Source organism: Streptomyces sp. NPDC093064, assembly GCF_044754605.1.
Classification (GTDB): Bacteria; Actinomycetota; Actinomycetes; order Streptomycetales; family Streptomycetaceae; genus Streptomyces.
On the sequence record NZ_JBIVPK010000027.1, the window covers coordinates 1 to 56639 of the forward strand.

General features: G+C 73.4%; 48 protein-coding genes (1 of these 48 running past the window's edge). 17 read left to right on the forward strand and 31 right to left on the reverse strand.

Annotated elements, in window-relative coordinates; translation table 11 throughout:
- Positions 1-187: 187 nt before the first annotated feature.
- The 4 genes from ACIQFZ_RS27430 to ACIQFZ_RS27445 form a co-directional block, all read right to left on the reverse strand.
- Entirely contained in the window at positions 188-1090 is a 903-nt protein-coding gene (locus ACIQFZ_RS27430; RefSeq protein WP_402692376.1) for a universal stress protein, read from the reverse strand.
- Between the two features lie 125 nt (positions 1091-1215).
- Positions 1216-1458 carry a DUF397 domain-containing protein gene (locus tag ACIQFZ_RS27435; RefSeq protein ID WP_365432440.1) on the reverse strand — a complete coding sequence of 81 codons (243 nt, stop codon included), beginning with the start codon at positions 1456-1458 and terminating at the stop codon, positions 1216-1218.
- Between the two features lie 95 nt (positions 1459-1553).
- A complete protein-coding gene (locus tag ACIQFZ_RS27440; RefSeq protein WP_402692377.1) occupies positions 1554-2141 on the reverse strand; it encodes a GNAT family N-acetyltransferase in 588 nt (195 codons plus the stop codon).
- Complete coding sequence (locus tag ACIQFZ_RS27445) at positions 2138-3637, reverse strand: acyl-CoA synthetase (protein WP_402692378.1); 1500 nt, start codon at positions 3635-3637, stop codon at positions 2138-2140. Before ACIQFZ_RS27445 ends, ACIQFZ_RS27440 begins: the two co-directional genes overlap by 4 nt.
- Positions 3638-3830: 193 nt before the next feature.
- Between ACIQFZ_RS27445 and ACIQFZ_RS27450 the strand changes: the two genes are divergently transcribed.
- Positions 3831-5618 carry a serine hydrolase gene (locus tag ACIQFZ_RS27450; RefSeq protein ID WP_365432449.1) on the forward strand — a complete coding sequence of 596 codons (1788 nt, stop codon included), beginning with the start codon at positions 3831-3833 and terminating at the stop codon, positions 5616-5618.
- A gap of 92 nt (positions 5619-5710) precedes the next feature.
- Here the strand turns inward: ACIQFZ_RS27450 and ACIQFZ_RS27455 are convergent, their stop codons facing one another.
- The gene (locus tag ACIQFZ_RS27455; protein ID WP_402692379.1) at positions 5711-7288 is read right to left on the reverse strand and encodes a phytoene desaturase family protein; all 1578 of its coding nucleotides are present in this window, start codon (positions 7286-7288) and stop codon (positions 5711-5713) included.
- Between the two features lie 57 nt (positions 7289-7345).
- Positions 7346-9595 carry a tetratricopeptide repeat protein gene (locus ACIQFZ_RS27460; RefSeq protein ID WP_402692380.1) on the reverse strand — a complete coding sequence of 750 codons (2250 nt, stop codon included), beginning with the start codon at positions 9593-9595 and terminating at the stop codon, positions 7346-7348.
- A gap of 600 nt (positions 9596-10195) precedes the next feature.
- Between ACIQFZ_RS27460 and ACIQFZ_RS27465 the strand changes: the two genes are divergently transcribed.
- Both ACIQFZ_RS27465 and ACIQFZ_RS27470 read left to right on the forward strand, forming a co-directional pair.
- Positions 10196-11332: a PP2C family protein-serine/threonine phosphatase gene (locus ACIQFZ_RS27465; RefSeq protein WP_376652991.1), complete on the forward strand. Its 1137-nt coding sequence runs from the start codon at positions 10196-10198 to the stop codon at positions 11330-11332.
- A 188-nt stretch (positions 11333-11520) separates the two neighbouring features.
- Positions 11521-12327 carry a ribonuclease BN gene (locus ACIQFZ_RS27470; RefSeq protein ID WP_376652992.1) on the forward strand — a complete coding sequence of 269 codons (807 nt, stop codon included), beginning with the start codon at positions 11521-11523 and terminating at the stop codon, positions 12325-12327.
- A 132-nt stretch (positions 12328-12459) separates the two neighbouring features.
- On the opposite strand, the gene ACIQFZ_RS27475 is transcribed toward ACIQFZ_RS27470, so the two are convergent.
- Positions 12460-13047, reverse strand: coding sequence for a rhodanese-like domain-containing protein (locus ACIQFZ_RS27475; protein WP_365775877.1), 588 nt, complete (start codon positions 13045-13047; stop codon positions 12460-12462).
- Positions 13048-13140: 93 nt separating this feature from the next.
- Here ACIQFZ_RS27475 and ACIQFZ_RS27480 point away from each other — a divergent pair, with 93 nt between their 5' ends.
- On the forward strand, positions 13141-13428 hold the full coding sequence (locus tag ACIQFZ_RS27480) for a metal-sensitive transcriptional regulator (RefSeq protein ID WP_141364307.1): 288 nt from the start codon (positions 13141-13143) through the stop codon (positions 13426-13428).
- Positions 13429-13476: 48 nt separating this feature from the next.
- Here ACIQFZ_RS27480 and ACIQFZ_RS27485 read toward each other — a convergent pair whose 3' ends face one another.
- The 8 genes from ACIQFZ_RS27485 to ACIQFZ_RS27520 all read right to left on the reverse strand — a co-directional run bounded on the left by ACIQFZ_RS27485 (position 13477) and on the right by ACIQFZ_RS27520 (position 21999).
- Entirely contained in the window at positions 13477-14223 is a 747-nt protein-coding gene (locus ACIQFZ_RS27485; RefSeq protein WP_402692381.1) for a sulfite exporter TauE/SafE family protein, read from the reverse strand.
- Complete coding sequence (locus ACIQFZ_RS27490) at positions 14220-14612, reverse strand: rhodanese-like domain-containing protein (RefSeq protein ID WP_402692382.1); 393 nt, start codon at positions 14610-14612, stop codon at positions 14220-14222. The genes ACIQFZ_RS27485 and ACIQFZ_RS27490 overlap by 4 nt, the downstream gene beginning before the upstream one ends.
- On the reverse strand, positions 14609-15994 hold the full coding sequence (locus ACIQFZ_RS27495; RefSeq protein ID WP_383059931.1) for a rhodanese-like domain-containing protein: 1386 nt from the start codon (positions 15992-15994) through the stop codon (positions 14609-14611). Before ACIQFZ_RS27495 ends, ACIQFZ_RS27490 begins: the two co-directional genes overlap by 4 nt.
- Before the next feature lie 125 nt (positions 15995-16119).
- Complete coding sequence (locus ACIQFZ_RS27500; protein WP_402692383.1) at positions 16120-18507, reverse strand: glycoside hydrolase family 65 protein; 2388 nt, start codon at positions 18505-18507, stop codon at positions 16120-16122.
- A 7-nt stretch (positions 18508-18514) separates the two neighbouring features.
- A complete protein-coding gene (locus ACIQFZ_RS27505) occupies positions 18515-19390 on the reverse strand; it encodes a universal stress protein (RefSeq protein WP_402692384.1) in 876 nt (291 codons plus the stop codon).
- 189 nt (positions 19391-19579) lie between these two features.
- On the reverse strand, positions 19580-20302 hold the full coding sequence (locus tag ACIQFZ_RS27510; RefSeq protein ID WP_383059927.1) for a CBS domain-containing protein: 723 nt from the start codon (positions 20300-20302) through the stop codon (positions 19580-19582).
- Between the two features lie 40 nt (positions 20303-20342).
- Positions 20343-20783: a pyridoxamine 5'-phosphate oxidase family protein gene (locus ACIQFZ_RS27515; protein ID WP_365428185.1), complete on the reverse strand. Its 441-nt coding sequence runs from the start codon at positions 20781-20783 to the stop codon at positions 20343-20345.
- A 145-nt stretch (positions 20784-20928) separates the two neighbouring features.
- Entirely contained in the window at positions 20929-21999 is a 1071-nt protein-coding gene (locus ACIQFZ_RS27520) for a zinc-dependent alcohol dehydrogenase family protein (RefSeq protein WP_402692385.1), read from the reverse strand.
- Between the two features lie 315 nt (positions 22000-22314).
- Between ACIQFZ_RS27520 and ACIQFZ_RS27525 the strand changes: the two genes are divergently transcribed.
- From ACIQFZ_RS27525 to ppk2, 4 genes are all read left to right on the forward strand, one after another.
- Positions 22315-22716 carry an STAS domain-containing protein gene (locus ACIQFZ_RS27525; RefSeq protein ID WP_376652997.1) on the forward strand — a complete coding sequence of 134 codons (402 nt, stop codon included), beginning with the start codon at positions 22315-22317 and terminating at the stop codon, positions 22714-22716.
- Between the two features lie 131 nt (positions 22717-22847).
- Positions 22848-23435 carry a hypothetical protein gene (locus ACIQFZ_RS27530; RefSeq protein ID WP_402692386.1) on the forward strand — a complete coding sequence of 196 codons (588 nt, stop codon included), beginning with the start codon at positions 22848-22850 and terminating at the stop codon, positions 23433-23435.
- A gap of 115 nt (positions 23436-23550) precedes the next feature.
- Complete coding sequence (locus ACIQFZ_RS27535) at positions 23551-24891, forward strand: phosphoribosyltransferase (RefSeq protein ID WP_402692387.1); 1341 nt, start codon at positions 23551-23553, stop codon at positions 24889-24891.
- Positions 24892-24961: 70 nt separating this feature from the next.
- The gene (gene ppk2, locus ACIQFZ_RS27540; protein WP_402692388.1) at positions 24962-25765 is read left to right on the forward strand and encodes a polyphosphate kinase 2; all 804 of its coding nucleotides are present in this window, start codon (positions 24962-24964) and stop codon (positions 25763-25765) included.
- Positions 25766-25767: 2 nt separating this feature from the next.
- On the opposite strand, the gene ACIQFZ_RS27545 is transcribed toward ppk2, so the two are convergent.
- Genes ACIQFZ_RS27545 through ACIQFZ_RS27555 form a run of 3 tightly spaced genes read right to left on the reverse strand, consistent with a single transcriptional unit; the run spans position 25768 to position 28627 of the window.
- Entirely contained in the window at positions 25768-26634 is an 867-nt protein-coding gene (locus ACIQFZ_RS27545) for a universal stress protein (RefSeq protein ID WP_402692389.1), read from the reverse strand.
- A 5-nt stretch (positions 26635-26639) separates the two neighbouring features.
- Complete coding sequence (adhP, locus tag ACIQFZ_RS27550) at positions 26640-27662, reverse strand: alcohol dehydrogenase AdhP (RefSeq protein WP_402692390.1); 1023 nt, start codon at positions 27660-27662, stop codon at positions 26640-26642.
- 59 nt (positions 27663-27721) lie between these two features.
- Positions 27722-28627 (reverse strand): universal stress protein, encoded by a 906-nt coding sequence (locus tag ACIQFZ_RS27555; protein ID WP_365426581.1) that lies wholly within the window; start codon positions 28625-28627, stop codon positions 27722-27724.
- Between the two features lie 255 nt (positions 28628-28882).
- Between ACIQFZ_RS27555 and ACIQFZ_RS27560 the strand changes: the two genes are divergently transcribed.
- Complete coding sequence (locus ACIQFZ_RS27560) at positions 28883-29335, forward strand: universal stress protein (protein WP_365426578.1); 453 nt, start codon at positions 28883-28885, stop codon at positions 29333-29335.
- Between the two features lie 408 nt (positions 29336-29743).
- Here ACIQFZ_RS27560 and ACIQFZ_RS27565 read toward each other — a convergent pair whose 3' ends face one another.
- Positions 29744-31465: a GAF domain-containing protein gene (locus ACIQFZ_RS27565; protein WP_402692391.1), complete on the reverse strand. Its 1722-nt coding sequence runs from the start codon at positions 31463-31465 to the stop codon at positions 29744-29746.
- 196 nt (positions 31466-31661) lie between these two features.
- Here ACIQFZ_RS27565 and ACIQFZ_RS27570 point away from each other — a divergent pair, with 196 nt between their 5' ends.
- Positions 31662-32525, forward strand: a complete 864-nt coding sequence (locus ACIQFZ_RS27570) for a universal stress protein (RefSeq protein WP_402692392.1) — start codon at positions 31662-31664, stop codon at positions 32523-32525.
- 31 nt (positions 32526-32556) lie between these two features.
- Here the strand turns inward: ACIQFZ_RS27570 and ACIQFZ_RS27575 are convergent, their stop codons facing one another.
- The 4 genes from ACIQFZ_RS27575 to ACIQFZ_RS27590 form a co-directional block, all read right to left on the reverse strand.
- On the reverse strand, positions 32557-33585 hold the full coding sequence (locus ACIQFZ_RS27575; RefSeq protein ID WP_376653004.1) for a 6-phosphofructokinase: 1029 nt from the start codon (positions 33583-33585) through the stop codon (positions 32557-32559).
- 88 nt (positions 33586-33673) lie between these two features.
- A complete protein-coding gene (locus ACIQFZ_RS27580) occupies positions 33674-34105 on the reverse strand; it encodes a DUF4240 domain-containing protein (RefSeq protein WP_383059910.1) in 432 nt (143 codons plus the stop codon).
- A 39-nt stretch (positions 34106-34144) separates the two neighbouring features.
- Positions 34145-34678: a GNAT family N-acetyltransferase gene (locus tag ACIQFZ_RS27585; protein WP_383059909.1), complete on the reverse strand. Its 534-nt coding sequence runs from the start codon at positions 34676-34678 to the stop codon at positions 34145-34147.
- A gap of 63 nt (positions 34679-34741) precedes the next feature.
- A complete protein-coding gene (locus ACIQFZ_RS27590; RefSeq protein ID WP_376653007.1) occupies positions 34742-35638 on the reverse strand; it encodes a hypothetical protein in 897 nt (298 codons plus the stop codon).
- A gap of 156 nt (positions 35639-35794) precedes the next feature.
- Here ACIQFZ_RS27590 and ACIQFZ_RS27595 point away from each other — a divergent pair, with 156 nt between their 5' ends.
- On the forward strand, positions 35795-36931 hold the full coding sequence (locus tag ACIQFZ_RS27595) for a PP2C family protein-serine/threonine phosphatase (RefSeq protein WP_365426560.1): 1137 nt from the start codon (positions 35795-35797) through the stop codon (positions 36929-36931).
- An 18-nt stretch (positions 36932-36949) separates the two neighbouring features.
- Here the strand turns inward: ACIQFZ_RS27595 and ACIQFZ_RS27600 are convergent, their stop codons facing one another.
- A complete protein-coding gene (locus tag ACIQFZ_RS27600; RefSeq protein ID WP_365426557.1) occupies positions 36950-37294 on the reverse strand; it encodes a DUF6343 family protein in 345 nt (114 codons plus the stop codon).
- Positions 37295-37530: 236 nt separating this feature from the next.
- Here ACIQFZ_RS27600 and ACIQFZ_RS27605 point away from each other — a divergent pair, with 236 nt between their 5' ends.
- The 4 genes from ACIQFZ_RS27605 to ACIQFZ_RS27620 all read left to right on the forward strand — a co-directional run bounded on the left by ACIQFZ_RS27605 (position 37531) and on the right by ACIQFZ_RS27620 (position 39648).
- Entirely contained in the window at positions 37531-37875 is a 345-nt protein-coding gene (locus tag ACIQFZ_RS27605) for a sortase-dependent protein (protein ID WP_365426554.1), read from the forward strand.
- On the forward strand, positions 37872-38501 hold the full coding sequence (locus ACIQFZ_RS27610) for a class F sortase (RefSeq protein WP_365426551.1): 630 nt from the start codon (positions 37872-37874) through the stop codon (positions 38499-38501). Before ACIQFZ_RS27605 ends, ACIQFZ_RS27610 begins: the two co-directional genes overlap by 4 nt.
- A 138-nt stretch (positions 38502-38639) precedes the next feature.
- The gene (locus ACIQFZ_RS27615) at positions 38640-39131 is read left to right on the forward strand and encodes an RNA polymerase sigma factor (RefSeq protein WP_141364263.1); all 492 of its coding nucleotides are present in this window, start codon (positions 38640-38642) and stop codon (positions 39129-39131) included.
- On the forward strand, positions 39115-39648 hold the full coding sequence (locus ACIQFZ_RS27620) for a hypothetical protein (RefSeq protein ID WP_376653012.1): 534 nt from the start codon (positions 39115-39117) through the stop codon (positions 39646-39648). Before ACIQFZ_RS27615 ends, ACIQFZ_RS27620 begins: the two co-directional genes overlap by 17 nt.
- A 223-nt stretch (positions 39649-39871) precedes the next feature.
- On the opposite strand, the gene ACIQFZ_RS27625 is transcribed toward ACIQFZ_RS27620, so the two are convergent.
- From ACIQFZ_RS27625 to ACIQFZ_RS27650, 6 genes are all read right to left on the reverse strand, one after another.
- Entirely contained in the window at positions 39872-41227 is a 1356-nt protein-coding gene (locus ACIQFZ_RS27625) for a beta-1,3-glucanase family protein (protein WP_402692393.1), read from the reverse strand.
- Positions 41228-41468: 241 nt separating this feature from the next.
- Positions 41469-42194, reverse strand: coding sequence for a LuxR C-terminal-related transcriptional regulator (locus ACIQFZ_RS27630; protein WP_402692394.1), 726 nt, complete (start codon positions 42192-42194; stop codon positions 41469-41471).
- A 568-nt stretch (positions 42195-42762) separates the two neighbouring features.
- On the reverse strand, positions 42763-45552 hold the full coding sequence (locus ACIQFZ_RS27635; protein WP_402692395.1) for an ATP-binding protein: 2790 nt from the start codon (positions 45550-45552) through the stop codon (positions 42763-42765).
- A 5-nt stretch (positions 45553-45557) separates the two neighbouring features.
- A complete protein-coding gene (locus ACIQFZ_RS27640; RefSeq protein ID WP_402692396.1) occupies positions 45558-48527 on the reverse strand; it encodes an AAA family ATPase in 2970 nt (989 codons plus the stop codon).
- On the reverse strand, positions 48415-51261 hold the full coding sequence (locus tag ACIQFZ_RS27645) for an AAA family ATPase (protein ID WP_402692397.1): 2847 nt from the start codon (positions 51259-51261) through the stop codon (positions 48415-48417). The genes ACIQFZ_RS27640 and ACIQFZ_RS27645 overlap by 113 nt, the downstream gene beginning before the upstream one ends.
- On the reverse strand, positions 51258-51704 hold the full coding sequence (locus tag ACIQFZ_RS27650; RefSeq protein WP_402692398.1) for a MarR family winged helix-turn-helix transcriptional regulator: 447 nt from the start codon (positions 51702-51704) through the stop codon (positions 51258-51260). The genes ACIQFZ_RS27645 and ACIQFZ_RS27650 overlap by 4 nt, the downstream gene beginning before the upstream one ends.
- An 850-nt stretch (positions 51705-52554) precedes the next feature.
- Between ACIQFZ_RS27650 and ACIQFZ_RS27655 the strand changes: the two genes are divergently transcribed.
- A complete protein-coding gene (locus ACIQFZ_RS27655) occupies positions 52555-54744 on the forward strand; it encodes a chorismate-binding protein (RefSeq protein ID WP_402692399.1) in 2190 nt (729 codons plus the stop codon).
- A gap of 209 nt (positions 54745-54953) precedes the next feature.
- Positions 54954-56330, forward strand: coding sequence for a glycosyltransferase (locus ACIQFZ_RS27660; RefSeq protein WP_365777448.1), 1377 nt, complete (start codon positions 54954-54956; stop codon positions 56328-56330).
- A 242-nt stretch (positions 56331-56572) separates the two neighbouring features.
- Here ACIQFZ_RS27660 and ACIQFZ_RS27665 read toward each other — a convergent pair whose 3' ends face one another.
- Positions 56573-56639, reverse strand: partial view of an FtsX-like permease family protein gene (locus ACIQFZ_RS27665; protein ID WP_402692400.1) — the final stretch only. Its footprint extends 2390 nt past the window's final position; only the last 67 of its 2457 coding nucleotides appear in the window; its start codon lies off the right edge, out of view; it ends in the stop codon at positions 56573-56575.

Sequence of the window (56639 nt, forward strand, 5' to 3'; positions counted from 1 at the left end):
GTCCTCGTACTGGACGTACTTGGGCTTTCGCCCGGTGTGGCGAGAGTGCGTGCCAGGCGTCGCGGGGCAGGCGGGAATGTGACGACAGGGCCTAGACCGCGACCGCGCCATCACCTTGCGACAGAAACCTGTCGTACTCCCCGGTGACCAGCGTCACCCCCACCAGCCGTCGCCCGAACGGCCGTCGTCACTCCTCTGGCGGTGACGGGGGGATGACCGCGATCGGGCTCGCCGCGTGCAGCAGGACGGCCTGGGTGACGGAGCCCATCATGCGGGCCGGTGCCAGCAGGCGCCGGCGGTGACGGCCGACCACGACCAGTTCGGCGTCACGGGAGGCGGCGACCAGAAGACCGGCCGCGTCGCCGGGCGCCACGTGGGGCTCGGCGAGCACGTCGGGGTGGCGGGCGCGGTGCGGGGCGAGGAAGCCCTCGGTCAGGGTCCGGGTCTCGTTCTCCACGGCGTCCTGGTCGACCATGAACGTGGTGATTTCCGCCGGGGCCGCCCAGGCCGGGGGCGGCCACGGGTAGGCGGCGACCACCTGGAGCCGGGCCCCGCGCAGGGCGGCCTCCGTGACGGCGAAGTCGAGCAAGGCCTCGTCGGGGCTGTCGGCGTTGACGCCGACGACCACCCGCGGCCCCGGGCCGGCCGCCGTCTCACCGTGGACCTCGCGGCCGGGCCGGGGCACCACGACGACCGGGCACTCGGCGTCGCGGGCCGCGGCCAGGCTGCTGGAGCCGAGCAGCAGGCTGGCGAAGCCGCCGCGCCCCCGTGAGCCGAGTACCAACAGCTGTGCGCTGGCACCGAGTTCGGGCAGCAGCGCGCCCGGAAACCCGTCAAGACCGGCGTACTCGACCTCCGTCCCGGAGGTGCGCTCGCCCAGGTGGGCGCGTGCCTGGTCGAGCACCGGATCCCCGTCGTCGCCGGGCGGTCCGGCGACGAGGACGTCGGGCTGGGCCAGGGCCGCGTACTGACGGACGTGGACCGCCCGCAGGGGCGCCCCGCGCCGCCGGGCGGCGTCGAGGGCCCAGTCCAGGGCGCGCAGGCTGTCGTCGGAGCCGTCGACGGCGGCGACGACCGGTGGGGTGCTCATGAGTTCCTCTCCTCCGGATGGCGACCTCCCCGCGGGCCCGGCGTCACTCGGCCGCCGACCCCTACGGGGCTTTCAAGGTCCCCTGTCCCCGAACACGAGGGGAAACACCCCCTGTCCGCGCCCGGTCAGGTGAGATCGAACTCCCCGTGCCGCGCCCCTGACATGAACGCGCCCCACTCCGCGGGGGTGAAGATCAGGGAGGGGCTTTCCGGGCTGCCGCCGTTGCGCATCGCGATGAATCCCTCGACGAAGGCGATCTGGACATCTCCCAGCCCGCCGCTGCTGGACTGCCACTGCGCGCTGCTCAGATCCAGTTCCGGCTTGTCCCATCCCGCGAGCGGGTGCTGCTGGACAGTTGTCTCGGCCACGTCCGTGCTCCTCCCCAATCGTCGTCCGCGGGTCAGCCTAGCCATCGAGTCCCGGCGTCAACAGGCCACGTGAGGGGGACTTTTCAGGAGGGGCGTCAGGCCGGGTCGGGGAGCCGTGCGCGGATGTGCAGATGGCCGTCGAGCGGGTAGTCGGGCGGTGCCGCCGGCAGGATCCCGGCCTGCTCGTAGCCGCATTTCCGCGCGACCCGGCAGGAGGCCGTGTTGTCCACCTGATGCAGCAGCTCCAGCCGGGTCAGCCCCCCGTCCGCGAACCTGGCGAAGGCCCAGTCGGTCAGGGCCAGCAGGGCCCGGGGTGCCACTCCCCTGCCGCGCGCGTGCGCCGCGGTCCAGTAGCCCACCTCGGCGGACGGGGCGCCGGGGCGGACGACCTTGACGACGGCGTGGCCCACCAACCGCTCGCGCCCCTCGGGCCCCTCCCAGCCCTCGGGGCCCTGGGCCTCCAGGACGGCGAACGCGAAGCGGTCCCCCGCCTCCCAGTCCCGTTGCCGCTCCCGGATCCACCGGGCCGCGCCGGTCTCGTCGTCCACGGCCGGACCGCCCCAGCGGCGCAGTGTCTCGTCCCGGTACGCCTCCACCAGGTCGGCGGCGTCCGCAGCGCACCAGGGGCGCAGGGTCAGCGCGGGAACGCCGGGGGCGGCCTCCGCCGACGGATACGCCGTCACCGTGCGCCGAACCGGTCGCGCAGCTCCCTCTTGAGGATCTTCCCGCTGGCGTTGCGCGGCAGTGCCTCCACGAAGATCACTTTCTTGGGGGTCTTGAACGACGCCAGCTTCTCACGGGCGTGGGCGATCAGATCGGCCTCGGTGACCTCGCCACAGGGGACGACGAACGCGGTGACGGCCTCGATCCACCGCTCGTCGGGAAGGCCGACCACGGCCGCCTCGGCGACCTGCGGGTGAGCGTACAGGACGTCCTCGACCTGGCGCGAAGCCACCAGTACGCCACCGGAGTTGATGACGTCCTTCACCCGGTCGACGACCGTGTAGTACCCGTGCGGGTCGCGCACGGCGAGGTCGCCCGAGCGGAACCAGCCCTCGCGGAACGCCTCCGCGGTCTCCTCGGGCCTGCGCCAGTAGCCCTGGCACAACTGCGGTGAGCGGTAGACGACTTCGCCGGGTGTGCCGTCGGGAACGTCCCTGCCGTCCTCGTCGACGACGCGGGCGTCCACGAAGAGCACCGGCCGGCCGCAGGAGTCCATGCGGCCCTTGTGCTCGTCGGGTCCGAGCACCATGGCCAGGGGGCCGATCTCGCTCTGGCCGAAGCAGTTGTAGAAGGCGAGTTCCGGCAGGCGCTCCCGGAGGCGCTCCAGGACCGGCACCGGCATGATCGACGCGCCGTAGTACGCCTTCCGCAGTCCGCCGAGGTCTCGGGTGGCGAAGTCGGGGCGGTTGGCCAGCCCGATCCAGACCGTGGGCGGGGCGAACAGGCTGTCCGCGCGTCCTGCCTCGACCAGGTCGAGGATCCGGTCGCCGTCGGGCGCGTCGAGGACGATGTTCGTCGCGCCCACGGCGAGGTACGGCAGCAGGAACACGTGCATCTGCGCCGAGTGGTAGAGGGGCAGCGCGTGGACGGGGCGGTCCCCCGCGCCGAGGTCGAGCGCGGTGATCGCGCTCAGGTACTCGTGGACCAGCGCCCGGTGGGTCATCATCGCGCCCTTGGGCAGGGCGGTGGTGCCCGAGGTGTACAGCAACTGCACGAGGTCCTCGGAGCGCGGCTCGGGGCCGTCGTACGGCGGTGTGGACGGCAGCCGGGCGAGCAGCGAGTCCCCGGCGTCACGCAGGGGCAACACCCTTGCGGCGTCCGGGAGTCGTCCGGCCAGGTCCGGGTCGGTGAGGACCAGGGCGCTGCTCGACTGGCCGACGATGTAGGCGAGGTCGTCGCCGGTGAGGCTCTGGTTGACGGGCACGTGCACCAGGCCCGCGCGGGCGCAGGCGAGGAAGCCGATCAGGTAGGCGTCCGAGTTGTGGCCGTAGGCGCCGACCCGGTCGCCGGGGGCGAGGCCCTGGCCGAGCAGGACGTTCGCCGCGCGGGAGACGGCGTCGTCGAGTTCGGCGTACGTCCAGAAGCGCTCGCCGTACTCGACGGCGACGCGTGCCGGGGTGCGGCGGGCGCTGCGCCGCAGGACTCCGTCGACCGTGCTGCCGTGTCCAGGCGTCATGACAGATGATCCTGGGTCCGGCGCGGCGGGAGGTCAAGAACCTCCGTGGCACCTCTCGTTCAGGCGCTGTTGACGTCCAGTCAGATCCTTTCGAGCGCGCACGCACCGTTGACACAGCCCCCGCCTGACACGAAAGTTTCACCGCACACGACCATCCCCGAAAGATACTTTCAGACGGTGGGCGGGAGGCCTCATGAAGACCGACGACGCGGCAGGCAGAGGAGCAGGCGGACTGACGCGCCGCCAACTGGGCTTGGGAACATTGGCATTGGGCGGAGCTTTCGCGCTCGCGGCCCTGCCCGCGGGCCCGGCCGCCGCCGCGCCGGCGAACGGCAGCCCCACCCTGCGGCACGGATCCCCCGAGCGGGCCGGTCTGCTCGCCGCCCCACTGCGCCAACTCGTCGAGGATGCCGAGGCGTTCCTCGGCCCCTCCCCCACGCACCCCTGGTACGCGGGTGCCGTGCTGCTCGCCGGGCGCGGCGCAACCGTGGCGCTGCACGAGCCGATCGGCATGGCGGTGCGCTACTCGGCGTACGACGAGAAGACCGACACCGCCGTGGAGTTCCCGGCGGACCAGCGGATCCCGATGACCCGGGACACCGTCTTCGACCTGGCCTCGGTCTCCAAGCTGTTCACCTCGATGCTCGCGGTGCAGGAACTCGAGCGGGGCACGCTGGAACTGGAGGGCAAGGTCGCGTCCTACCTCCCGGACTTCGGGCGCGCGGGCAAGCAGGACGTCACCATCCGCCAACTCCTCACCCACACCTCGGGATTCCGGGCCTGGATCCCGCTGTACGGCGCGCCGACGTACGAGCGGAAACTGGAACTCGTCTGGAACGAGGCGCCGATCAACCCGCCCGGCACCGCGTACCTGTACTCGGACCTGAACATGATCTCCATGCAGCTCGTCCTGGAGGCGGTCACCGGGCGCGCGCTGGACACCCTGCTGCACGAGCGGATCACCGGGCCGCTCGGCCTCGACCGCACCCGCTACAACCCGCCCGCCTCCTGGAAGCCGCGGATCGCGGCCACCGAGGACGCCCGAAAGCCCTGGTCGGGCCTGGACCGCGGTCTGGTGTGGGGCGAGGTGCACGACGAGAACGCCTTCAGCCTCGGCGGCGTGGCGGGGCACGCGGGCGTGTTCTCCTGCGCGTGGGACCTCGCGGTCCTGGGCCGTACGCTGCTCAACGGCGGCGCGTACGGGCGTACCCGCATCCTGCGGCCCGAGTCGGTGGAGCTGATGTTCACCGACTTCAACACCGCCTTCCCCGGCAACGAGCACGGCCTGGGCTTCGAGCTCCACCAGCACTGGTACATGGGCGCGATGGCCACTCCGCGCACCGCGGGGCACACCGGCTTCACGGGCACGTCGCTGGTCCTCGACCCGACCACCGACTCGTTCCTGGTCGTCCTCGGCAACTCCGTGCACCCGGTGCGCAACTGGCGCTCCGGCTCGGCTCCGCGCGTCGCCACCGGCAACGACCTGGCACGGGCCGTGCCGGTCCGTCCGACGCGGGGCCGCACGGCGTGGTTCTCCGGGATGGCGAACGCCACGACGGCGACCCTGGCCCTCCCCGCGCTCGACACCTCCGCCGGCGGCGCCCGGCTGCGGTGCGACCTGTGGTGGGACACCGAGCCCGGCTCTGACGTGCTCGTCCTGGAGTGCACGACGGACGGGGGCGCCACCTGGCAGCCGGTGCCGTTCACCACCACGCACCGGGGCGAGGAGCCGGAGCGGCACCCCGCGGGCACCGCCACCGGCTACTCGGGCCGAGTCTGGCACGGGCTGACGGCCGACCTCCCGGCGGCCGAGCGGCTGACTCTGCGCTGGCGGTACACGACCGACCGCCTGTACGTGGGCCGCGGCGCCTACGTCGACGCCCAGCGGGTGGAGACCGGCCGCGCCGTCCTGTTCGACGAGGCGCGCCCGGCGGACTCGGCCCGGGTCGAGGCGAAAGGCTGGACGGCCTCCGCGGACTGAGGAGATCGACACCTGGCCGTTCCATGCCTGATTCACGTGCAACAACGGCCGCCGACCGCCTTCGCGGGCGTCGGCGGCCGTATCGGGGGTCTTCAACTGCTGGCCGCGCCCCGCTCTTCGAGCACCGCCATGGCGGCGTTGTGCCCGGGCACTCCGCTGACCCCGCCGCCGCGCACCGCGCCCGCGCCGCACAGCAGCACGTTGGCGTGCCGGGTCTCCACGCCCCAGCGGCCGGTGCCCTCTTGGGCGTACGGCCAGCTCAGCGCCCGGTGGAAGATGTTGCCGCCGGGCAGGCCCAGGTCCCGCTCCAGGTCCAGCGGGGTCTTGGCCTCGATGCAGGGCCGTCCGTCGGCGTCGGTGGCCAGGCAGTCGGCGAGCGGTTCGGCGAGGTGCGCGTCGAGTTGCGCGAGGGTCGACTTCAGCAGCTCCTCGCGTACGGCGTCGTTGTCCCGCGCGAAGAGCCGGGCGGGCGTGTGCAGGCCGAACAGGGTGAGCGTCTGGTAGCCCTGTTCGACCAGGTCGGGGCCGAGGATGGTCGGGTCGGTCAGGGAGTGGCAGTAGATCTCGGAGGGCGGCGCGGCGGGCAGCTCGCCCGCGGCGGCCCGGGCGTGGGCGTCGGCGAGCTGCCGGTACCCCTCGGCGATGTGGAAGGTGCCGGCGAAAGCCTCGCGCGGGTCGACGGCGGTGTCGCGGAGCCTGGGCAGCCGCTTGAGCAGCATGTTCACCTTCAGCTGGGCGCCTTCGGCGGGCTCCGGCGGCTCCTCGCCGGTCAGCACGGCCAGGGCCTGCGGGGAGGCGTTCACCAGCACGTGCCGGGCGCCGACGGTGCCCTCGCCGTCGCGGGTGCGGTACGTGACCTCCGCGGCGCGCCCGTCGCTCGCCACCCGTACCGCCTCGTGGCCGGTGGCGATGACGGCCCCGGCCCGGCGGGCCGCGGCGGCGAGGGCGTCGGTCAGGGCGCCCATGCCGCCGACCGGTACGTCCCAGTCGCCGGTGCCGCCGCCGATCACGTGGTACAGGAAGCAGCGGTTCTGTGCCAGGGACGGGTCGTGGGCGTCGGCGAAGGTGCCGATGAGGCCGTCGGTGAGGACCACGCCGCGTACGAGGTCGTCGGCGAAGCGGTCCTCGACGGCGACGCCGATCGGCTCCTCGAACAGGATCCGCCAGGCCTCCTCGTCGTCGACGCGGCGGCGCAGTTCGTCGCGGGTGGGCAGCGGCTCGGTGAGCGTGGGGAAGACCCGGCGGGCGAGGCGGCCGGTCATGCCGTAGAAGCGCTGCCAGGCCTCCCACTCGCGGTCGGAGCCGGTGAGCCGGGCGAACGCCTCGCGGGTGCGTTCCTCGCCGCCGCCCACGAGCAGACCGGTGGGCCGCCCCGCGCGCTCGACGGGCGTGTACGAGGAGATCGTGCGGCTGCGCAGCCGGAAGTCCAGGCCCAGGTCCTGGACGATCTTCCGGGGCAGCAGGCTGACCAGGTAGGAGTAGCGGGACAGCCGTGCGTCCACACCGGCGAACGGGCGGGTGGAGACGGCCGCGCCCCCGGTGTGGTCCAGCCGCTCCAGCACGAGCACCGACCATCCGGCCCGGGCCAGGTAGGCGGCGGCGACCAGTCCGTTGTGCCCTCCGCCGACGATGACGGCGTCGTACGTCCCGTGTCCCTCGTGTGCGCTCATGGTCCTTCGTAACACGTGGTGATCCACTTCGGCCAGGGCTCGGTCGGCCGACGGGCCCTAGGGCCCGTCGGCCGCGCGCTGCCCGCGCAGGACGGCGACCCTGCGGTACAGCTCGACGGCCTCCCCGCCACGGCCGAGCTGTTCCAGGCAGTGGGCCTCGTCGGTGCGGCTGGAGAGGGTGTCGGGGTGGCCGGCGCCCAGGACGCGCTCGCGGGCGTCGGCCACGGCGCGGTACTCGGTGAGCGCGTCGGCCCAGCGGCCGAGCCAGCCGAGGCTCACGGCGACCTCGCGGCGGCTGACGAGGGTGTCGGGGTGGTCGGAGCCGAGGAGGCGGGCGCGGATCGCGCACACGTCGCGGGACTCGGCGAGGGCCTCCTCCCAGCGGCCGAGCCGGCCGAGGTTGACCCCGAAACCGTGGCGGGCGCGCAGGGTCTCGGGGTGCGTGGGGCCGTGCACCCGGGTGCGGTCGTCGATCAGGGCGCGGTACAGCTGGAGCGCCTCCGTGCTGCGGCCGAGCCGGCCCAGGCTGATGCCGACCTCGTAGCGGGCGGCCAGAGTGTCCGGGTGGTCGGAGCCGAGCACCCGGGCGCGTGCTTCGGCGACCTCGCGGCAGGTCTCCAGGGCCTCCGCCCAGCGTCCCAACTGACCGAGCGTGTAGGCGACTTCGAACCTGGTGACCAGGGTGTCGGGGTGCTGCGGCCCGAGCACCCGGGCACGGGCCGCGGCGACCTGGCAGGCCATGCGGTAGGAGTCGTCCAGGCGGCCGAGCCGGCTGAGGCTGAAGGCGAGGTTGTGCCGGCAGCGCAGGGTGTCGGGATGGTCCGGGCCCATGATGCGCTCGCGCGCGGCGAGCACCGCCGCGTACACCTGGTGCGCGTCGAAGTGGCGGCCCAGGCGGCCCAGCACGTACGCCATCTCCTGGCGCGCGGCGAGTGTGTCCGGGTGGTCGGAGCCGAGGGCCCTGATGCGCGCCTCGGCCACCTGCTTGTACTCGCGCAGCGCCTCGGCGGCGCGCCCGGTGCGGCTGAGGCTGAAGGCGAGTTCGTAGCGGCTGGCGAGGGTGTCGGGGTGCTCGGGGCCCAGGAGGCGGGCGCGCTCGTCGGCGACCGCGCGGTGCGCCTCGCCCGCCTCGTCCCAGCGGCCGAGCCGGCCGAGGCTCAGGCCCGCCTGGTGCCGGTCGGCCAGCGCCCTGACGGCCTCCGGCGGCGGGACGGGCCGCCCGCCGGGCGTCCGCCCGGTCTCCGCGGAGCCGTCGGCGGCGGGACGCGGGGTCCACTCACCGGTCAGGCCGCCCGCCGCATCCGGGCGTGCGATGCGCGGTCCTCCCGCCCCTGCCGCGTTGTGACCGGTCGTCATGCCCCGGGTCCACGACGGCAGGCGGGCGTCACGACCGGCCGGCTCGGACGGGCGGGGCCAGGGGAGCGGGGTGGCCACCGTGGGCGCGTACCGCGGCGCCGCCGTGCGGCCGGCGATGATGCGGCGGCTCAACTCGTGTGCGTCATCGGGACGTTGCTCGGGCAGTTTGGCCAGCAGGTCGAGGACGATCCGCTCCAGGTACTCGGGGAGTTCGGCGCGGTGGCGGCGCGGCGGCTCGGGCAGGGTGTCGCGGTGGCCGACGAGGATCGCCCAGGCGTCGTCGAAGTCGAACGGCGGTACCCCGGTGGCGAGTTCGTACAGCACACAGCCCAGCGAGTACAGGTCGCTGCGCTGGTCGACCTCGGTTCCGCCGATCTGTTCCGGCGACATGTAGTGCGGGGTGCCCATGGCGACGCCGGTGCCGGTCAGCCGGGCGGTGAAGCCGATGTCGTGGCCGAGCCGGGCGATGCCGAAGTCGCAGATCTTCACCGTGCCGTCGGTCAGGCGCATGATGTTCGCCGGCTTCAGATCCCGGTGCACGATGCCCTGTTGGTGGGTGTAGGCGAGGGCGGCGGCGACCTGTTCGGCGATCTCGACGATGTCGGGCACGGCCAGGGGCCGGTGGCCGTTGTCCTCCAGCAGTTGTCCGAGGTTGCGGCCGTCGAGCATCTCCATCACGAGGTAGAGCACGCCGTCGGACTCGCCGAAGTCGTGGACCACGGTCACCCCGCGGTGCTGGAGCGCGGCGGCCACCCGGGCCTCGCGCCGGAACCGCTCGCGCAGCACGCGGGTGAAGGACGGGTCGTGGTGCCGGCCGAGCGGCTTGAGGCACTTCACCGCGACATGGCGGCCCAGCGACTCGTCCCGCGCCTTCCAGACCTCCCCCATGCCGCCGCGCCCGATCGTGTCGAGCAGCCGGTAACGGCCCTGGATCAGCATGGTCTCCGACATCTCGCGCCGCCCCCGTCGCCGTGTACCCCGCCTCTCCGGGCCGTGCCCGCCGTACGGGCCGCCCCCTGGCCCGTCCCGGCGCGGCCCGATCCGCGGGGAGGCCCTCGTCCAGTATGGCGAGCCGCCGCCCGGCTTTGTACGGGGCGGGACGGACCCGAGGGCCGGCCCGGAGCCGGACCGTCCACCAGCCCTGATGCAGGCGCTCAGGAGGGCGACGAAAAATGGGCAACATACCTGATTTCCAAGCGAAAGGGAGCCAGTCGTGCGACGTCGATTCACACACGCGCCGGCCACCGGCCTCGCTGCGGGCGTCATGGTGGGCGGCGCGGCCGTGGCCTCCGCGGGCACCGCATCGGCAGCGCCCGCGGAAGCACAGCCTCACCACACGCGAAGGGGGTCCTTCTCGTCCACGGGCGGGAGGGGCCTCGGTACGCGGCCGGCGAGGCGTGAAGGGGCGGCGGTGCTCCCGGTGTGCCTGTTCACCTCAGCGGCGCGACGATGGGAGTGCCGGTGTCGTGAGGGGCTCGGCGCGATCGGCCCGCTCCCGTCTCTCGCACGGTGGCGGGAGGTGCGGCGGGCCGCCGGGAGGTGGTGGTCTCGTTGCACGGTCGAAGCCGCGACCCGGAGCACTGGACCGTGATGTGGTCCCACCCGCGGCTCATCGCCGGGGCGCTGATGCTGTTGCCCGTCGTGTTGCTGGTGGTGGACAAGGCCCTGGGCTCCGGCTTCAGGCTGGCTCCGCTGACGGTGGGTGCGCCCGCTCTGGCGGCGGCGTTCTGCTCACCGGCCGGTGTGCTGGCCGTCACCATGGTGACCATCGTCTGCGTGGTGTTCTCGGCGAAGGTGCATCTGCTGGTGGGCTGGACGAACTTCTACGTCCAGTTCACGACGCTGGTGCTGATCAGCCTGGGTGCCGTGGGGGCCAGTTGGATACGCGTACGCCGAGAGAACGAACTGGCGCGCACCCGCGCGGTCGCCGAGGTGACACAGCGTGTGCTGCTGAAGCCGCTGCCACCGCGTCTGGGTGATCTGGCGCTGGCGTCGGTCTATCTGGCGGCCGACGAGGACGCCGCCGTCGGCGGAGACCTGTACGCGGTCGCGGACGTGGGAGGGCGGGTGCGGATCCTGATCGGCGACGCTCACGGCAAGGGGCTGGCGGCGCTGGAGACCGCGAGTTACGTACTGAGCGCCTTCCGCAGATCCCTGCGCCGGCGCGGTCCGCTGTGCGCCATGGTCGCCGATCTCGAGGAGGACTTCAGAAAGGACCTGTGGGACGCGGCGGCGGCACAACCGGACACTCCCGGCACGTCCCTCGCCCTGGAGGAGTTCGTCACCGCCGTGGTCCTGGAGATCCCGGAGAGCGGTGACGGCCCCACGTTCATGGTCAACCTCGGGCATCCGCCGCCCCTCCTCATCGACGGCGGACGGGTCGTCGCCCTCGATCCCGCATCCCCCGCGCCGCCCCTCGGGCTGGGGGATCTCGGCCGTGACCACCCGCACGTGGACGAGGTGGACTTCCCGGCCGGCGCCACGCTGCTCCTGTACACCGACGGTGTCATCGAGGCCCGCAACCGGTCAGGCGACTTCTACCCCCTCGCCGAACGGCTTCCCGGCTGGACCCGGCTCAGGCCCCAGGCGCTGGTCGAGGCCATCCACAGCGACCTGCGGCGGCACGTGGGCAGAGGCCTCGGCGACGACGTGACCCTGGTCGCGGTGCACCGCGACCATCCGACCTAGTGCTGCGACCGCCTTCCCGTCTGCCCGGGTGCGGCCGGGCGGGCGGGTCGCGATGATGGGTATGCGCGGGCCGCGCGCCGGTCACCCGGGACTCGGAGAGGAGGCGCCGTCGCCATGTCACGTCCCATCCCGTCCGGCCCGGCGTCGAGCGGCACCGGTCACGAAGACGGGCGCTCACGGCGGCCGAGTTGAGCGAGCAGGAGTCCGCCGACCGCCCGACGACACACCTGGGGTGGGCCGCTGAGCTCTACCGGCGTGGCAAGCGGCTGGAGCTCATGCACCGGGCGATGGGGTTCGCCACGCTCTCCCTGGTCACCCTCGCCCCGTTGCTGATCGTGGTGGCCGCGCTCGATCCGCTGCACCACGGCGGGTTCGCGTTGTGGCTGGTGGACGGCATGGACCTGTCCGGCCGGTCCGCCGACGTGCTCTCCGAGGTCTTCAGCCCGGCCCGCAAGGTGGCCGGCAGCACCAGCGTGTGGGGTCTGGTGCTGCTGGCGGTGTTCGGCGTGTCCTTCGCGTCGAGCGTGCAGAACGGCTACGAGCGGGTGTGGCGGCTGCCCGCCGGGCCGTGGCACCGGATCTGGCGGCAGGCCGTCTGGCTGATCGCGCTCATGGTGTACCTGTACGTGCAGGTGCTCACCCGCACCGTGTTCGACGGGACTTACCGCATGCTGCTGAGCGTGGGCATCGGCGTGCTGTTCTTCTGGTGGGGCCCGCACTTCCTGCTCGGCCACCAGGTCCGCTGGCGCCTCCTCCTCCCCGGCGCCGTCGCCACCATGGTGGGCCTGGTGGGCCTGCGGGCCTTCTCGTTCCTGGTGTTCACCCCGCTGATCGTGACCAACGCGGTCAGCTACGGCGCCATCGGCACCATCCTGGTGGTGGAGTCCTGGCTGGTCGGCGCGGGGTTCGTCGTCTACGGCGGCGCGCTGTTCGGCCATCTGTTCTGCGACCGCATGGGGCACCTGCTGGAACACGAGGAGGGCCCCGAGGAATGAGTCCGCGCCGCACGGGACGGCATGCGGGGGCCGGTCCGGCACGCAGGAGGGCGGCATCGCCGGGAACGCCGGCCCGGTGGGAGCCGGGGCGGCCGGACGCGGCGGGGCGGCCGGACGGCCGCCCCGCCGGTCTCACCGGCTCCGCAGCGTCTCGAGCGTCGCGTCGAGCCGGGCCGCGCGCGGCCGGTTGTGGGGGAGCTTCGCGAGCAGGACGGCCATGCCGCAGGTGTCGGTGAGCGCGGAGAAGACCAGTCCGCCCGCCACCCCCGCCGACAGGATCAGGAAAGCCGGGTGGACGAGCAGTCCGAGCACCACACCGAGCAGCACCAACGATCCGGCGGTGAAGCGCACTTGGCGTTCCATGCTCCAGCCGGCCGAGGTGTCGCAGGCCGTCGGCCGGTGCAACTCGTGACCCGCTGCCGCCCAGGCCCCGGTGCCTCCGGTGAGGGTGGCGGCGCCGACGCCGTGCCGGGCCAGGTACACGCAGGCCTTGGCCGAGCGGGCGCCCGAGGCGCAGACGACGAGGACCTCGCCGCGCCCCGCCGCGTGCCGGATCTCGGGCAGCGCCTGCCGGACGCGGTCCAGCGGGATGTTGAGAGCGCCGGGGAGGTGTCCCGAGGCATACTCGCCGGGCGTGCGCACGTCGATGACGGTCAGCTCGTCGAGCCTGGTGCGCGCCTGCTCGACGGCGAGGGAGACGGGGGTGGAGGGAACGGTCACGGCAGAACGGGTCCTTTCCGGTCGGTGGGGTGGTCGACGTCGTCCCGAGGACGGACGTACAGTACCCCCAGGGGTATTTTGCAAGGAGTGATCGTGGAACTGGAGCTCGAGGGCACGGACCTCAAGGCCGTGCTGAACCGGTTGCGCCGGGCGCAGGGCCAGATCTCCGGGGTGATCCGGATGATCGAGGAGGGGCGGGACTGCGAGGAGGTCGTGACGCAGCTCGCCGCCGCCTCCCGCGCCCTGGACCGCGCCGGTTTCGCCATCATCGCCAGCGGCCTGCAGAAGTGCGTGGCCGACATCGAGGCGGGGCGGACGAACGGCCAGGACCCCGCGCAGATGCGGGCCCGCATGGAGAAGCTGTTCCTGTCGCTGGCGTGAGGGCGGGCCGCCCGCGGCCCGGTACGGGGGCCGGCCGGTCGGCGCTCATCAGGCCACCGCGTCGATGAGCATGAACGCCGCCACCGCCAGCAGCACCACGGCGAAGATCCGCTGCAGCGTCGGCCCGGACACCTTCGCGGCCAGCCGCTTGCCGTCCCACGCGGCGAGGACCGCGGCGCCGGCGAACGGCGCGATCACCGCCCAGTCCAGCCCATCGACCGTCCCGGCCCGCATCGCCAGCGCGGCCAGCGAGTTGACGGTGATGACCAGCAGGCTGGTGCCCACCGCCGCGCGCATGCGCAGGGAGAGCACGCTCACCAGGGCGGGTACGGCGAGGAAGCCGCCGCCGACGCCGAGGACGCCGGTGACCGCGCCGAGTCCGGCGCCGGCGGCCGCCGCCCGGCCGGGCCGGACCGGGCGGTCCGCCTCGGGCGCCGGGCGCGGGCGCAGCATCCGGGCCGCTGCGACCGCCGCGATCAGCGCGAAGGCGGCGGTGAGCACGGCGTCCGGCAGCCGTCCGGCGACTGCGCCGCCGAGCAGGGCCGGGCCGACGCCCGCGGCGGCGAACAGCAGGCCGGTTCGCCAGCGCACATGGCCGTCCCGGGCGTGCGCGACGAGCGCGGTGGCGGAGGTGACGGTGACGATGACCAGGCTCGCGGTGGTGGCCGCGACCGGGGTGAAGCCGAGCAGGTAGATCAGGGCGGGGACGGCCAGGACGCTGCCGCCGCCCCCGAGGGTGCCCAGCGCCAGGCCGATGACGGCCCCGGCGGCCAGGGCGAGGAGCAGAGCACTCACGCGATCGTGCCGTCCTCGCCCCGCTGGTCCACCACGGGCAGTCCGGCCCGTACCCAGTCCCGCATCCCGCCGATCACGTCGACGGCGTCGGCGCCTCGGGCGGTCAGCAACTCGGCGGCCTGCCGGGAGCGGTTGCCGGAGCGGCAGACGACGACCAGGAGCCGCCCGCGCGCCTCGGGTGGCACGTCGGCGCCCGAGGCGAGCGCGCTCAGGGGGAGGTGCAGCGCGCCGGGAGCGTGTCCCGCGCGCCATTCCCGCACTTCCCTCACGTCCACGAGCACGGCGCCGCCGGATCCGCCGCCGGGCGCGCCGCCCGCCGGGGCGTGGCCCGTGCGTGCGGCGGCCTCCGGGGCGGTGATCCGGGCGGGACCGCGGCGGACCGGGCTCATCGGCACTGCTCCTCCCGTTCGGTCCGTACGGTGAGTCCGGCCTTCTCCGCGGACTCGAACCCGTCGTCCACCGCGACCACGTCACGGCCCACCGCGTCGAGCAGGGAGGCGGCCACGGCGGCCCGCATGCCGCCCGCGCAGTGCACCCACACCTGGCCGTCGGGGACCTCGTCGGTCCGCCGGCGCAACTGGTGGACGGGGATGTGCACCGAGCCCTTGACGAAGCCCTCGGCACGTTCGGAGTCGCGCCGCACGTCCAGTACGACGACGCCCTCTCCCGGGTGCCGCTCGGCGAGGTCCGCGAAGGTGGCCCGCGGGAAGGAGGCGGGCTCCTCGCCGGGGCGGAGCCAGGCGGACGGCCCGCCGGTGGCCGCGGCGGCCGGGCGGTCGATGCCGACCCTGGCCAGCTCGCGCTGCGCGTCGGCCAGTTGCGCGGGCGTCTCGGCGAGCAGCGTCACCGGCTTGCCCCAGGGCACCAGCCAGGCGAGGTAGGTGGCGAGCTTGCCCTCGGCCTCGAAGTTGAACGATCCCGCGACGTGCCCTTCGGCGAAGGCCACCCGGTTGCGCAGGTCGACGACCCACTCCCCCGCGGCCAGCCGGGCGGCTATCTCCTCGGGGTCGGCGACGGCGGGCGGGGTGAGGTCGACCGGCGCGGGTCCGGCGGCGTTGGCCGGTCCCATGTGGGTGTAGTACGCGGGGATGTCGTCCAGGCTCGCGAGCAGGTCGGCGACGAAGGTGTCGACGTCCCGGGTGAGCGCGTCGTTGGCCACGCGCTCCCGGCCGATGGTCGTGCTGTCGCCCTCCGCCTGGCCGGAGGAGCAGAAGCTGCCGAAGCCGTGGGTGGGCAGTACCGCGGTGGCGTCGGGCAGTGCGGCGGCGAGCCGGTGGGCGGAGGCGTGCTGGGCGCGGGCCAGGCCCTCGGTCAGCCGCGGTTCGACCAGGTCGGGGCGGCCGACGGTGCCGATCAGCAGCGAGCCGCCGGTGAATGCGGCGCGGGCGGTGCCGGCCTCCCGGAGGACGTACGAGGTGTGGTGCGGCGTGTGACCCGGGGTGGCCATGGCGTGCAGGGTCAGCCGGGCGCCGTCGTCGACGGTCACGGTGTCGCCGTCGCGGACGGGGGTGCGCGCGAAGCGGACGTCGGCGCCTTCCGGGACGAGGTAGTCGGCTCCGGTCAGCCGGGCGAGTTCCAGGCCTCCGGAGACGTAGTCGTTGTGGACGTGCGTCTCGACGACGTACGCGATGCGCACCCCGTGCCGGGCGGCCGCCGCCAGCACTCGGTCGACGTCCCTGGGCGGGTCGACCGCCACGGCGGTGCGCTCGCCTCCGGCCAGGTAGCTGCGGTTGCCGAGCCCTGCCAGCTCGATCGTCTCCACGAAGAACACAGGATGCTCCCTTCCTTGCGAAGAATTACCCCCGGGGGTATCTCGTCAGACACTAACACGAGTACCCCCCGGGGTATTTCCGCGCCTCTTCGGCGGCGGGTGCGAGAGGAGTCCGGGAACGTGGTTCACTCGGGCAGCACCAGGGCGCACGTCTCGCCCGGCTGGACGCCGACGGCGCGGTCGGCCAGGCGCACGTCGATCGGTGAGCCGTCGGACTCGGGCACGGCGATCCGGATCCGGCCGTGCTCCAGCCGCAGCCGCACGCCCCAGTGCGCCCGGTAGCGGATCGAGACGCCGTAGGAGGACAGCTCCGGCAGTGGGGCGGGATCAAGCCACAGCGCGCCCTCACGGGTCTCCAGACCGGTCAGTCCGCGCTGTACGAGATCGAGGGTGCCGCCCATGGCGCCGAGGTGGATGCCCTCGCCGGTGGTGCCGCCCTGGACGTCGGCGATGTCGCTGCGCAGCGCCTCCTGGACGAAGGCCCACGCCTCGGCGCGGCGGGCGCGGGCCAGGACCCAGCCGTGCACCAGGCCGCTGAGGGTGGAGCCGTGGCAGGTGCGGGCCAGGTAGTAGTCGACCGTGCGCCGCCACAGGTCCTCGTCGAAACGGTGGCCCAGGCGGCCGAGGAGCGCGCGCAGTTCGGCCGGGGAGAAGAGGTAGCCGAGCATGAGCACGTCGGCCTGCTTGGACGCCTTGTAGCGGTTGACGCTGTCGCCCTCGGCCTCCAGGATCCGGTCCAGACGGCGGATGTCGCCGTAGCGCTCGCGGTATCCGGCCCAGTCGAACTCGGCCAGGCCGCCGTACCCCTCGAACTGGCTGATGACGCCGTCGTGGAAGGGCACGTGCAGCGTGCGGGAGACGTGCTCCCACTGGTCCAGCTCGGCGCCGTCCACGCCGGTGCGCTCGACGAGTTCACGGCGGCGCGGCTCGGGCAGGACGCGCAGCGCCTCCAGCGCGCGGTCGAGCACCCAGGCGGCCGTGACGTTGGTGTAGGCGTTGTCGTCGAGCCCGGGCCGCTCGGCGTCCGGGTAGGCGTCGTGGTACTCGTCGGGGCCCATGACGCCGAGGACGCGGTGGCGTCCCAGATGCTCGTCCCAGGTGGCCGAGTCGGCCCAGAAGCGGGCGATCTGGAACAGCGTCTCGGCGCCCTTGGTGTGCAGGAACTCCACGTCGCCGCTCGCCTCGCAGTACCGCCACACGTTGTAGGCCACCGCCGAGCCGACATGGCGCTGGAGGTGGGAGTGGTCCGGCAGCCAGCGGCCCGAGCGGGGGTTGAGGTGCAGCCGCTGGCTCTCCTCCCGGCCGTCGCTGCCGCTCTGCCACGGGAACATCGCACCGCGCCGGCCGATCGCGCGCGCCGCCGAGCAGGCCCGCTCCAGGCGCCGGTGCCGGTAGTGCAGCAGGGCGCGGGAGACCTCGGGGAAGTGCAGGTTCAGGTACGGCAGGACGAACAGCTCGTCCCAGAAGACGTGGCCGCGGTAGGCCTCGCCGTGCAGGCCGCGGGCCGGTACGCCGACGTCCAGGTCGGCGGTGTGCGGGGAGAGGGTCTGGAGCACGTGGAAGAGGTGCAGGCGCAGGATGCGCCCCGGCTCCCCGGGGACGTCGATGGCGGCCCGGCGCCACAGCCGCCCCCAGGCCGTCCGGTGGCTCTCCAGCAGCTCGGCGAAGCCGGGCGCCGCGCCCACCCGGTCGATCGCCGCGTCCAGCGGATCGCTGATCGCCAGGTCGCGGGAGGTGTGCAGGGCGGCGGTCTTGTCCAGGGTGGCGCTACGGCCTGGTGCCAGGCTCAGGCGTACCCGCTGGATCGCGCGCGGGTGCTCGTGCCGGGTGCCGACCGGTCCGGCCGCCTGGTCGGCGGTCAGCCGGGCGGCCAAGCCGATCCGGATGTCGGAGGTCCGGGTCCGGCAGCGCAGCCACACCGTGTCCGGGGCCGCGGTGCCGGTGTGCACCTGGGTGAGGTGGCGGCCGTCCAGGTCCTGGTAGCGGCGTACCCCGGCGTTCGTCACGCCGCCGTCGATCGCCGCCTCGACCTCCAGGTCCGCCGGGCCGCCCTCGGCGGTGAACTCGGTGCGCAGGGCCGCCAGATACGGGTCGGCCATGTGCACGATCCGCTGCTGGCGCACGGTCAGCGTTCGCCCGTCGCCGAGCCCGTACCGGGTGCGGCGCTCCAGCACGCCCGGGTCCAGGTGCAGGACCTGGTGGTGCTCGAGGACCGGCGCCGTGTCCGGGGTGAGCCAGGCGCCGCCCGCGAGGCGGAAGCGCAGCGGCAGCCAGTCGGGCAGGTTGACCAGGTCCTCGTTCTCGACCTGGCGGCCGGCGACGTGGGAGACGATCCGGTTGTAGCACCCGGCCAGGTAGGTGCCCGGGTAGTGCACCTCGTCCGCGGCGCACTCCGGCAGGGCTCCGCGCGTGGCGAAGCGGCCGTTGCCCAGGGCGCACAGGGCCTCCCTCAGCCGCTCCTGCGCGGCGTCGTAGCCCTCGTAGGCCCAGGTCCGCGCCGTCGTCTCCGGCACGGCGCGGTCACACCCGCTGCGGTACGACGGCGACCGGGCAGTGCGCGTGGTGCAGGAGGGTGTGGGCCGTCCGGCCCAGCTGGAGACCGAAGTGGCCCTCCCTGCGCCGTACCCCGACGATCACCAGGTCGGCGGCGGCCGAGCGGTCCACGAGCACCCGGTGCGCAGGCCCCTCGACCGTGGCGGGGCGCACCCGCACCGTCGGGTACTCGGCCCCCGGTTCGCGCAGTAGCTCCTCCAGCACGGCGGCGGCCCGCTCCTCTTGCCGCCGGGCCGGCTCCTCGGCGAGCTCCGGGCTGCCGATGCCCTCGTGCACAGGGCGCCGCCAGGTGCGTACGACGTCGAGGACGCAGCCGCGCACCTCGGCCTCCCGGAACGCGAACCGCGCGGCCTCGTGCCGGCTGTCGGAGTCACCGGCGGCGAGCAGAATCCGCTCGTGGGTGCCGGCCAGGCCCGCCTGGTCGCCGCGGACCACGACCACCGGGCAGTGCGCCCGGGCCGCCACGGCCAGACCGACCGAACCCAGCAGCAGCCCCTTCAGCTGACCCCGCCCGCGAGAGCCGGTGACCAGCACGGAGGCGTTGGCGGCCTCGCCCAGCAGGGCGGCGACCGTGTCCTGCGGAAGGATGTCGGTGGACACCTTCACCTCCGGGTCGCGCCGCTGGGCGCGCTCCGCGGCGGAGGCGACGATGCGCTCCGCCATCACCTGCTCCGAGGGACGCCCCACCGTCCCGGACGGCACCGCGCCCTCGTACCGCTCCCACAGGGACGCGTACACCAGGCGCAGCGCGAGACCGAACCGGGCGGCCTCACCCACCGCCCAGTCCACCGCCGTCAGGCTCGGGTCCGACCCGTCGACACCCACGACCAGGGGCAGTTCCACCGACCCCACCGCCTTCCGCCGGGGCTGCCGCCTCCTGCGGCAGCGCATCCCACCTTCACCGTCGCATCCGGTAGGACACGGCGCGAGAGCGCTTCGGTCCTTCCGGGGACCGTTCGGGGGACCGTTCGGCCCCTCCCACCGCGCCGTCTCCCGGTTCGCCTCGGCTCGGCGCGAACGGTCCGCGCGCCGTCAGGTCTCGGGGCCGGTCCCCGTGGTGGGCGACGACGGCCGCTCGTCGACCAGATCGGGTTCCAGGAGGGGGCGGCGGCGCGGTCCCGTGAGGTCGCACCGCACGTCCACCACGCCCTCGACGCTGCGCGCCAGGCGGATGGCGAGCGGGATCAGGGAGGCGTCCGGGACCCGGCCGGTGAGCGTGACCACTCCCTCGCGCACCGTCACGCCCACCGAGTCCGCCAGGAGCCCGGCGGCGACGACCTGGCGGCGGACCTCCGCCGCGATGTCCTCGTCGCCGCGCAGGAACACCTTGAGCAGGTCGGAACGGCTGACGATGCCGATGAGCACACCGTCGTCGCCGACGACCGGCAGGCGCTTGACGCCGTGCCGGGCCATGAGGCGGGCGGCCCGGCCCAAGGTGGCGGCGGGGTGCACGGTGACGGCCGGGGTGTTCATCAGCTCCTCGGCGGTCACGGCCCGGGCCTTGGCCGAGCGCGAGCCGGCCACGGGAGGCGGCCCGCCGGGCAGGTCCGGATCGTTGTCGCGGAGCTCCTCCTTGCGCAGCAGGTCGGCCTCGGAGACGACGCCGAGCACCCGTCCACGGCCGTCCAGCACGGGCATCGCGCTGACGCCCCACTCCTCCATGGTCCGCACGATCTCCTTGAACATCGCTCCACCGGCCAGCGCGACGACGGTCGGGGTCATCACGTCGCCGACGGTGTACTGGGAACCCTGCATGGTGTCCTCCGACGGGCTCGAAGAGGGGCGGGCACGAAGATCAGACGAGGTGGTCCAGGCCGTACACGCTGAGTCCGCCGACGAGTTCCCGGCCCGTGACCAGTTCCGGTTCGATGCGGACGAAGACCACCTGCGGCGAGGGCACCCAGGAGCGCGGGCCGCCGTGGAGCAGGCGCCGGTGCTCGGCGGGGTCGGTCACCACCGAGGCGGGGCCGGTGACGACGACGCTCCAGCCCGAGTGCGCGACCGCGTCCACCTCGTCGGCCTCGAAGGCGACCACCGCGCCGTCGATAGCGCGGACCAGCTCGGAGGTGGCCGAGGTGCACAGCAGCACCGCGCCGTCGCCGTCCAGGGCGAAGTTGACCGGGAGCACCGCGGGCAGAGCGTGCCGCGTATGGACGATACGGCCCACCGGCGCCTTGGCCAGCAGCCGCAGGCACTCCTGTCGCCCGAGCTCCCGGAACCCGTCGTTGCGATACATCAGTCATCCGTCTTTCCACCTGGCGGAGCGCGTGCGGCCGTTCCGCACCGCGTCTCCTGCGTGTCCTCTGCACCTCTCCCGCGTGTCCCCGTCCCGGGGCGGCCCCGGCGGCGGGGCACGAGTGCCGCGCCCGGCGTCCGGCCCGTCAGGCCGCGGGCACCGGGACGACCTCCCGCCGCGGGCCACCGAGCACGACCTTCAGCGCCCCCGTCTCGGCGGCATGGGCGAAGACGTCGTAGGCCTCCTCGATGCGCTCCAGCGGGAACGTGTGGGTGACCAGCTGGGAGGTGGGCAGCCGGCCGGCCGCCGCCATCCGCAGCAGGGTGGGCGTGGAGTGGGTGTCGACCAGGCCCGTGGTGATGGTCACGTTCTTGATCCACAGGTCTTCCAGGTGCAGGATGGCGGGCTTGCCGTGCACTCCGACGTTGGCCACGTGGCCTCCGGGCCGCACCATGCGCGTGCACAGCTCGAAGGTCTCCGGTACGCCCACCGCCTCGACGACCACATCGGCGCCGAGCCCTCCGGTGAGGTCGTCGACCAGCTGTTCGGGGGCCTCGCGCGCGTCGGCCACGGCCTCGGCGCCGAGCTTGCGGGCGGCCTCCAGGCGGGTGGCGGCCAGGTCCACGGCGATGACGCGCTCGGGCGCGAACAGCCGGGCGGTGGCGATCGCCGCGAGTCCGACAGGTCCGGCGCCGACCACGACGACGGTGTCCCCGGGCCGTACCCGCCCGTTGAGCACGCCGACCTCGTAGGCGGTCGGGAAGATGTCGGTCAGCAGCACGGCGTCCGTGTCGGTCACCGCGGCGGGCAGCGGATGCACGGAGAGGTCGGCGAAGGGCACCCGGACGAACTCCGCCTGGGTGCCGTCGATCAGGTGGCCGAGGATCCAGCCCCCGCCGCCGCGGCACTGGCCGTACATGGCCTCGCGGCAGAAGCGGCACCGGCCGCAGGCGGTGATGCAGGAGACGAGGACCCGATCGCCGGGCCGTACGCTGCGCACCTCGGCGCCGACCTCGACGATCTCGCCGACGGCCTCGTGCCCCAGCACCGTGCCGGGGCGGACCTCGGGCACGTCGCCCCCGAGGATGTGCAGGTCGGTCCCGCAGATGGTGACGGCGTCGACGCGCACGACGGCGTCGGTGGCCTCCTCGAGGTCCGGGTCGGGGACCTCCTCCCAGGCGGACTGCCTGGGACCGTGGAAGACGTAGCCTTTCATGCCGAACCTCACCCTCTTCACTCCGGGGACGGGTGGCCTTGGGTGGCCTTCGCGGACGGACGGCCTTCATGACCGGACGGCCGGGACCCGGCGGTCCGCGGCCGGCGGGCGCGGCCCGCGCTCCGGCGCGGCACCGGGACCGCCCACGCCTTCAGCTTCTCCGACGGCCCGGGGTTCCGCATGGGCCGGTCGGCCCCATCGGCCGCCCGCGGGGGCGGGTGCCCGCGGGGCGGTCCGGCCTCGGGCTCTTCGTCCGCCGCGAAGGGGACCGAACGGCCCTTCCCCGCACCGCTCCGGACCGGCTTGGCTGACGGCATGTCCGAACGTCCCACCGGGCCCGCCGTGAGCCACGCGGAACGCATGGTCGGCACCACGACCGTCGTGACACTGAGCGGCGACGTGGACCTCGTCACGAGGCTGTCCCTCGTCGCACGCCTCGACGCGCTGACCGACAAGCCGCGGCCGGACCTGGTGCTCGACCTGCGGCCGGTGCCCTTCATCGACTGTGCCGGGCTGGGCCTGCTGTGCCGGGTCCGCAACCGTGTCGCGGCCCGCGGTGGCCGGCTGCGGCTGGTCAGCGGCAGTTCGTCCTTCCGGCGGATCCTGCGCCACACCGGCCTGACCGGTGTCTTCCAGATACTGCCGGAGTTCGGGGAGGGGACCCCGGCCGCCGGGCCGGTCCCCCGGCAGGGGGTGGTCGCCGCGGGCCAGGGATGAACGGCGGACGAGCGGCCACCGCGGTGGGACGAAAGGTGGGGCCGGCGCGCGGAAGGACGTCCGATGCACGGGCTGGGGAACGGGCGAAAGCGAAAGAAGCAGAAGAAACAGAAGAAGGGGAGGCGCGACCGGTGAGCGGCAGGACGGGCCGCGGACGCACGCGGCGGAGGCTGTGGCGGTGGCGCCGCAATCCGCTGCGCCGCCACGAGGACATCGTCGAGGCGTGGGCGATCCTGGTGATGTGGGTGGTGATCGTGGTCGGCGGGGCGGTCGCCGGGACGGTGGCGGCGCGCGCCGCCGGCCAGGAACTCGCCTGGCAGCGCGCCGACCGGCAGCCGGTCCTGGCCGTGTTGCTCACGGCCGCCCCGGCGGCCACGCCCACGGAGAACGCGAGCTACCAGGCACCGGCGAAGATCCGCTGGACCGGCCCCGACGGCACCACCCGTACCGGGCAGGCCCTGGTGAGCACGGACCTGCCGGCCGGTGCGGCGGTCACCATCTGGCAGGACGGCCGGGGCCATCTGGCCGGCGAGCCGCCCGGCCCGGCGGAGGCGACCGCGCAGGCCGCCCTGTTCGGCACCTCGGTGGCGCTCGCCTTCGGCGGCCTGGTCTACGGATCGACGGCCCTGGTCCGCCGGCGGCTGGACCGGCGCCGCCACGACCTGTGGGCCGCAGAGTGGGATCTCGTCGGCCCGCGCTGGGACCAGAAGACGAGCTGACCCGCCCCTGCCGGCCCGGACGTCCCGGAGGCGTTCGGGTCCCGGAAGCGTTCGAATGGAGTCGAGGCGGTCTGCCGCCGCGCCGCCGGGACCACGTACGAGGAGGTGGCGGCGCATGCGCTACGAGAACCGCGCGGACGCCGGGCGGCGCCTGGCCCGGTGCCTGGAATTCCTGCGCGACGAGGACCTGGTGGTGTTCGGAGTGCCCCGAGGCGGCGTCCCGGTGGCCTTCGAGGTGGCCCGGTACCTGGGCGCTCCGCTCGACCTGGCCGTGGTGCGCAAGCTGCCCGTGCCCTGGCAGCCGGAACTCGGTTTCGGCGCCCTCGGTGAGCACGGGGTACGCGTCATCGACCGGGCCGTCCTGGCGGAGAGCGGACTGGATCCCGCCGAGCGGGAGAACGTCGAACGCGCCGAGCGGGCCGAACTGGAGCGGCGCCTGAGCCACTTGCGCGACAGCCGCCCGCCGCTGCCCGTGGCCGGGCGGACCGCGCTCGTCGTGGACGACTCGCTGTCGACCGGCGCCGCCGCCGAGGCCGCCTGCCGGGTGGCCCGGACCCGCGGCGCCGCGCGTGTGGTCCTCGCTGTCCCGGTCGGTCCGGAGGCGGCGCTGCCGCACCTGCGCACGGTGGCCGACCGGGTCGTCTGCCTCCAGCCGCTGCACCACCTCGGTTCGGTCGGAGCCTGGTACGCGGACTTCGGGCAGGTCACCGACGCGGAGGTCGCCACCCTGCTGGCCGAGGCCCAGCGGGCCACCACGACCGGCACCGGGCCGCTCCCCGGATCCCCCTCGGAGTCCCCCTCTCCGGACCGGGAGGTGGAGGTGCCGGCCGGTCCGGTGCGCCTGTCCGCACGGCTCGCCCTGCCGCCCACGCCGCCGGTGGCGGTCGCCTACGCCCTCGGCTGCGGCAGCGGCCGGCACCGGCCGGCCCACCAGCGCGTCGCCGCCGCCCTGCGCCGGGCGGGCCTGGGCACCCTGCTGATCGACCTGCTCACCGAAGACGAGGAGCGCACACCGCACAACGCCTTCGACATCGTGCTGCTGGCCCGGCGCCTGCGGGCCGCCACCGACTGGCTGCGCCGGGAGACCGGCCTGCCCGTGAGCCACTGCGGGGCAGGTACGTGCGCGGGCGCCGTGCTGGAGGCGGCGGCGGAGGACGACATCCGCGCCGTGGTCTGCCTCGGCGGCCGCCCCGACCTGGCCCCGCCCGCGGCGCTGGCCCGGGTGCACGCCCCCTGCCTGTTCGTCGTCGGTGCCCGGGACACCCGGCTCCTCGGCCTCAACCGGCTCGCGGCGGACTGGATGCGCTGCGACCACCGGGTCGTCCCCGTGTCCGGCGCCACCCACCTGTTCACCGAGCCGGACACGGTGGAGGCGGTGGCGGACCTGGCCCGGGACTGGTTCACCACCCATCTCGCCCGGCCGGAGGGGGCGTCGAGGCCGCTGACGTCGGCGTGAGCGGAGCCCGCTGCCGCCACCGCGTCCGCCCGGGTGCGCGGACGCCCGTCGGAAAGTACGGTGTCCTGCTGTGAGGGCCGACAACAGGGCGGCGCTGCCGCGCAAGGCGTACGAGAGCGAACTGCTGCGCCTTCAGACGGAGTTGGTGAGGCTCCAGGAGTGGGTGCGGGTCACCGGGGCCCGGCTGGTCGTGGTGTTCGAGGGGCGGGACGCGGCCGGCAAGGGCGGCACCATCAAGCGGGTGACCGAGCACCTCAACCCGCGTATCGCCCGGATCGTTGCGCTGCCCGCGCCGACCGAGCGCCAGCGCACCCAGTGGTACTTCCAGCGGTACGTCGAGCAACTGCCGGCCGCCGGGGAGATCGTGCTGTTCGACCGGTCCTGGTACAACCGGGCCGGGGTCGAGCACGTGATGGGCTTCTGCACCAAGGAGGAGCACCAGCGGTTCCTGCGCCAGTGCCCCATCTTCGAGCGGATGCTGGTGGAGGACGGGGTCCTGCTGCGCAAGTACTGGTTCTCGGTGAGCGACGCCGTGCAGCAGGAGCGTTTCCGGCGCCGTCTGGAGGACCCGCTGCGACGCTGGAAGCTGTCGCCGATGGACCTGGAGTCCATCACCCACTGGGAGGCGTACTCGCGGGCCAAGGACGAGATGATGGTGCACACGGACATCTCCGAGGCACCGTGGTACGTCGTGGAGAGCGACGACAAGCGCCGCGCCCGGTTGAACATGATCGCCCATCTGCTCGGCACGGTGCCCTACCACGAGATCTCACCCAAGGTGCTGCGGTTGCCGGAGCGGCCGGCGCCGACCGGCTACGAGCGGCCGCCGCGCGATCTGCAGACCTACGTCCCCGATCACACGGCGGGCCTTTGACCTCAGGCCCGTTCGGGCACCACGGCCACCGGGCAGGCCGAGTAGTGCAGGGCAGTGTGGGCGATCCGGCCGAGCTGGAGCCCGAACCGTCCCGCCCGGCGCCGGACTCCGACCACGAGCAGGTCGGCGCCCGGCGCGGCGGCCAGCAGCACCCGGCGGGCCGGGCCCTCCACGGTGCGCCGGCGCACCTTCACCTCCGGCGGCAGGTCGCACAGCGCCGCCTCCAGGGCGTCGGCGGCCCGCTCCTCGTACACCCGCTCGGGCTCCCCGCCGATCAGCGGATGGTCGAGGGTCTCGTGCGCGGGGCACCGCCAGGCCCGTACGGCCTCCAGTTCGGCCCCGCGGCGCAGGGCCTCCTCGGCGGCGAAGCGCACCGCGGCCGCGGAACTGTCCCCGACACCGACGACGACGCGGCCGTGCACCGGGAAACGGGCCTGGTTGTCGTGGCTGCCGCGGATCACGATCACGGGGCAGTCGGCGTGCGCGGCCAAGAACAGGCTGACCGAACCGAGCAGCAGGTCGACGACCGCGCTGCGGCCGCGGGCGCCCACGACCAGGGCGGAGGCGTTCTTGCCCTCCCGCACCAGCGCGTACTCGGGCGCCTCGGGCAGCGCGGCCCTGCTGATCGGCAGGTCGGGGTGGCGGGCGCGGGCGCGCCGGGCGGCGGCCGCGACGACCTCCTCGGCCTCCACCTGGCCGTCCGGCTTGCCGAGTTCGCGCGCGAGCGCGGCGCCCTCGTAACGCTCCCAGAGCGAGGCGTACACCACCCGCAGCGGCACAGCGCGCAGGGCGGCCTCGTCGGCTGCCCAGTCGGCGGCCCGCAGGCTGGATTCGGAACCGTCGACTCCGACGACCAGCGGCAGATCCATGGTCCTCATCCTCCCTCTCCGAGGTCGAACACGATGCGAGCCTTGACCTGACCGCGCAGCACCTCGTCGATGGACTCGTTGACGGAGCTGAGCGGACGACTCTCCCGGATGACCCGGGTGCGGCCCTCCGCGTGCAGTTGGAAGACCTCGGCGAGATCCTGCCGGGTGCCGACGATCGAGCCGATCACGGAGGTACCACCGAGCACGGTGTCGAAGATCGGGACCCGGACCGTGCCCTGCGCGGGCAGGGCGACCATGACGAGCGTGCCGCCGCGCCGCAGTCCGGAGGCGACCGCCTCGAAGGCGGCCTCGTTCACCGCGAGGGCGATGGCCGCGTGGGCACCGCCGTACCGTTTGAGCTCCTGGCCGACGTCCTGGGTGCGGGCGTCGATCAGGATGTCCGCGCCGAGTTCGGCGGCGAGTTCGAGCTTGTCGTCGGTGACGTCGATCGCGGCGACCCGGGCGCCCGCGATCTTGGCGTACTGCACGGCCAGGTGGCCGAGTCCGCCGACCCCGGAGACCGCGACGAGCTGAGCCGGCCGGACGCCGGCGACCTTGAGGGCCTTGTACGTGGTGACGCCCGCGCAGGTCAGCGGGGCCGCGTCGAGGGCACTGACGCCGTCGGGCACCGGCTGCGCGAAGTCGGCCCAGGCCAGCATCTTCTCGGCGTACCCGCCGTCGCAGCCGTATCCGGTGTTGATCTGCTGCTCGCAGAGCGTCTCCCAGCCGGACAGGCAGTGCTCGCAGCGGCCGCAGGCGTGGCCGAGCCACGGCATGGCCACCCGCTGCCCGACGGACAGGTGGGTGACGCCCGCGCCGAGCTTCTCCACGAGGCCGACGCCCTCGTGGCCGGGCACGAACGGCGGGTTCGGCTTGACCGGCCAGTCGCCGTGCGCGGCGTGGATGTCGGTGTGGCACAGCCCGCATGCCTCGACCCGGACGCGGACCTGACCGGGTCCGGGCTCGGGGTCCGGGCGCTCCTCGACGACCAGCGGTTCGCCGAAGGTCCGTACGACCGCAGCCTTCATGATCCTCACTCCTCGGGTGGGGTCCTGTGGTGTTCGGTGGGCCGTGCTCGTGGTGCCGGTCAGGCGTGCGCGACGACCGCGACGGGGGCGGCGGCGTGGTGCAGGACGGCGTGGGTGACGTGCCCGATGCGGGCGCCCAGGGGGTTGCGGCGCTCGCGTCGGCCCACGACGACGAGGGATGCCTCTCGGGAGGCGTCGACGAGCAGTTCCGCGGCGCTGCCGGGGCGGGAGACCTCGGCGACCTCGACGTCCGGGTACTTCCGCCGCCAGGGGCACAGCGCCTCGGTCAGTACGGCGGCCTCGGCCACCCCGGGCGACGTGAGCAGTTCGGCGTCGGCGGGCACGCCGTAGCCGTAGTACAGCGGCGGGTACCAGCCGTGCACGACGCGCAGCGAGGTACCGCGGCGCGCGGCCGCCTCGAAGGCGAACCGGATCAGGTCCTCGTCCGGGTGCGCGGTGTCCAGGCCCAGGACGACGGGCCGGAAGGCGGCCGCGGCGGAGGGAATGCCCGCGGGGTCCATCTCGTGCTCGTCGGCGGCCTGTTCCCCGGCCCGCACCAGGACGACGGGCCGCTCGGCGTGCGCCACGACGGACAGCCCGACCGAGCCGGCCAGGAAGCCGCCGACCCCGCCGAGGGCACGCGAGCCCAGTACGAGCAGTTCGGCGTCGGCCGCCTCGTCGGTGAGGATCTCGGCGGGACGGCCGGGCAGGTGCTCGGTGCGCACCTCGACACCCGGATGGCGCAAGCGCAGCCCCTCGGCGGCCTCGCGGGGCACCCGCTCGGTCCAGTCCCGGTACGTCTCCGCACCGAGCAGCGGTGCCTGCGCCAGGGGCTCGGGCGCCGGCTCCCACACATGGACGAGCCGCACCGGCAGCCCGAGCAGTTTCGCCTCCCGCGCCGCCCATTCGGCGGCGGCCCTGCTCTCGGGAGAACCGTCGAGACCGACGGTTACGATGCGGGGCATGGTCTCCCACCTCCTGCGACGCTGTCGCGACGGGCGCTTCGGTGATCAGTTGATCCGCTTCCGAGGATCGCCGCCATCCGGCGCGGTGGCCATGGGCCGCTGGTCCCGCACCAGGGCCGACCGGCCCCCTGACCGAGCCGCACCGGGGTGGCCTCGCGCATGCCCGGCCGGCGGGCGGGGCGGTCCCTGGCTGGCACGGTCGCGTCGGGCCGGGCAGCGTGGACGTAGGGACAACGACTGCTCAGTGAGGTGGCCATGCAACCCTCCGAACCGCGACGCCGGGTGGTCGTGGGCGTGGACGGTTCGCCGTCCTCCTGCGCGGCGCTGCGCTGGGCGGCGGAGTACGCCCAACTCGTCGGCGGCGTCGTGGAGGCGATCCACGCCTGGGACACGCCGTCGGTCGTCGGCTGGACCGGACCCGCGATCGATCCCGAGTTCGACCTGGAGCAGGCCCGGGAGCGCTTCGCGGAGGGACTGCACGGCGTCTTCGGGGACGACCGCCCGGCGCACCTCGTGGAGTACCTGGTCGAGGGCGATCCGTCGGAGGTGCTGATCCGCGCCTCGGCGGGGGCCGACGTCCTCGTCGTGGGCAGCCGGGGCCGCGGCGGCTTCGCCCGCGCGATGCTGGGCTCGGTCAGCCAGCGCTGCGCCCAGCACGCGGCCTGCCCGGTGGTCGTGGTGCACCCGGAGCACGAACACCACAGCTGATCCGACCCGCGTAGCCCTGCCCGGGTCACTGCTCCGCTGAAGTCCGGGCCACTGCACCAGTGGAGCCCCGATCACTGCCTCGGTGGAGCCCCGGCCTCCCGCCATGAAGCTCCGGCTACCCCCCGATGAAGCCCGCGTCATTCCCCCGGTGAAACCCCGGCCACTCCGCCTGCGAGGCCCCAGTCACCGCCCCCGTAAAACCCCCGCCACTCCCGCCGTAAAGCCCCGGCCACCGCCCCGGTGGAGCTCGGTCATTTCCCCGGTGAAGCCCCCGTCACTCCCCCGGTGAAACCCCGGCCGCTCCCGCCGAGCCCCAGTCACCGCCCCGATGAAGCCCCCGCCACCGCCCTGATGGAGCCCGGTCACCGCCCCGGTCAAACCCCCGTCACCGCCCCGGTGAAACGCCCCTCACTCCCCCGCTGAAGGCCGCGGGGCCTCCGCCGTGCCCACCGGTGCGTGCCAGACCAGCTTCGTGCCTCCGCCCTCGGGTGTGGTCCACTCCAGGCCGCCGTCCAGCCTGCGGGCCCGTTCGGCCATGTTGGCCAGTCCGCTGCGGCGCCCGTCGGCGGGAATCCCCACGCCGTTGTCGGTGACCGTCAGCCGCACGCTCCGGCCGTCGGTCTCCAGCGCCACGTCCGCACGGTCGGCGTGCGCGTGCCGGGCGACGTTCGTCAGCGCCTCCGACAGGACCGCCACCACCTCGTCCGCGGTCTCACGGGACACATGGGTGTCCAGCAGCCCCTCCATCCGGACACCGGGCGCGAACCCCAGCACGGGCGCGGCCTCGCCGACCACCTGCACCGCGCGCGTCCGCAATCCGGCGCCCGCCTCCTCGTCGTGCGCCCGCAGACCGAAGATCGTCGACCTGATGATCTTGATGGTCTCGTCCAGGTCGTCCACCGCCCGCAGCACCCGCTCCTTGGCGCCCGTATGGTCGATGAACCGGCCCGCGCTCTGCAACGTCATGCCCGTCGCGAACAGCCGCTGGATCGCCAGGTCGTGCAGGTCCCTGGCGATCCGGTCACGGTCCTCAAGGAGCGTGATCTGCTCCGCGTCCCGCCGCCGTCCCGCGAGTTCCATCGCCACGGCGGCCTGCGCCGCGAATCCCTTCAGCAGTTCCAGCTCCTTGCCGGAGAAGTCGGTCCCGCCGGCCTCCCGCACGAGCAGGACCACGCCGCGCACATGATCGCCCGGATCGCCGACCGGCACCGCCACCGCGGGACCCAGGCCGGAAAACCGCGGCGGACCCGCCGTCACCCGCGGGTCCCGCGCGATGTCCGGGCTGCTCACCGGCACCCCGCCGGCGAACGCCTCCCCGGTCAGCGTGCCCTCCACCGGCAGCACCAGCCCCCGGTGCGCCTCCGCCTCCTGGCCGATCGCCAGCTCCACACTCAGCGTGCCGGTCCCCTTCACCGGCGTCGACATCGCCGCCAGCGCCGCCCCCGTGATCTCCCGCGCGCGCTCGGCGATCAGCCCGAGGACCTCCGCCTGGTCGGCACCCGACATCAGGCTCTGGGTGATCTCCGCCATCGCCCGCAGCCAGCGCTCCCGCAGCCGCGACTCCTCGTACAGCCGCGCGTTGTCGATCGCCACGCCCGCCGCCACCGCCAGCGTGGCCAGCACCGACTCGTCGTCCTCGTCGAACTCCAGCCCGCCGCGCTTCTCGGTCAGGTACAGATTGCCGAAGACCTGGTCCCGCACCCGGATCGGAACGCCGAGGAACGTGTTCATCGGTGGATGGTGCTCCGGGAAGCCGTACGACGCCGGATGCTCCGACAGCTTCGCCAGCCGCAGCGGTTCCGGATGCCGGATCAGCTCCCCCAGGATCCCGTGTCCTTCGGGGTACGCGCCGATCCGCCCGATCTGCTCCTCGCCCACACCGACCGTGTGGAACGCCGACAACCGGCTGCCGTCGGGACCGATCACGCCCAGCGCCGCGTACTCGGCGTCCACCAGCGTCGCCGCGGCGTCCACGATCCTGTACAGCACCTGCTCCAGGTCAAGCTCCCGGCCGACCGCGAGCACCGCCTCCAGCAGGCTGTGCACCCGGTCCCGGGTACCCCGCGCGGCGTCCAGACGCGCCTGCAGCTCCCCCAGCAACTCGTCCAACCGCAACTGCGGCAGCCGCACACGGGCCTCCCCTGACTCCCCGGAACCACCCACCGGCGACCCTCCAAACCCCCGCGCACCACCGAAAGCCGTCTCACCCACTTGCCAGCCACATTATCGGCCCCGGCAGGGGAGGGCACCGGGAGCCCGGCCGGTCCGGCTGGTGGCGCCGTCACGGCCCGTCCACAATGGTGCTTCGGCCCGCAAGGAGGACCGGATGACCCGTTTCCTCGTGGCCGGGATCGACGCGTCCCGGGAGAGCCTCGTCGCGGGCGAGTGGGCGGCCGAGGAGGCGGCCCGCCGCGGTCTGGAACTGCGTCTGGTGCACGCCGCGCCCGCCCCCGCCGATGACATCGCCGATCCACCGGCCGCCCTCTCCTGGCAGCGGTCCGGCGAGGAGGTGCTGGGCCGCGCCGAGGCGGGTCTCGCCGCGGGGAGTCCGGGTGTGGCGATGAGCGGCGTGCAGGTGGCCGGCTCCGCCCCGGCCGCCTTGCTCTCCGTTGCCCGGACGGCCGAGCTCCTCGTCGTCGGGGCTCGGGGGGACGGCGGGTTCGACGGCCTCGCGGTGGGCTCGACGGCGCTGGCGGTGGCGAGTTGCGCGCCCTGCCCCGTGGCGGTCGTGCCCCGGCCTCCCGCCGCCGCCCTGCACGAGGCGGAGGTGGCCGTGGGCGTCGACGACGTCCGCACGGCGGCAGGGTCCCCTCTGGACTTCGCCTTCGGCGCCGCTCGACTCCGTGAGGCCCGGTTGCGGGCCGTGCACGCGTGGTCCCTCGCCGGCGCCCCGCTCTGGACCGCGCTCGCGGTGCCCGAGGAGGACCGGGCCACGTGGGAGGACGAGGAGGTCCAGCGGCTGTCCGACGTACTCCGGGAGCCGCGCGAGAGGTATCCGGACGTCTCCGTGCTGCCCGACGTCGTCCTGCTCCACCCGGCCCACGCGCTGGTGCACGCCTCGCGGCGGGCCGGTCTGCTCGTCGTCGGCCGGCACGCGAGCCCGCGGGCGGCCGAGCAGCGGCTGGGTCCCGTGGCCCACGCCGTCCTGCACCACTCCCACTGCCCGGTGGTCGTCGTGCCCCACGGGTGACCGCACGTCAGACCGGACGTCAGACCGCACCTCAGGTGCCGAAGAAGACGTCGAACTCCTCGTAGAGCTCCATGGGGACCAGCTTGTTCGTGCCCGTCACGTCCGCGAGCGGGACGCGTACGACGTCCGTGCCGCGCAGGGCCACCATCGTGCCGAAGGCGCCGTCCCTGAGGGCCTCCACGGCGTGCAGACCGAAGCGGGTGGCGAGCCACCGGTCGTAGGCGGACGGCGTGCCGCCCCGCTGGACGTGGCCGAGCACCGTCGTACGCGCCTCCTTCTCGGTACGGCTCTCCAGCTCCCGGGCCAGCCAGTCGCCGATCCCGGACAGGCGCACATGCCCGAACTCGTCGCGCGACTCGTCCTTGACCACCATCTGCCCGGCCCGTGGGACGGCCCCCTCCGCCACGACGACGATCGGCGCGTAGTTGATCTCGAAACGCCTCTCCACCCAGGCGCACACTCGGTCGAGATCGAACTCCACCTCCGGGATGAGGATGGCGTTCGCGCCGCCCGCGACGCCCGCGTGCAGGGCGATCCAGCCCGAGTGGCGCCCCATCACCTCGACGACCAGCGTGCGCTTGTGCGACTCCGCGGTGGTGTGCAGGCGGTCGATGGCCTCGGTCGCGATGCCGACCGCGGTGTCGAAGCCGAAGGTGTAGTCGGTGCCGCCCACGTCGTTGTCGATGGTCTTCGGCACTCCGACCAGGTCGACCCCCGCGTCGGACAGCGCGCTCGCGACGCTGAGCGTGTCCTCGCCGCCGATGACGACGAGAGCGTCGATCTCGTGCACGCGAAGGGTCTCGCGGATGCGGTCGATGCCCCTGTCGAGCCGGAGCGGGTTGGTGCGGGAGGAACCGAGGATCGTGCCGCCGAGCGGCAGGATCCCGCGCACGGCCGCGACGTCCAGAGGACGGGTGACGTCCTTGACGGCGCCGCCCCAGCCGTCCGCGATCCCGACGAACTCCCAGGCGTACTCCTGCACGCCCTTGCGTACGACGCTGCGGATCACCGCATTCAGACCGGGGCAGTCGCCGCCTCCGGTCAGCACTCCCACCCGCATGGCCTCTCCCTCGCAGCTCTCCCTCCCAGCTTGGACCCGCGTCGTCACGGGTGCCATGCCGCAGGGTGCGGGAGCGCTCCCTCGACCTCTACGCGTCGGCCCACCCGGCGGAGTTCGAGTAGGACTCGTAGGAGTAGCGGGTGCCGCGATCCCACTCCTCGCCGGTGACCCGCCGGTAAGCCTCGTCCGGCACGTGGAGCAGGCGCTCCGCCCAGACGAGGTCTTCGGCGTACGGGGCGAACAGGCGCGGGTCGCGGAGTACCGCTGCGTACGCGTCCCGGCCGGCGGCCACGACGGCAGCGCGGGTGTAGAGGAAGCCGTCGCCCGACAGGTCGTGCCCGTACTCCTTGCGGTCCAGCCGGTAGAGGGCCCACGACAACTGCTCGGCGAACCCGACGACCGTCGCCTGTGTCCCCGCGGAGAGACGGTCCGTCAGCGCCGCGGCCAGTCGTTCCGCGTCCAGGTCCGGCGCGGACGGTGTGCAGTCGTCGATGAGCTGCCAGAAGGCGTTCTCGTTCACGGGCGGAGCATGACGCACGGCTGTGACAACGGCGCCCTGTCACATGGGGAACGACAGCAGGCGTACGGCTCCGGCCGGCCAGCCTGCCCGGTCGTGCAGGGGCGTGACCATGGTCCGCAGCGGCATCAGCACGGGCCCGCCGGGTTGCTCGACATGCACGTCCTGGTCCAGCGCTCGCCAGCCGAGCCGTTCGTAGAGGGGGACGAGGGGCCGGCGGCAGAAGAGAAGTCCGTGCCGCGGTCCCATCGTCCGTGCGTGCTCCAGAGCCGCCGCGACGACTTGGCGCGCCAGTCCGCGCCCCCGTACGTCCGGTGCGACGGCCACTCCGCCGACGCCTACTACTTCGCTGCTGTCACCGCCGATGGACATGGGCAGCCTGAGCAGCCCGGCATGCGCCACGAGGCGGCCTTCCAGCCTGACGCCGAAGTGGTGTTCCTTCGGCAGCCAGGTGAGTCCCGCATACGCGACGCCGAAGGGATCGGTGCCGTCGCCGAGGATCTCCTTCTTCTCGGCCTCTGTGTAGTGCGTGAGCCGCACTACCGCCGGCGGCGCGGGATGGAGGTGATCAGCCATGGCGACATGATCCTGGCCATGTCGGCTCACGGCCAAGTGGGAGGCTTCTTGAGCGCCCTTCTCTCACCCCTTGTGCCGCTGTGTCTGTTCGGCGAGCTTCCGGGCGCGGCCTGCGGCGCCCTTGGCCCGGCGCCGGGCCTCACGCACCGCCCGGTCGAGGTCCCGTGTGCGGTCGCGGGCCTTGTGGGCGGCTTCCCCGGCCACCTGCTGCTCACGTTCGGCGTGTTCGAGTTGCCGGGACAGCTCGGTGACGCGCTGCTCGGCCCGCTGCCGCTCTTCCTCCGCCCGGCTCTGCTCCTCCTTGGCGGCGGCCAGCTCGTCCTCACGGTCACGGAGCTCCCCCTCGGCGTCTGCGGCCAGCTGCCGGGCCCGCTCAAGTTGCTCTTGCTGCTCGCGACGCCGGACGCGCGCGGCGTCCAGGTCGGCCACCTCGCCGGCGGGCCGGGTCCGGCGGGTGGCCGGGGCCGCCTCGGTGACCGAGAGAAGGGCGGGGAAGCCGACCGGGGCGCTCAGCGGCTTCGTCAGGCGCCCTTCCGCCCACTGCTCGGCCGCCTCGGGATCCGCCAGTACCGCGTGCAGGGTGTCCTGGACCGCCTGCCGGGTTTCGTCGCCGATGCGCTGCCCGGCCAGGGCCGCCAGCCGGCCGGCCTGCCGGGCCAAGGCGGAGGTGAGCCGGTGCTGCCGCGCCGAAAGCTCCCGGAGCTGCCCGCCGTCCAGATCCTGGTGGGCCTGCCTCAGCGCCGCACCCAGCTCCAGCAGCCGCTCGACCTCGTCCGGCCGCTCGCGCACCAGCAGGTTGCCGGCCCACGCGGCCAGGGTGGGGCGGCGCAGACGACGGATTCTGGAGGCCAGCTCGCGATCGCCTGCCGCGCGGGCGGCCTTGGCCCGCTCGTCGCGGGCGGCGGTGAAGTCGCCCGGCGGAAGGCCGTACAGCTCGTCGACGACAGCGTCCCAGTCCACCTTTCCCTCCACCCGCCATCCGGCCCACCGCCCGGCAGGTAGATTTTGTCACTGTACGGTCTGATATAGGCCTTTTATGGATTCGAACGGTGGCCGGACCCATGGCCCGGCGGCACCAGCCTTGCGCGGCGCCTTATGCCACACAGTGAGGGCCATATGACGGACGCGGGAGCCAGTCGCATCTTCGAGGGGGCGCGGGGGCAGCGTGCCCTCGTCGCCTTGCCGTTCGCGCTGATCGCGGTGATCTCCCTCGCGGACGCGCTGACTCCGCCGTACGTGGAGCTCGGACCGCTGCTGATGGCGGCGCCCGCCGTCAGCGCCGCGTTCGCCGGCCCCCGGCTCACCGCGCTGGTCAGTGTCCTGGCCGTGGGCGCCCGTGTCACGGTGGCCTCGTTCCAGCACACGTTGGGGGACGCGAGCCGGAGCGCGGGGATCGCCGCGCTGGCCGCCGGCGCGATCGTGGTGGTCGTCTTCACGGCCGTACGCGACCGGCACAGGCGCGTGCTGAGCCAGGTGCGGTCCGTGTCCGAGACCGCGCAGAAGGTCCTGCTGCGGCCGCTGCCGGACCGCATCGGGCCACTCACGGTCGCCTCGGTCTACCTCGCCGCCGAAGCCGAGGCACAGATCGGCGGTGACCTGTACGCCGCGACACGTACCGGCACCAGCACCCGGCTGCTCATCGGCGACGTCCGGGGCAAGGGGCTGGCGGCGGTCGGGGACGCTGCGATGCTGCTCGGGTCCTTCTACGGATTCGCCTACCGCCAGGCGTCCCTGCCCGTCCTCGCGGCACACCTGGACGGCAGCGTCAGATGGGATCCGCACAGCGGCGGAGACAACGGCGAGGAGCGCTTCATCACGGCGGTGCTCCTCGACTTCCCCGACCACGGCGGCTGCGTCCACGTGGTCAACTGCGGACACCCCCCGCCGCTGATGCTGCACGGCGGCACCGTGGAGCCGCTCAACCGCAGCGAGTCGGCGCCACCGCTCGGGCTCGGCGAGTTCAACGGCGGCCAGTACGTCCTCGACACGTTCCCCTTCGAGGAGGACGACCTGCTGCTGCTGTACACCGACGGCGTTGTCGAGGCCCGCGACAAGTCCGGCGCCTTCTACCGGCTCGCCGAACGTCTCGCCACATGGGGTGAGCGCACCCCCGGCGACCTGCTCCAGCGCCTACGCGGCGACCTCCTCGCACACGTGGGGGGCCGGCTCGCCGACGATGCCGCGGCCATCGCGGTCATGCACACGCCGCCGCAGCGACACCCGTCCGTCGCGCGGGGCGCACAACGGGAATAGCAGGATCAGGCCGGCCGCTCAACGTGTGGTCGAGGCGGTGCCTCGTTCACGCCTGAGCCGCCGCGCGACGACCGCCAGATCGATCATCGCAAAGAGGGCGAGCACCCCGCACACCACGGCGATGATGGTCAGCGGGCCGGGCCCAGGGCTGTCCCCCGGCCCCGAGCCCGCCGCCCACACCGCGAAGTACGCGGTCGCCGCGGCGAAGACCGGGACGAACACGCCTGACAGAAGCAGGCGCAGTCCGAGCGGGCTCTGCGCGGTCACCGGTTCCGTGCCGGTCCGAGGGGAGCGGCGGCCGATCGTTCCGGAGTCCCTTCGGATCGCCCTTTCCTCGTGACGACCCGGATTCGTTCCGCTCATGGCTTCGTTCCTCACGGTTTCGAGAGCGTTGCCTTCCCGCATCCAATGGCCCCGAGCGGTCGGGGTTTCCTGCTGCCCGGCGCTCAAACGGCAGCCCGCAGCCCGGCAGCCGCATGCCGGACAGCCGGAACACGACTTTGCCATTCCTTTACAACCTGCTCCCGCCCCGCCTCGTCTCTCCGCTCGATCCACAACCGCCCGCCGACCGGCGGGCGCCGACGAAAGAGAGCGATCCGATGCGCCGAACCATCCTCACCGCCGCGGCGGTTGCCTGCACCGCCGTGCTGGCGGGAACCGCACCCGCCTTCGCCGACGGGGCCGCTCCCTCCCCGGTCCCCACCAGGGTCGCCACCCCCGCGGAGGCCGACTCCGCGACCCCCGCGCCGGTCGCCGAACCGACCCGCGCCCCGGCCCGCGGCCAGGTCCGCGCGGTGCCGGCGGGCGCGCCCGACACCGGTGTCACCACCCCCGCCCAGGAATCCGGCTCCCGGGACGGCCTGATCGGCGGCGGCGTCGGCGCGGCGCTCGTCATGGCCGGCGGGGCCGTGCTCGTCGTCCGCCGCCGGGCGACCGGGGCATGACGCCGCTCTCCAGGCGCGCGTTCGGCACCGCGGCGCTGACCGCGCTGCTCGCGGGCTGCGGTGACAACGGGAACGGCCGGTCCGCGACCGTCCATCCCACCGGAACCCGCGGCGGGACTCCGGACACCGGAGACGTCACGCCGCTCGTCGGCTCCGCGCACCCCCTGCGGCGTTCGGTCCCGGTCCGGCTCCGGATCCCGGCCATCGGGGTCGACACCCCGCTGCTGAGCCTCGGTCTGGAACCGGACGGCACCGTGCAGGTCCCCCCGGTCACCGCACACGACCAGGCGGGCTGGTACCGGTACTCGCCCACCCCGGGGCAGGTCGGACCGTCGGTCGTCCTCGGCCATGTCACGGTCGGTTCCTACGGCGACGGAGTATTCCGCCACCTGGACCGGCTGCGGACCGGCGAGACGATCAGCGCCCGCCTGGAGAACGGCACTCAGGCGCAGTTCGCCGTCACTTCCACCCGGACGGTGGCCAAGGCGCGCTTCCCGGCCGACGACGTCTACGGGAACGTGGACCGCCCGGAGTTGCGGCTCATCACCTGCGGCGGCCCACGCGACGGCGACGGCTACCGCGACAACGTGATCGTGTTCGCCGCCCTCACTGCCACCCTCCGCTGACGGGCCGGCACCCCGCGACGGCGGCCGGGCCGGCGGAACGCGACACCGCCGGCCCGGCATCCTTCCCCGGGAGCCGCCGCCCCGCCCGTGGCCCCCGACACACTCGTGCCCGACTCGGCACCCCGACCCTGGAGAGCGTTGAAACGGTCCCGCGACAAGGCAGCGTCCGAACTGTTCGCCGCCCTGTACCCGCGCCTCGCCGGCTGGTGCCGCCGGCTCGTCGACGACGACGAGACGGCCCACGAGATCGCCTCCGAGGCGTTCACCCGCCTCTGGGCCCGGTGGACGTCCGTGGAGGAGCCCCGCGGGTTCCTCTATGTGACCGCGGCCAACATCGTCCGCGACCACTGGCGCAAGCAGGAACGCGAGCGCCGCGCCGTGCGCCGCGTCACCACCGAGGCCGCGCTCCGCCCCCACACCGAGCAGACGGACCCGTCGGTGCGCCTGCTCGTGCAGTCCCTGCCGGAACGACTGCGCGTCCCGATCCTCCTCCACTACTACGCTGACATGCCGATCTGGCAGGTGTCCGTGCTGACCGGACGCAAGGAAGGAACCGTCAAAGCCGACCTTCACGCGGCCCGAGAACTGCTCCGCGTCCACCTCAGGAGAAGTCTTGACCACTCGCTTTGACAACGACCCGGAGTTCGCGCCCGACGACCCGCTCACGGTGCTCCTGCGGCCCCCGGCCGGCCGTCTCGGCCCGCCTCCCGGCCACTACGAGGCGATCCGTCGCGCGGCCGCCCGCCGCAAGCTGCTGAGGGCCGCGGCCGGAGCGGCGCTGACCTGTGCGGTGGCCGCCATCGTCGTACTGCCGCTGCGTCTGTCGGCCCCGTCCGCCCCCGTCACGCCCACGGTCCCCCTGGCCCCGCCGCCTCCCGCCACCGCACCGGCTCCCGCCCCCACCCCCACGACCGCACGGACGGCAGTTCCCTCGGACACCCCCACCCCCCGCCCCCAGGAGGAGACCGCGACCAGGAGGGTCCCGCCCGCACCGAGCCGCACGCCGAACCGCACGCCGAACCGCACGCCCAGCCGCACGGCGACGTCCGGCACCCGCGGCACGGCCCTGCCCGACCCGGTCCGCACGACACCGACCATTGAACGGCCCCGGGCATTTCCCACACCCGGGTCCGCAACTCCCCGCTAGGCCCTGTCGTCACATTCCCGCCTGCCCCGCGACGCCTGGCACGCACTCTCGCCACACCGGGCGAAAGCCCAAGTACGTCCAGTACGAGGACTTCCGCCCGGCACGCCGAGAGCACACACCAGACGCCGCGGAGCCGCCCTTCGGGCGACGACGGGAATGTGACGACAGGACCTAGGGGCGGTCGGAAGGCCGTCTGTCGGAACGCTGTCCGTCGGGCCGGCGGCTACCAGCCGACGGCGACCAGCAGCCACTGCGGGCTGCCGTGGGAGACGAAGGAGGACTGGCCCGCCACGTCGTCGTAGGGGAAGCCGTAGGCGAGCCGGTTGATGGCGTTGTCGTGCCAGAACTTGGCGTAGTAGTTGGCGGGTGCCGCCTTGTAGTACTGGGCCGGGTCGGACTGCTGGGAGGCCGGCAGCGTGGCGACGTGCCGGTTGAGGGCGGCGCACATGTCGGGGTTGCCGGCCAGGGAGGCGGCGCAGCCGAAGATGTCGGAGGTGGCCGCGTTGACGCCGACGGACTGGGCGTACGAGGTGAAGTAGTTGGCGTTCGCGCCGCCCGCGCGGAAGCTGGGGTCGCTGCCGGGGGCGATGATCCGGTACGGGGCCTGGGTCTGGGCCAGTACCTTGAACTGGTCCGGAACGGCGTTGGTGAAGCGCTGGAAGGTGGTGGCGCGGTCCTCGGCGAAGGTCTGCCGGTTCTCGCCGACCTCGACGTCGTAGCCATCCTTGGTGTGCAGGCGCATGGCGAGCTTGAGACCGAAGGCGTCGACGCGGGTCGTGTTGCCGTTGAAGACGTTGTTGCCGACGGTGAACTCGATGAAGTCGTAGTAGGGGCCGCCCGGCGAGCCGAGGTAGAAGTACATGCGGCCCGCCGAGTTCGCCGGCATGTCGAGGTACGGCTGCTCGGCGATGGAGTGGACCTGCCCGTTGAAGCTCCAGTACACCTGGCTGTCGGGGTACTTGCCGTTGGTGCGGTTGAGGATCTTCACCTCGACGGCGTTCTTCGCGGCGGGTATGTCGCCGGTGCCGCCCCAGAAGTCGTCCGGCGGGGTGGTGCCGCCGGGCCCGTAGACCTGGAACTCCCACAGCGAGTAGCCGTAGGGGGTGGCTCGCTCGGTTCCGTAGAAGCGCACATAGCGGCCGCTGCCCGTGATGGCGAGGTTCTGGGTGCCGCCGGTCGCGGTGGTGGTGGAGTAGACCGTGGTCCAGGTGTTCGCGTCGGTGGAGATCTGGATCTGGTAGGCCTTGGCGTAGGCGGCCTCCCAGTTCACCGTGACGCGGGTCAACTGCTGGACGGACCCGAGGTCCACGCGGAGCCATTGCGGATCGGAGAAGGCGGAGGACCAGCGGGTGCCGGTGTTGCCGTCGACCGCGGCACCGGCCGGGAAGATGTCGTTCTCGACCGAGGACGCCACGGCGGGCCGCCCCTGGGACAGCAGTTGGTCCGCGGCCTGTGCGGACGACGGTGTCAGAGCGGCGAAGCAGGCGGCGAGCAGGACGACGACCAGGCCGAGCGCCATGCGGGATCGCGGGGCGGTGGTTGCCGGTCTGCGGGTGAGTGCGCGGGAGAAGGTCTGCATACGGGTCTCCTCAAGCCGGTTCGGCGTGCGTGGGGGTGGAGCGGCAGCAGGCGTGAGAGCGCTCTCTCCGGGTTGTATCCCCACCGACGGACGACGTCAACAACTGAAGCCGAAATCACGGGAGTTGGCGATGCATGCCTTCACTACTTGATGTGAGCCGCCGCGTGCGGACAGGGGCATTCCCCGGCCCGCACGAGCGGCCGACATCATCCGGTCCGGGGCAGGAACTCCCCCCGCGGCGTCAGTCCTTGATGAAGTCCGGGACCACCTTCGGGGGCCAGACGCCGACTTTGAGCACGCCCATGGAGTACGCGCGGGAGACCAGCGCCGCCCGGTTCGGCACCCGGAGTTTCCGCAGCAGGCAGGTCACGTGGTACTCGATGCCCTGCCTGCTCAGGTGCAGTCGTGAGGCGAGCGGGATCGTGGAGAGCCCGGAGGCTATGCCTTCGAGTATCCGGGCGTCGATCGGGCTCAGGAGCTTCTTGTTGCGTCCGCCGACGACCTCCGAGTCGGCCGAGTCGCTCTGTGCGCTGGGCATCATGACCAGGATCGAGGACTCGTCCGGGAGACCGCCGCGCACCATGAGGGCCGTCAGAGGGACGGTGAACGTGGCATCGTCCCGTCCCACCGCGATGACGTCGGTGGCGAAGCGATCACGCCGGCCCTCGATGAGGCCGGTGAACTGCCGCATCAGCGGCTGCTGGACACTGGGGTGGACGAGATCGCTGAAGGTCCGGCCGCACAACTCCGCGGACGAGCCTCCGAACTGCCAGAAGAACCCCTCGCTGGCCTGTTGGATGGTCAACGCCCGGTCGAGTCGCGCCATGTTGAGGCGGCCCTCGTCGAGCATCGCGGTCTGCGGCGACCGACCGCCCTCGAGGGGGTCGCGGGCTTGCCCCTTCCCCGAAACAGGGAGGGTGGAGGTGAACGAACTCGTCTCACGTCGTGAGTTGGTGACCTGCGGCATGATCGCCCTTCGTGCGGTGGGGGGTGTACTCCGCGCGCGGTGGACCCGATCGGTTCGGGCCACGACAGGACGGCTCGGCACAGGGGCGCCCGGGCGCCCCTGCCTGGAGGGCGCACACCAACGAATGTGGCGGCGGGCAGTGCCTCACGCATCTGACAACGTTGCCGGTCTGCGACCTCTCGTCGCCGTCACCGCACCGTCGGTCTGCGCAGCGGTCAGTACTCATGTGATGGGTGAACAGGTATCAGGTTGCGATGGCCTTCCGGGTCAGGAAACTCGCCGGCCCTCCAGTGCTTTCCCTTCTCCTCTCTCTCACGGAAGAGGAAAGCCGAGTGGGACGCGGTTTCCCTGACCGTTCAATTCGCCATTTACCACCGGAACCACACTTGGAACTCTAGAGAGCCAACGGTGACCGGGTCAACGTGAACCAGCCTGATCCCGCCGATTCTGTGGAGTTGCGGGGGAAGGTTCGGTCGGCCGCCCGGACACCGCATCCAAGGTTCGGTACGGTTACGAAGCAGCAGGTCAGAGGGTATTTTCAACAGAAACGGGCGAACACAATGCCCGTTCAGCCGGGAGCGTGCACGCCGGTTTCCTGGAAAACTGCGGCCAGCTCACGCCTGCCCGTAATGCCAAGTTTACGATAGGAGTTTGTCAGATGCTTTTCCACAGCTCGGGCACTCACTTGGAGTTCAGCTGCAATTTCCTGATTGGTGAGCCCATTGACAACTAGTGATGCCACACGGCTCTCGGTACGGGTGAGTGCCGTCCGTACGACCGGGACGGAGGGCCGGCCTTGCGCGCTCACCGGCCCGGCCAGCCAGGGAACGCCGCAGGACTCCGCCAGCTCGCCGGCCTCGCGCAGCGCCTCCCGGGCCTCGGCACCGTCTCCCAGCAGCCGCCCCAAGTCCCTTACAGCCATGAAGAGTTCCAGTTCGTTGACGGAGTCACGGAGTGTTGCCACAGCCTCCCGCAGCAGGTCGACCCGGTCGTCCGCCCCGTCGGCGCGGGCGCGCAGCCGCAGTGCCCGCCCGATGGCCACCGGCGCTCCCCACTCCCTCGCCCGCGCGCACTCCTCCGCCGCCAGGGTCCGGGCCAGGTGATGGTCGCCGAGCTGCTGGGAGAGGGAGATCGCCCAAGGACGCCAGGGGAACAGAACGGGATTGCGCCACCCCGCGCACTCCAGTTGCCGACCGCATTCCATGGCCGTCTCCAGGGCCGTGTCGGCCGCGCCCGCCTGGGCCTGTTCCGCCATCCGGAGCAAGCTCAGCAGTGCGGCCGGGATCGGTGCGAGGGCGCGGCCGGCCGCCTCGGCCACGATGCGTGAACCCAGGTACACATCACGCGCCGACAACGCCAGTGCGCCCAGCACACCGTAGACGAAGCAACGGCTCTCCTCCCCGATCGTGCCGGCCAGTTGGGCGATTCGCTCCGCCTGCTCCCGGGCCTGGGGCAGCCGGCCGCGCGCGATGTGGAACAGCGCGCGCCGCGCATGCCCCATGGCATCGTCCCGGCCGTCGCCTCCGTACCCGCTCCGCTCCGCGGCGTTCAGCCAGGACTCGGCCGTCTGCAGGGCGTCGGCGCCCACCAGGGAGAACATCACCAACTGCATCACCGAGCCGCCGCCGGTGGCGGTCGCCGGCTCCCAGTCGAGGATGCCGCGGGCCTGCCGTACGATCTCCGACGCCTCTCCGTCGGCGCTGAGCGTCGCCGCGTGCAGCAGCACGGCCAGCAGTTCCCGGCCGCCGCGCGAGCGGACCGTGGGCTCCAGAACGCGCAGCCTGCCGACGGCGTCGGCGAGTTGGGCGTAGTCGTCGAGGCCCGTGTACCGCAGCCTGGCTTCCAGGGACAGCGCCTCTTCGCCGCCGGGGTCGTCGCACGTATACGGGTCCACGAGGTCCTCGGCGGCGCGCCTGAACAGGGCGGCACCCGACGGGGTCACGGGGCTGGTCACACAGGGCGAAAGCCGCAGCACCGCGGCAGCGCGGTCACGGGCCGTGGGGAGCAGGGGCAGTGCCTGCGCGATGTGGGATTCAGCGGCCGGCGGGTCGAAGGACAGCTCGACAGCCGCGAGTTCGACCAGCAGTTGGGCCCTCGTCCGGTCCTGCTCGACAGCTTCCAGCAGCGCCCGCCGCAGATACCGGGCGGCCAGTTCCGGCCTCCCCTTGCGCCGTGCGCTGTCCGCCGCGCTGCGCAGCACCGGGACGGCCCAGGGGTACCGGGGCGTCGGAATCGCCATCAGCTGGGCGGCGACCTGCTCCGCCGGGAGCCCGGCGTCGTACAGCACCCCGGCGGCGGCCTCCTGCCAGCGCTGCCGTTCGGCGGCGCTCATCGAGCATTCGACGGCCTCCCGTACGGACGGGTGTGCGAAGCGCGCCTCGTTTTCCCCGGGAGTCAGCCCGAGTTGGTGCAGGGCGCGCAGCGCCGTCGTGAAGCCGATGTCGTCGAGGCCGGCGAGGCGACCGAGGAGTGCGGGCTCCTCGTGCCCGGCCAGCGTGGCGATCGCGGCCGCCGCGTCGCGGACCGGTTGCGGCTGGAGCAGCAGGCAGTTCAGTAAGCGGTCGCGGAGTTGTGCGGGACGCGCCGCGTGCACCAGGCCGGTGCTCGCGGCGACCGGCGGGCAGCTCGTGAGGGCGACTTCGGACAGCACGGACAGAAGGAACAGCGGACGCCCCTGGGACATGTCGTGGCAGGCATGAACGAAGTCTTCGTCGGCGGGTTCCCCCAAGCGTGCCCGTACGAGTTCCCCGGTGGCGGCCGGAGTCAGGGGCACGGGACGCAGAGTCCGGGCCGAGGCGCCCACCACCTCGTGCACCAGGGGGTCGCGCGAGCCCGGATCGCCGTCCCGCAGGGTGCACACGAGCAGCAGTCGCAACCCGTCCAGCCGCGGGGCGAGATGGGCGAGCCAGCGCAGCGACCAGGAGTCCGCCCACTGAAGGTCGTCGATGAGGATCAGCAGGGGCGCCGTGGCGCTCAACTTGGCCAGCAGTGAGCGCAGATCGCGCAGAACCGTTCCGTCCAAGGCGTCGGGGTCGGGCACCACGTCGTCGCCGAGCACCCGCCGGGCGGCCCCCGCGCCGGCGAGCAGCCGTTCCCGGCCCGGCCCGGGTGCCGTGGTGAGCAGGCTGTCGAACAACTGACGCACCACACCGCAGGCGAGGCCTTGTTCCGTCGGCGCGGCGTTGGCCCGCAGCACGTGTACCGCGCCCTCGTCGGCGCAGCGAGGCAGTGCGTTCAGCAGCGCCGAACGACCGATGCCGAGGGGGCCGGCCAGCACCATGTGGGAGGAGCGCCCCTCGGCGGCGGCGCGCAGGGCCTGCCGCACTGCCGCCAGTTCGGCACCTCGTTCGAGCAGCATCGCGTTCAGTGTCCTTCCATCGCGCGGACGAGTTCCCGCAGTTCCTGGCGCCCGTTGATGCGCAGCTTGCGGTAGACGCGGGCGAGCCGGAGTTCGACCGCACGGCTCGAGATCTCCAGCAGCGCGGCGATGTCCCGGTTGCTGCGGCCGCGGCCGGCGAGGAGCGCGGACTGCCGCTCGGCCTCCGAGAGGTCGCCCCAGCCCGGAACCGACACCGTGCCGGTGGCCGCTCCGGCGAGCGCACGGGCCCTGACCGCCATGGGGGCGGACGGGTGGGCGGCGGTCAGCGCGCACAGTTCGGCGAGCGACAGGGCGGCCATCCGCCGGTCGCCGCCGCTCTCCGTCATCTCCAGGGCCGTGTATTCCGCCAGGACTCGGGCGTACTCCGGACCGGTAGGCGCCGAGCGCACCGCTCCCATGGCCGAGCGGATGCCCGCCAGGCGGTCCTCCCGCCCGGCCACATGCACGGCGGTCAGCTTGGCCCAGGCGAGGGTGCTGCCCGCGCCCCAGCGCCGGGCGAGCGCCAGTTCCTGTTCGCTCAGTCGCCGGGCCTCGGCCGACTCACCGAGGGTGTGGCAGGTCAGTGCCGTCAGCGAGCGCCACGGCACCAGCACGGGGTTGAGGTGATGGCGGCTCAGCAGTCGGCGGCCGCACTCCCGGAACTGGTCGCGCGCCTCCACGGGGTTGCCGTCGCGCAGCGCGACCACTCCCCGTGCGAACAGCAGGCGAGGCCAGTGCTCGCTGTCCTGCGCGGCGGGCGGCAGGGGCGCGGCGGCACGCTCGCGTGCCGCGTCCTCACGGCCGCTCTCCACGTCCACGACGATGCGGATGCCGTACAGATGGGGCAGGAGGGCGGCCGATCTGCCGAGCAGGCGCGCCCCCCGCTCGGCGGCTTCCAGGTCCCGCTCCGCCTGGGCGTGCCGGCCTCTGCGTATGTTGAGTTCGCCGCGCAGGGCGAGGATCTGGGGGGCGGCGAGCCGGAGCCGACTGCCGTCGAGTGCGCCGAGCAGCCGGTTCAGGCCGGACTCCGCGTCGTCCAGCGCGTCGGCGAGGCACAGGGCCCTGCACGCCGCCAGGGCGGGCTGGATGAGCGGGCCGCCCGGCCGCTGGTCATCGGTGAGGGTGGCCTGGGCCATGCTCCTGACCTCGTGCAGGCTCTCCCCGTACAGCGCGAGTTGCCAGGCGCGCACGGCGGCCTGCGCGCGGGTGGCCGGGCGCTGCGGCAGGGGTGGCACCGTGGGCACGGACGGTACGCCGCTTCCCTGACCGGTCGGGTCGGCGGCCCAGAAGAGCGCGAGCAGGTCGTCCCGTTCGGCCCCGGTCGCCACCGTCAGCGCGTCCGCGAGCGACCGGCGCACCACCTCGGTACCGCCCCCGGTGAGGCCGAGGTCGGCGGCGTGCAGGCGCACGGCGGCGGGGTTCTCGGGCGTACGGATCAGCCGCTCTATGCGCAGGTCCCCGGCCTCGGGCTCGGTGACCAGGTGAACGGCGGCCAGTTCGAGGCCGAGACGGGCGCGCTCGGCGGGATCCCGTTCCTCCTCCGCCGCCCGCGCGAGGAGTACGGCGGCGCGGTCGTGTTCGCCCTCCCGCAGGGCGTGGTCCGCGTCGCGGCGCAGTGTGTGGACTGCCCAAGCGGCCCCGGTCGGGCGCGCGGCGAGCAGCAGGTCGGCCACGGCCCGGTCCTCGGCCCCGGCGCGGTGGGCGAGTTCGGCGGCCCGAACGTGCAGATCGGTCCGGTCGTCGGCCGCCATGTCCTCCAACACGCGGACCCGTAAAGCCGGTTCGACCCTCAGGCGGCCGTCGGGCAGGGCGCGGATGCCGACCGTCCGTGACAGGGCCGCCCGGAGCCGGTGTTCGTTGAGCGCGCCCGCGCGAGCGAGCGTGCGCACGAGAGGGAAGTCGAGCAGGTGTCCGCAGACCGCCAGCACCCGCACCACCTCTCCCGCTTCGGCTCCGAGTCCCCGCACGGCGCTCATCAGGTGGTCGCCGAGCACGGCGGAGCCGGTCGCCCGGAGGGCCGGGAGCCGGGCCGCGGCCGGCCGGTGTCCGAGCGCGGCGAACCGCTGCAACAGGTCGTGCAGCACCGCGGGATGCCCGGCGCTGATCCGGGCGGCCTCGGCCGTGAACGCCTCGTCCGCGGGTCCGCAGACCCGGGCCACCTCGGCGGCGACCTCGTCCGGGGGCAGCGGTGCCAGCGTCAGGTGATGGGCGACCGGACCGGGTGCGGAGCCGAGTTCGCCCGGCCAGCCGGGGTCGGCCGCCGCCGCGTCGTCGCCGCCGCACACCACCGCGAGCGGTGCCCCGGCGGATCTGCGCAGCAGCGCCTGGAGCCAGTGCAGCGACTCCCGGTCGAGCCAGTGCGCGTCCTCGACGGCCAGGACGGTCGGGCACTCGCGCGCCACGCGCAGCAGCCCGGCCAGCCCCGGAAAGGGCTCGCGCCGCGTCGGCCCCGATGGCGTCGCGCGCATGCTGATCGGTGGGACATCGAGCGGTTCGAGCAGCTGCGTGACCACTCCGTAGGGCAGTCCGGACTCCGACAGCGCCGCTCGGGCGCGCAGCACCCGATGGCCCGACTCGCGGGCCCGGTCGGCGGCCCAGCGCACCAGAGCGGACTGGCCCAGCCCGCTTCTGCCCGACAGCGTGACGAGCACCGGTCCCGAGGTGTCGAGCCCGTCGACGACTGCTGCCACCATGGCCCGCTCCCGTGCCCGGACGCGGGACGGCGGGTCCTCGGTGGCCGTCGCCGACCGCGCGTGATGCTGCGGCTGGTGAAAGGGAGTTGACCCCGTCATTCGTCGCTCACCCTGTCTTCCTGCCCCCGTTCGTGTTGTGCGGCGTGTGAGTCCCCGACAGGTCGGACCCTTACGCCCCTTCCAGCACCGACCAGCCCGGCAGAGGCCATGAGCGGCCGTGCACGGCGCGCAGGGCGTCCGTGAGCTGTTCCCGTCGGCGCACCCCGAGCTTCCGGTACACATTGGTCAGATGTGACTCGACGGTGCGCACCGTGACGAACAGCCGTTGAGCGATCTGGCGGTTGCTGGCCCCGGACACCGCCAGTCCGGCCACCTTCAGCTCCGTGGTGGTGAGCAGGCCCCCGGTCGGCGCGTCGGCGGCGTGACCCATGCGCCCGCCGGCGGAGACCAGCAGGCTGCGGGCCGACTCCGCCAGCGCGAGCGCCCCGCAGCCACCCGCGATGCCGGCCGCCTTGCGCAGCCTCTCCCGGGCACCGGCCTCGTCGCCGTGCAGCAGGAGGGCCCGGCCCAGCGCGTATTCGGCGCGGGCGTACGCGGCGACGGCGGGCGAGCGGGACAGCTGGTGGGCCGACTCCGCGAGCAGGTCGAGCCCGGCCCGGCCCGGGGTGAGGACGCCCGCCGCGAGCGCGGCGAGCCCGAGGGCGCGCGGCGTTCCCCAGCGCCGCGCGCGTTCGGCTCCTTGTTCGGCCAACTCCCTGCCTTCCGCCGGCCGGATGGCCGCGAGGATCAGGCAGGTGTCCACCCACCAGGAGGTGAGCACCGGGCTCAGCACACCGGCGGTCTCCTGCACCGCGCCGCACTCGCGCAGCAGCCGCAGCGCCTGCCGGGGGTTGCCGGTGGCCCAGCGGGTGCGGGCGCGGGTGTGCAGATACAGCAGGTAGGCGAGGGCCGAGCCGCTCGGCTCGGAGCGGCCGACCCGGTCGAGGAGCCGCTCGGCCTGCTGCGGCTCGCCGCGGTCGACGAGCACCGACGCCAGCACCGCTCGTGCCGTCACCAGCCGTGCCTCGCAGTTGGTCCGGCCCGCCGCGGCGATCGTCGAGCGGGCTTCCGCGGCGGCGTCGAGGACGGCACCGTCACGATGCAGCAGGTGGGACCTCAGGGACCCGGCGAGCACCCGCACCCAGGCCGTCGGTTCGTCGCCCTCGCGCCGCAGCATGGTGTCCAGCGCGGTGTGCGCCTCCGACGTCTCGTCCGCGAGGCCGAGTGTGGCCGCGGCGGCGAACAGCAGCCACGGCGGCTGCTGGAGGGAGGGAGTGGCCAGCGCGCGCCGGGCGCCTTTCACGGCCGCCTCCCGGGAGTGGCCGGCCAGCGCGGTACGCAGGGCGGCGAGCGCCTCCGTCTGCTGCCGGTCGGTGCGCAGCCGGTACGACGCCGTCACCGTGCCGCGGTGCTCCCGCGCCGCCACACCGGTCCCGCGGCGTCCCATGAGCAGCAGCACGGTCGCCACCTGGTCGCGCAGCTGCGGGGCACGCTCGGGGCCGGACGCCAGGGCGTCCCAGGCGGTCTCCAGGGCCCCCAGGATCTCCGCCCGGCAGGCGGCCGGGAGCGGTACGGACAGGCATGCCATGGCGTACTGGACCGCGATGGCGGCCCGCGCGCGTGTGTCGGCCGTGCCGGCGAGCGCCGCACGGAACAGCGGAACGGCGCTCAGCGGGTCGTCGGGTGCCACGGCGAGCGCCAGCCGCAGTCGCGCCTCGATGTCGTCGGGCTCGGCCTCCAGCACCCGGCGCAGGCAGCCGGCGGCTTCGGCGAAGGCGCCGCGTTGCTCGGCCCGGGCTGCGGCGTCCCGCAGGACCGCGGTCATCCAGGGTTCCCGGGCGCGAGGCATCCGCATCAGATGCCGGGCCACCTCTTCGACGGGCCGGCCGGCGTCGCTGAGCAACAGCGCGGCGCGGGCGTGCAGTTCGGCCGTCCGCGCGGTGCCGAGCGGTTCGAGCAGCGCGGAACGTACGGCTTCGTGCACCAGAGCGGTGCCATCGGGAGTGAGGGCTCCCGCGCGGCGCAGCACGGCGATCGCCTCCTCTGCCTGCGCGCGGTCCACCTGCGCCAGCACCGCGACGCTCTCCGGGGACTGTGTGCTCCCGAGCAGCGCGATCGCCGTGGCGACGCACCGGACCGCGGCGGACTCGCGGTCGACCACACGCCGCACCGACCGGGCGGCCATTCCGCCGCCGAGTTCCCACGCCTGCTGCGCTCCGACCTCGTCCGGAGCGGCCCCGCGTCTTCTCAGTTCGCGCAGCAGTCGGACTGCGATGCGCGGGTTGCCGCCGGTCACCGCGGCGACGCGCTCGGCGAGTCGGGGGTGCGCCGGCGTGCCGAAGACCTCTTCGGCGAGGCCGCCGACGGCGTCGGTGCCGAGTGGGCCGAGGGGCAGCACGGACACCGCGGGGTGGGCGAGGAGGTCCGCCCAGGCCCGGGGAGCGCGCGGGTCGGCGCCGGAACTCCGGCCGAGGACCACCAGCAGCGGCTGCCCGGCGGCCCGCCGCAGCAGGAACTCCAGCCAGCGCAGGGAGTGTTCGTCGCAGTGGTGGGCGTCGTCGAGTACGAGCAGCAGCGGCCGGTCCGCCGTGATCCGCAGCACGTGCCCGAGGAGCCGGCGGAACACCGGATAGGCGGAGGTGAGGGTGAACCGCTGGGCATCCCCGGGGCCGGGCAGGAACGTGGCGGGGCTGTCCTCGCCCGGCTCCGGCTCCAGGCGGTCCGGAGCCGGCGCGCCCGCCGGCGCGAACAGAGCCCTCAGTCCCGCGTAGGCTCCGGCGCCGCCGGCCGCCTCGCCGCAGTGCGCCCGCAGCACCGTCATGTCCCGGCAGGCGGGAGCGCGCAGCAAGGCGTCGAGGAGAACGCTTCTGCCGTAGCCGGGCGGTGCGGTCAGCACCACGCACCCCGTCTCACCGCGGCATGCGGCGGCCGCCCGGGCGCCGAGTGCGGTCGACTCGTTGTCGCGGCCGTGTATCACGTCGTACTCCGGAGGCGGTCGAGCAGGTCGTCCAGGTTGGCCAGGTCGTCCTCGCTGAACTGGGCGAAGGTGTCCCGCAGATTGCGTACGTGTCCGACCGCCGCCCGGGAGAGGACGTCGTGCCCGGCGTCGGTGATGGCGGCGTAGGCGATCCGTCGGTCCCTGACGCAGGGGCAGCGTTCGACGTAGCCGGCCGCCTGGATCCGGTCGATCAGCCTGGTGACCCCGCTGGTGGTCAGGGCGATCTGGTCGGCCAGCGCGCTCATGGTCAACTGCCCTCCCTCCGAGCGGGCGAGCCGGATCAGGATCTCGAACCAGACGTGCGGCAGGCCGACTTCCGACTGCATGGCCGTGCCCAGGCGCCGCTCGAGGTGACTGTGGGTGTCCACCAGGCGGCCGAACGTCGTGATGAGGGGGTGGTCGATCGGGTTCGAGGAAGGCACACCGGGATTCTAAGCCAGAACACTTGTCCAGTCAGCTATTGTCGAGTCAGAGGCATGGGGTTCAACGTGCGACTGGTCGGCCGAATACGATTGCACTCCGAGGGCTGCGGTCGCGCGAGTCGAACCCTCACGCCTGACACCTCGCTTTGCTGTAGCTAACACATATGCGCCTGGTTGACGACCGGACGTCACCCGGTGCGTACGGACTGCGGGCGGCAATCGGACCGGCGCGGCACCCAAGCGGGCAAGCCGGAGCCCACTCGTTCCCGGACGCGCCGTCCGCACACCTCGCCGGCCGCCCCGGACCGCACAACGCCACACGGCCCCGCCGTCCGCGAACATCGGCGTTCAAGGCCCGTCACCTGGCCGCCCACCGCCCGTGCGCTCGACACTAGGAAATTTCCGGCGTCGCGCATGAGATCACTTAGGGAGGCGATGCGCACCCCGACCGGAAGGAGCGGGAGTCCGATGAGAACCACGGAACGGTCGGCCCACCCCCACCGCACTCGCACTGCCGCACACATCCACGCACGGGGAGCACGAGCCCGGCCGAACCCGCGTGTTCCCGTCAGCAAATAGCCTCGGACGAAACCAGGCAATGTGCTAATTCGGTTCTTCTTCAGACAGAGGAAGCGCCTTGTCGTGATGCCGAGAATAGGGATCCGGCGAGCAATGCCCGCTTCATGACCGAAATACAGTTGGCCGGAATCAACACACTTCCCCCGCCTTTCGGAAACCGAGCCACCCAATCCGCAGCACGGGGACCGACGCATGCCCCGGTTCCGGCTGACGACGCTCCTCCTCCGACGCCCTGGTTCCGGTCCCCGCACGTGCGGAGCGAGGACCCGCGATGCGTACTCTGCTCGTCGACAACGACGACTCCTTCACCCACAACCTGTTCCATCGCCTCGCCGAGGTGAACGGCCGGGAGCCCGAGGTCGTCCGCCACGACGACCCCTCCTGGCGCCCCGGCCTGCTGCGGGGCTTCGACAACGTGGTGCTCTGCCCGGGGCCGGGCACCCCGCACGACCGCGCCGGCACGGCGATCTGCGCCGAGGTCTGCCGTCAGGACCGGCTGCCCGTGCTCGGCGTGGGTCTCGGCCACCAGACGATCGCGCTGGTGCACGGCGGCACTGTGGGCCGTGCACCCTGGCCGTGCCACGGACGCGTCTCCCCCGTGCGGCACACAGGTACCGGGCTCCTTCGGCAACTGCCCAACCCCCTAGAGGTCGTCCGCTACCACTCGCTCGCGGTCACCGGTCTCGCCCCCGCCCTGGAGCCCACCGCCTGGGCGACGGACGACGGCGTGGTCATGGCGCTGCGCCACCGGAGCCTGCCGCTGTGGGGAGTGCAGTTCCACCCCGAGTCCGCCGGAACGGACACAGGCCGCCAACTGCTCTCCGGCTTCCGCGAACTGACGGAAGAGCTCCGGAGATCCCGCCCCGTCCCGCCCCTGTTCGCAGGTGCCTCGCCACGGCGGGCTCCGGCGGTCACGGCCACCGGTGCGGGGAAGGCACCGAAGCGGCTCCCGGGCGCCGGTGATCGTGCGCGGCCGCCGCGCCGGCGGCTGCGGATGCTGGCCGAACGGCTGGAAACGAGCTGGGAGGCGGAAACGGTCTTCGACCGCCTGTTCCGCTCCGGTGACCATCCCTTCTGGCTGGACAGCGGACGGACGGACGGCGGTCCGGGCCGGGTGTCCGTCGTCGGCAACGCGGACGGACCGCTCGCCCGGGTCGCCACCGCGCACGTGGTCAGGGGCAGCGTGTCCGTCCGGGCGGCGGGGCCCGCCGAGGTGGTCCGCAGTCCGTTCCTGCGCTGGCTCGACGAGGACCTGCGGTCCCTGGCGGTAGAGGTCCCGAAGCTGCCGTTCGACTTCGCGCTCGGCTGGGTCGGCTATCTGGGCTACGAGTTGAAGGCCGAGTGCGGCGGCGCGAGGGCGCACCGGTCACCGGCACCGGACGCCGTCATGGTCTTCGCCGACCGCGCCGTCGTCCTGGACCACGGCACAGGCACCGCGTATCTGCTCGCCCTGGCCGAGGAGGGGGACGAGGGTCCGGCCCGTTCCTGGCTCACCGCCGCCTCGGCGCGGCTTGCCACCGTGCCGCCGCCGCCCGTTCCGTCCGCCCGCATCCCGTCACCGGCCCGGCCGGCACGGCTGCGGCTGCGTCATGAGCGCGAGCGGTACCTCAAGCTCGTCGCCGCCGGCCAGGACGAGCTGACCGCCGGCCACACCCATGGGCTGTATCTCGCCAACATGATCGAGACCAGGACGGACCTCGACCCGTGGCAGGCGTACCGCACCCTGCGGCGGCTGGCCCCGGCGCCGTTCGGGGCGTTCCTGGGGTTCGGCACGCAGTCCGTGCTCAGCTCCGCCTCCGAGCGTTTCCTGCGCGTCGACCGGAAGGGCTGGGCGGAGTCGACGGTCACCGAGGGCTCCCGCCCCCGCGGGAGCACGCCGGAGGAGGACGCCCTGCTGATCGCGGACCTCGCCACCAGTGAGCGGGAGCGGGCCGCGCATCTCACGCTCCTCGACCTGGCGCGGCACGACCTGGGTTCCGGCGCCGAGGCCGGCGCCGTCACGGCCGATCCGCTGTTCGACGTGGTGACGTGGCCCGGCGGGCACCGCCTGGTGAGCACAGTCAGGGCGCGGCTGCGCCAAGGCACCACAGCCGTGGCGGCGTTGCGTTCGGCCTTCCCGGGCGGCTCCGTGACGGGCGCTCCCAAGTCGCGGACGATGCAAGCCCTGGACCGGCTGGAGAGCGGGCCGCGCGGCGTCCACACGGGAGCGATCGGTTACTTCTCCCTTTCGGGAGCGGCCGACTTCGGCCTCGCCACCCGCACCGCGGTGCTGAGCGGCCGGCGTCTGCGGTACGGCGTCGGCGGCGCCGTCACCGCGCCGTGCGACCCGGACGCCGTGTTCGAGGAGACGGCACGCGAGGCCGAGCCACTGCTGTCCCTGCTGGGCGCCCGGTTCCCGGGCCACGGCACGCAGGAGGCCCCGGGTGTCGCCCTGCAGGGCTCGCGCGGGCGTCGGCTCTAGGGCTTTCCCGGATACCGCTCTGTGAGCACGGGGCGACGGGCTCCGTCGACAGATCCGGTCCCGCGCCCGGGAAGGTGCGCACCCGCTCCAACAGGAGGTCTAAGGATCTTCCGGCATCCGGCGTGAGATCACAGTGCCGGGCGATGCGGATCGCCCGGGGAGGTGCTCCCCCGTCCTGCCGGCCACCGATGAAAGGCACAAGGCACTTCATGGATTCCGCCCGACGGCCGATCCTGTTCGTCAGTCTTCCCGAGAGCGGCCTGCTGAACCCGCTCCTGGTGCTGGCCGGTGAACTCTCCCGCCAGGGCGTGGAGGACCTGTGGTTCGCCACCGACGAGCACCGCAGGGAGGACGTGCGCAGAACGGCGGAACACGCACCGGTACGGTTCGCCTCCCTCGGCGACGTGATTCCCGAGCTGTCGGCCGTGACCTGGCCCGACGACGTCTACCGGGACGTCACGCAGTGCTCCCGCTTCCGGGCCCACCGCGCCGTCATCAAGCAGTCCTACAAGCCGGCCCTCCAGGCCGAGAAGTTCCACCGGCTCCAGAAGATCGTCGACAGGGTCCGGCCGACGCTCATGGTCGTCGACTGCATGAGCGGTTTCGCCGTGGACCTGGCGGTCTCCCGGGGCATCCCCTTCGTGCTGAGTGTGCCGTTCCTGCCCAGCAACGTGCTGACCTCGCACAGTCCCTTCGCCAAGGGGCTCACCCCGCGCGACTTCCCCGTCCCGCACTCGGGGCTGCCGCGTCGGATGAACCTGGCGCAGCGGGTGGCCAACGAACTGTTCAAGTTCCGTACCCTGGCCATGTTCTTCAACCCGGTCATGGGCAAGGTGCTGTCGAAGGACGCCCGTCTCCGCAAGGAGGTGGGGCTTCCACCGCCCAACCCGATGACGCGGATCGACAAGGCCGAGCTGGTGCTGTGCAACTCGGTCGCGGAGCTTGACTATCCGTTCGACATCCCGGAGAAGATGCGGCTCGTCGGCGCGGTGCTGCCGCCACTGCCGGAGACCACCGGAGACGATCCGGTCCGCAAGTGGCTCGACGACCAGTCGTCCGTCGTCTACATGGGCTTCGGCACCATCACCCGGCTGACCCGGGAACAGGTGGGCTGCCTGGTGGAGGTGGCCCGCCGGCTGGCGGGCGAGCACCAGGTGCTGTGGAAGCTGCCGGCGGAACAGCAGCATCTGCTGCCGGCGGCCGATGAGCTGCCGGGCAACCTGCGCATCGAGAGCTGGGTGCCCTCCCAGCTCGACGTCCTCGCCCACCCCGGCGTCAAGGTGTTCTTCACCCACGGGGGCGGCAACGGCTTCCACGAGGGCCTCTACTTCGGCAAGCCGCTGGTCGTGCGCCCCCTGTGGGCGCACTGCTACGACCAGGCGGTACGCGGCCGGGACTCCAGGGTGAGCCTGACCCTCGACCACCCGGAGACCATCGTCGTCGACGACGTCGTGGACAAGCTCACCCGGGTTCTGAGCGAACCGTCCTTCCACGAGAACGCGGAACGGATCGGCGCGCTCCAGCGCGCCGCGGGCGGCCGGACAGCCGCCGCCGACCTCATCCTCGGTCTTCCGGCCCTGGTCTGACGGGGAGTGGCCTTCAGGTATCCCTGTCCGCCGGCTACAACGGCGCCGAGTACAGCGTCGCTGGTCGGAGTCGGCGATGGAGTCGGCCGCCGCCGGCAGCGGATGGCGGCCGGCGCCCAGTCCCGCGGCGCGTACGCCGCCGGACTGGGTGATGCCCTTGGCCCTTTGGCCCTTTGGCCCTTTGGCCCAGTTGGGGCGGCGCCGGAAGGCGAGACCTCCTGCCGTCGGCCGGTGCCGGCCCGTCAATCATGTACGCCCGCCGGCTCCACCGCCCTGCGGCGCAGGGCGAGGCCGGCCGGAACGACCGCC

What these genes read in the sequence shown, in the direction of transcription:
- ACIQFZ_RS27575 (WP_376653004.1), bottom strand. Translation starts at nt 33,585, where the DNA reads ATGCGGGTGGGAGTGCTGACCGGAGGCGGCGACTGCCCCGGTCTGAAT.
- ACIQFZ_RS27630 (WP_402692394.1), bottom strand. Translation starts at nt 42,194, where the DNA reads ATGCCGCAGGTCACCAACTCACGACGTGAGACGAGTTCGTTCACCTCC.
- ACIQFZ_RS27515 (WP_365428185.1), bottom strand. Translation starts at nt 20,783, where the DNA reads ATGTATCGCAACGACGGGTTCCGGGAGCTCGGGCGACAGGAGTGCCTG.
- ACIQFZ_RS27525 (WP_376652997.1), top strand. Translation starts at nt 22,315, where the DNA reads ATGTCCGAACGTCCCACCGGGCCCGCCGTGAGCCACGCGGAACGCATG.
- ACIQFZ_RS27660 (WP_365777448.1), top strand. Translation starts at nt 54,954, where the DNA reads ATGGATTCCGCCCGACGGCCGATCCTGTTCGTCAGTCTTCCCGAGAGC.
- adhP (WP_402692390.1), bottom strand. Translation starts at nt 27,662, where the DNA reads ATGAAGGCTGCGGTCGTACGGACCTTCGGCGAACCGCTGGTCGTCGAG.
- ACIQFZ_RS27640 (WP_402692396.1), bottom strand. Translation starts at nt 48,527, where the DNA reads ATGTGTACCGGAAGCTCGGGGTGCGCCGACGGGAACAGCTCACGGACG.
- ACIQFZ_RS27520 (WP_402692385.1), bottom strand. Translation starts at nt 21,999, where the DNA reads ATGAAAGGCTACGTCTTCCACGGTCCCAGGCAGTCCGCCTGGGAGGAG.
- ACIQFZ_RS27635 (WP_402692395.1), bottom strand. Translation starts at nt 45,552, where the DNA reads ATGCTGCTCGAACGAGGTGCCGAACTGGCGGCAGTGCGGCAGGCCCTG.
- ACIQFZ_RS27545 (WP_402692389.1), bottom strand. Translation starts at nt 26,634, where the DNA reads ATGGATCTGCCGCTGGTCGTCGGAGTCGACGGTTCCGAATCCAGCCTG.
- ACIQFZ_RS27445 (WP_402692378.1), bottom strand. Translation starts at nt 3,637, where the DNA reads ATGACGCCTGGACACGGCAGCACGGTCGACGGAGTCCTGCGGCGCAGC.
- ACIQFZ_RS27450 (WP_365432449.1), top strand. Translation starts at nt 3,831, where the DNA reads ATGAAGACCGACGACGCGGCAGGCAGAGGAGCAGGCGGACTGACGCGC.
- ACIQFZ_RS27430 (WP_402692376.1), bottom strand. Translation starts at nt 1,090, where the DNA reads ATGAGCACCCCACCGGTCGTCGCCGCCGTCGACGGCTCCGACGACAGC.
- ACIQFZ_RS27555 (WP_365426581.1), bottom strand. Translation starts at nt 28,627, where the DNA reads ATGCCCCGCATCGTAACCGTCGGTCTCGACGGTTCTCCCGAGAGCAGG.
- ACIQFZ_RS27535 (WP_402692387.1), top strand. Translation starts at nt 23,551, where the DNA reads ATGCGCTACGAGAACCGCGCGGACGCCGGGCGGCGCCTGGCCCGGTGC.
- ACIQFZ_RS27455 (WP_402692379.1), bottom strand. Translation starts at nt 7,288, where the DNA reads ATGAGCGCACACGAGGGACACGGGACGTACGACGCCGTCATCGTCGGC.
- ACIQFZ_RS27625 (WP_402692393.1), bottom strand. Translation starts at nt 41,227, where the DNA reads ATGCAGACCTTCTCCCGCGCACTCACCCGCAGACCGGCAACCACCGCC.
- ACIQFZ_RS27595 (WP_365426560.1), top strand. Translation starts at nt 35,795, where the DNA reads ATGACGGACGCGGGAGCCAGTCGCATCTTCGAGGGGGCGCGGGGGCAG.
- ACIQFZ_RS27605 (WP_365426554.1), top strand. Translation starts at nt 37,531, where the DNA reads ATGCGCCGAACCATCCTCACCGCCGCGGCGGTTGCCTGCACCGCCGTG.
- ACIQFZ_RS27610 (WP_365426551.1), top strand. Translation starts at nt 37,872, where the DNA reads ATGACGCCGCTCTCCAGGCGCGCGTTCGGCACCGCGGCGCTGACCGCG.
- ACIQFZ_RS27600 (WP_365426557.1), bottom strand. Translation starts at nt 37,294, where the DNA reads ATGAGCGGAACGAATCCGGGTCGTCACGAGGAAAGGGCGATCCGAAGG.
- ACIQFZ_RS27570 (WP_402692392.1), top strand. Translation starts at nt 31,662, where the DNA reads ATGACCCGTTTCCTCGTGGCCGGGATCGACGCGTCCCGGGAGAGCCTC.
- ACIQFZ_RS27490 (WP_402692382.1), bottom strand. Translation starts at nt 14,612, where the DNA reads ATGAGCCCGGTCCGCCGCGGTCCCGCCCGGATCACCGCCCCGGAGGCC.
- ACIQFZ_RS27510 (WP_383059927.1), bottom strand. Translation starts at nt 20,302, where the DNA reads ATGCAGGGTTCCCAGTACACCGTCGGCGACGTGATGACCCCGACCGTC.
- ACIQFZ_RS27460 (WP_402692380.1), bottom strand. Translation starts at nt 9,595, where the DNA reads ATGTCGGAGACCATGCTGATCCAGGGCCGTTACCGGCTGCTCGACACG.
- ACIQFZ_RS27585 (WP_383059909.1), bottom strand. Translation starts at nt 34,678, where the DNA reads ATGGCTGATCACCTCCATCCCGCGCCGCCGGCGGTAGTGCGGCTCACG.
- ACIQFZ_RS27560 (WP_365426578.1), top strand. Translation starts at nt 28,883, where the DNA reads ATGCAACCCTCCGAACCGCGACGCCGGGTGGTCGTGGGCGTGGACGGT.
- ACIQFZ_RS27655 (WP_402692399.1), top strand. Translation starts at nt 52,555, where the DNA reads ATGCGTACTCTGCTCGTCGACAACGACGACTCCTTCACCCACAACCTG.